General features: G+C 39.6%; 48 protein-coding genes and 1 pseudogene (1 of these 49 running past the window's edge). 25 read left to right on the top strand and 24 right to left on the bottom strand.

Features of this window, described 5'->3' with window-relative positions; translation table 11 throughout:
* The 8 genes and pseudogenes from B0185_RS00245 to dnaE form a co-directional block, all read left to right on the top strand.
* Positions 1–788, top strand: a pseudogene (locus tag B0185_RS00245) (basic amino acid/polyamine antiporter); it begins 608 nt to the left of the window's first position.
* Positions 789–934: 146 nt separating this feature from the next.
* Positions 935–1,600, top strand: a complete 666-nt coding sequence (locus B0185_RS00240) for a DUF998 domain-containing protein (RefSeq protein ID WP_232610060.1) — start codon at positions 935–937, stop codon at positions 1,598–1,600.
* Positions 1,587–2,720 carry an acetylornithine deacetylase gene (gene argE, locus B0185_RS00235; RefSeq protein ID WP_005707351.1) on the top strand — a complete coding sequence of 378 codons (1,134 nt, stop codon included), beginning with the start codon at positions 1,587–1,589 and terminating at the stop codon, positions 2,718–2,720. The genes B0185_RS00240 and argE overlap by 14 nt, the downstream gene beginning before the upstream one ends.
* Positions 2,721–2,723: 3 nt before the next feature.
* A complete protein-coding gene (locus B0185_RS00230) occupies positions 2,724–3,425 on the top strand; it encodes a thermonuclease family protein (protein WP_005707343.1) in 702 nt (233 codons plus the stop codon).
* A gap of 11 nt (positions 3,426–3,436) precedes the next feature.
* Complete coding sequence (locus B0185_RS00225; RefSeq protein WP_005707338.1) at positions 3,437–4,633, top strand: aminotransferase class V-fold PLP-dependent enzyme; 1,197 nt, start codon at positions 3,437–3,439, stop codon at positions 4,631–4,633.
* Between the two features lie 94 nt (positions 4,634–4,727).
* Positions 4,728–5,702 carry a 6-phosphofructokinase gene (gene pfkA / locus B0185_RS00220; protein WP_005707329.1) on the top strand — a complete coding sequence of 325 codons (975 nt, stop codon included), beginning with the start codon at positions 4,728–4,730 and terminating at the stop codon, positions 5,700–5,702.
* A 77-nt stretch (positions 5,703–5,779) separates the two neighbouring features.
* Positions 5,780–6,878 (top strand): peptide chain release factor 2 gene (gene prfB, locus B0185_RS00215; RefSeq protein ID WP_100208027.1). Its coding sequence is split into 2 segments (ribosomal slippage): positions 5,780–5,854 and positions 5,856–6,878, totalling 1,098 coding nucleotides; the frame shifts between segments, so codons are not numbered across the junction.
* Between the two features lie 252 nt (positions 6,879–7,130).
* Entirely contained in the window at positions 7,131–10,604 is a 3,474-nt protein-coding gene (gene dnaE, locus B0185_RS00210; RefSeq protein WP_005707328.1) for a DNA polymerase III subunit alpha, read from the top strand.
* Between the two features lie 77 nt (positions 10,605–10,681).
* On the opposite strand, the gene parE is transcribed toward dnaE, so the two are convergent.
* The 3 genes from parE to galE all read right to left on the bottom strand — a co-directional run bounded on the left by parE (position 10,682) and on the right by galE (position 15,147).
* A complete protein-coding gene (parE, locus tag B0185_RS00205) occupies positions 10,682–12,595 on the bottom strand; it encodes a DNA topoisomerase IV subunit B (protein ID WP_005707289.1) in 1,914 nt (637 codons plus the stop codon).
* Positions 12,596–12,689: 94 nt separating this feature from the next.
* Complete coding sequence (locus B0185_RS00200; RefSeq protein WP_005707355.1) at positions 12,690–13,982, bottom strand: AmpG family muropeptide MFS transporter; 1,293 nt, start codon at positions 13,980–13,982, stop codon at positions 12,690–12,692.
* 148 nt (positions 13,983–14,130) lie between these two features.
* Entirely contained in the window at positions 14,131–15,147 is a 1,017-nt protein-coding gene (galE, locus tag B0185_RS00195) for a UDP-glucose 4-epimerase GalE (protein WP_005707391.1), read from the bottom strand.
* Positions 15,148–15,253: 106 nt separating this feature from the next.
* Here galE and sppA point away from each other — a divergent pair, with 106 nt between their 5' ends.
* Entirely contained in the window at positions 15,254–17,119 is a 1,866-nt protein-coding gene (gene sppA / locus B0185_RS00190) for a signal peptide peptidase SppA (RefSeq protein ID WP_039863404.1), read from the top strand.
* Positions 17,120–17,195: 76 nt separating this feature from the next.
* Here the strand turns inward: sppA and nhaB are convergent, their stop codons facing one another.
* A complete protein-coding gene (nhaB, locus tag B0185_RS00185; RefSeq protein ID WP_005707346.1) occupies positions 17,196–18,740 on the bottom strand; it encodes a sodium/proton antiporter NhaB in 1,545 nt (514 codons plus the stop codon).
* Between the two features lie 183 nt (positions 18,741–18,923).
* Here nhaB and fadR point away from each other — a divergent pair, with 183 nt between their 5' ends.
* The gene (gene fadR / locus B0185_RS00180) at positions 18,924–19,658 is read left to right on the top strand and encodes a fatty acid metabolism transcriptional regulator FadR (protein WP_005707283.1); all 735 of its coding nucleotides are present in this window, start codon (positions 18,924–18,926) and stop codon (positions 19,656–19,658) included.
* Positions 19,659–19,681: 23 nt separating this feature from the next.
* Positions 19,682–20,776, top strand: coding sequence for a PhoH family protein (locus B0185_RS00175; RefSeq protein ID WP_005707299.1), 1,095 nt, complete (start codon positions 19,682–19,684; stop codon positions 20,774–20,776).
* A gap of 36 nt (positions 20,777–20,812) precedes the next feature.
* Here B0185_RS00175 and B0185_RS00170 read toward each other — a convergent pair whose 3' ends face one another.
* The gene (locus tag B0185_RS00170; protein ID WP_005707315.1) at positions 20,813–21,652 is read right to left on the bottom strand and encodes a CYTH domain-containing protein; all 840 of its coding nucleotides are present in this window, start codon (positions 21,650–21,652) and stop codon (positions 20,813–20,815) included.
* 57 nt (positions 21,653–21,709) lie between these two features.
* Between B0185_RS00170 and B0185_RS00165 the strand changes: the two genes are divergently transcribed.
* From B0185_RS00165 to serS, 3 genes are read left to right on the top strand one after another with little or no spacing between them, the layout of a single operon-like run.
* Positions 21,710–23,113: a YcjX family GTP-binding protein gene (locus B0185_RS00165; RefSeq protein WP_005707276.1), complete on the top strand. Its 1,404-nt coding sequence runs from the start codon at positions 21,710–21,712 to the stop codon at positions 23,111–23,113.
* Between the two features lie 33 nt (positions 23,114–23,146).
* Positions 23,147–23,629 carry an SsrA-binding protein SmpB gene (gene smpB, locus B0185_RS00160; RefSeq protein ID WP_172461635.1) on the top strand — a complete coding sequence of 161 codons (483 nt, stop codon included), beginning with the start codon at positions 23,147–23,149 and terminating at the stop codon, positions 23,627–23,629.
* Between the two features lie 24 nt (positions 23,630–23,653).
* Complete coding sequence (serS, locus tag B0185_RS00155; RefSeq protein WP_005707382.1) at positions 23,654–24,961, top strand: serine--tRNA ligase; 1,308 nt, start codon at positions 23,654–23,656, stop codon at positions 24,959–24,961.
* A gap of 58 nt (positions 24,962–25,019) precedes the next feature.
* Here the strand turns inward: serS and B0185_RS00150 are convergent, their stop codons facing one another.
* Positions 25,020–25,871 carry a thymidylate synthase gene (locus B0185_RS00150; protein ID WP_005707295.1) on the bottom strand — a complete coding sequence of 284 codons (852 nt, stop codon included), beginning with the start codon at positions 25,869–25,871 and terminating at the stop codon, positions 25,020–25,022.
* 81 nt (positions 25,872–25,952) lie between these two features.
* On the opposite strand from B0185_RS00150, the gene B0185_RS00145 reads away from it, so the two are divergent.
* Positions 25,953–26,501, top strand: coding sequence for a hypothetical protein (locus B0185_RS00145; protein ID WP_005707317.1), 549 nt, complete (start codon positions 25,953–25,955; stop codon positions 26,499–26,501).
* Positions 26,502–26,540: 39 nt separating this feature from the next.
* Here the strand turns inward: B0185_RS00145 and malT are convergent, their stop codons facing one another.
* From malT to malK, 4 genes are all read right to left on the bottom strand, one after another.
* Positions 26,541–29,246 carry an HTH-type transcriptional regulator MalT gene (gene malT / locus B0185_RS00140; RefSeq protein WP_005707304.1) on the bottom strand — a complete coding sequence of 902 codons (2,706 nt, stop codon included), beginning with the start codon at positions 29,244–29,246 and terminating at the stop codon, positions 26,541–26,543.
* A 154-nt stretch (positions 29,247–29,400) separates the two neighbouring features.
* Positions 29,401–30,303, bottom strand: coding sequence for a maltose operon protein MalM (gene malM / locus B0185_RS00135; RefSeq protein ID WP_005707281.1), 903 nt, complete (start codon positions 30,301–30,303; stop codon positions 29,401–29,403).
* A 118-nt stretch (positions 30,304–30,421) separates the two neighbouring features.
* Entirely contained in the window at positions 30,422–31,696 is a 1,275-nt protein-coding gene (locus B0185_RS00130; RefSeq protein ID WP_005707270.1) for a maltoporin, read from the bottom strand.
* 38 nt (positions 31,697–31,734) lie between these two features.
* Complete coding sequence (malK, locus tag B0185_RS00125; protein ID WP_005707344.1) at positions 31,735–32,868, bottom strand: maltose/maltodextrin ABC transporter ATP-binding protein MalK; 1,134 nt, start codon at positions 32,866–32,868, stop codon at positions 31,735–31,737.
* Between the two features lie 370 nt (positions 32,869–33,238).
* Between malK and malE the strand changes: the two genes are divergently transcribed.
* From malE to malQ, 4 genes are all read left to right on the top strand, one after another.
* Entirely contained in the window at positions 33,239–34,423 is a 1,185-nt protein-coding gene (gene malE, locus B0185_RS00120; RefSeq protein WP_005707275.1) for a maltose/maltodextrin ABC transporter substrate-binding protein MalE, read from the top strand.
* A gap of 171 nt (positions 34,424–34,594) precedes the next feature.
* Positions 34,595–36,145 carry a maltose ABC transporter permease MalF gene (malF, locus tag B0185_RS00115; RefSeq protein WP_005707303.1) on the top strand — a complete coding sequence of 517 codons (1,551 nt, stop codon included), beginning with the start codon at positions 34,595–34,597 and terminating at the stop codon, positions 36,143–36,145.
* A 109-nt stretch (positions 36,146–36,254) separates the two neighbouring features.
* A complete protein-coding gene (gene malG / locus B0185_RS00110; RefSeq protein WP_005707287.1) occupies positions 36,255–37,145 on the top strand; it encodes a maltose ABC transporter permease MalG in 891 nt (296 codons plus the stop codon).
* Between the two features lie 133 nt (positions 37,146–37,278).
* A complete protein-coding gene (gene malQ, locus B0185_RS00105) occupies positions 37,279–39,297 on the top strand; it encodes a 4-alpha-glucanotransferase (protein ID WP_005707331.1) in 2,019 nt (672 codons plus the stop codon).
* Between the two features lie 43 nt (positions 39,298–39,340).
* On the opposite strand, the gene ruvB is transcribed toward malQ, so the two are convergent.
* From ruvB to B0185_RS00085, 4 genes are all read right to left on the bottom strand, one after another.
* Complete coding sequence (ruvB, locus tag B0185_RS00100) at positions 39,341–40,348, bottom strand: Holliday junction branch migration DNA helicase RuvB (RefSeq protein WP_005707377.1); 1,008 nt, start codon at positions 40,346–40,348, stop codon at positions 39,341–39,343.
* Positions 40,349–40,364: 16 nt separating this feature from the next.
* Complete coding sequence (ruvA, locus tag B0185_RS00095; RefSeq protein ID WP_005707307.1) at positions 40,365–40,970, bottom strand: Holliday junction branch migration protein RuvA; 606 nt, start codon at positions 40,968–40,970, stop codon at positions 40,365–40,367.
* A 295-nt stretch (positions 40,971–41,265) separates the two neighbouring features.
* Positions 41,266–42,564, bottom strand: coding sequence for a polyamine export protein PaeA (paeA, locus tag B0185_RS00090; protein ID WP_005707310.1), 1,299 nt, complete (start codon positions 42,562–42,564; stop codon positions 41,266–41,268).
* Positions 42,565–42,614: 50 nt separating this feature from the next.
* Positions 42,615–43,259, bottom strand: coding sequence for a TIGR01621 family pseudouridine synthase (locus B0185_RS00085; protein WP_005707350.1), 645 nt, complete (start codon positions 43,257–43,259; stop codon positions 42,615–42,617).
* Between the two features lie 45 nt (positions 43,260–43,304).
* Here B0185_RS00085 and B0185_RS00080 point away from each other — a divergent pair, with 45 nt between their 5' ends.
* Together B0185_RS00080 and B0185_RS00075 are read left to right on the top strand one after the other, a co-directional pair.
* Positions 43,305–43,937 (top strand): histidine phosphatase family protein, encoded by a 633-nt coding sequence (locus B0185_RS00080; protein ID WP_005707367.1) that lies wholly within the window; start codon positions 43,305–43,307, stop codon positions 43,935–43,937.
* Positions 43,938–43,952: 15 nt separating this feature from the next.
* Positions 43,953–44,954: a TerC/Alx family metal homeostasis membrane protein gene (locus tag B0185_RS00075; RefSeq protein WP_005707375.1), complete on the top strand. Its 1,002-nt coding sequence runs from the start codon at positions 43,953–43,955 to the stop codon at positions 44,952–44,954.
* Positions 44,955–44,983: 29 nt separating this feature from the next.
* On the opposite strand, the gene B0185_RS00070 is transcribed toward B0185_RS00075, so the two are convergent.
* From B0185_RS00070 to B0185_RS00030, 9 genes are all read right to left on the bottom strand, one after another.
* A complete protein-coding gene (locus tag B0185_RS00070) occupies positions 44,984–45,616 on the bottom strand; it encodes a LysE family transporter (RefSeq protein WP_005707390.1) in 633 nt (210 codons plus the stop codon).
* 1 nt (position 45,617) lies between these two features.
* Entirely contained in the window at positions 45,618–46,094 is a 477-nt protein-coding gene (locus B0185_RS00065) for a phosphatidylglycerophosphatase A family protein (RefSeq protein WP_005707330.1), read from the bottom strand.
* Positions 46,095–46,109: 15 nt separating this feature from the next.
* Positions 46,110–47,072 (bottom strand): thiamine-phosphate kinase, encoded by a 963-nt coding sequence (gene thiL / locus B0185_RS00060; protein WP_005707316.1) that lies wholly within the window; start codon positions 47,070–47,072, stop codon positions 46,110–46,112.
* Between the two features lie 72 nt (positions 47,073–47,144).
* Complete coding sequence (gene nusB / locus B0185_RS00055) at positions 47,145–47,579, bottom strand: transcription antitermination factor NusB (RefSeq protein ID WP_005707302.1); 435 nt, start codon at positions 47,577–47,579, stop codon at positions 47,145–47,147.
* A gap of 67 nt (positions 47,580–47,646) precedes the next feature.
* Positions 47,647–48,942 (bottom strand): type IV pilus secretin PilQ, encoded by a 1,296-nt coding sequence (gene pilQ, locus B0185_RS00050; protein ID WP_005707305.1) that lies wholly within the window; start codon positions 48,940–48,942, stop codon positions 47,647–47,649.
* 17 nt (positions 48,943–48,959) lie between these two features.
* Positions 48,960–49,370 carry a hypothetical protein gene (locus B0185_RS00045; protein ID WP_005707271.1) on the bottom strand — a complete coding sequence of 137 codons (411 nt, stop codon included), beginning with the start codon at positions 49,368–49,370 and terminating at the stop codon, positions 48,960–48,962.
* 1 nt (position 49,371) lies between these two features.
* Positions 49,372–49,893, bottom strand: a complete 522-nt coding sequence (locus tag B0185_RS00040) for a hypothetical protein (protein ID WP_005707388.1) — start codon at positions 49,891–49,893, stop codon at positions 49,372–49,374.
* Between the two features lies 1 nt (position 49,894).
* On the bottom strand, positions 49,895–50,416 hold the full coding sequence (locus tag B0185_RS00035; protein ID WP_039863405.1) for a hypothetical protein: 522 nt from the start codon (positions 50,414–50,416) through the stop codon (positions 49,895–49,897).
* Positions 50,407–51,081: a type IV pilus biogenesis protein PilM gene (locus B0185_RS00030; RefSeq protein ID WP_005707291.1), complete on the bottom strand. Its 675-nt coding sequence runs from the start codon at positions 51,079–51,081 to the stop codon at positions 50,407–50,409. Before B0185_RS00030 ends, B0185_RS00035 begins: the two co-directional genes overlap by 10 nt.
* A gap of 139 nt (positions 51,082–51,220) precedes the next feature.
* Between B0185_RS00030 and B0185_RS00025 the strand changes: the two genes are divergently transcribed.
* The 4 genes from B0185_RS00025 (at position 51,221) to B0185_RS00010 (ending at position 56,527) form a co-directional block, all read left to right on the top strand.
* Entirely contained in the window at positions 51,221–53,818 is a 2,598-nt protein-coding gene (locus B0185_RS00025; protein WP_005707269.1) for a penicillin-binding protein 1A, read from the top strand.
* A 219-nt stretch (positions 53,819–54,037) separates the two neighbouring features.
* Positions 54,038–54,559: a shikimate kinase AroK gene (gene aroK, locus B0185_RS00020; RefSeq protein WP_005707387.1), complete on the top strand. Its 522-nt coding sequence runs from the start codon at positions 54,038–54,040 to the stop codon at positions 54,557–54,559.
* Positions 54,560–54,589: 30 nt separating this feature from the next.
* Complete coding sequence (aroB, locus tag B0185_RS00015) at positions 54,590–55,678, top strand: 3-dehydroquinate synthase (protein ID WP_005707371.1); 1,089 nt, start codon at positions 54,590–54,592, stop codon at positions 55,676–55,678.
* A 21-nt stretch (positions 55,679–55,699) separates the two neighbouring features.
* Entirely contained in the window at positions 55,700–56,527 is an 828-nt protein-coding gene (locus B0185_RS00010; RefSeq protein ID WP_005707376.1) for a Dam family site-specific DNA-(adenine-N6)-methyltransferase, read from the top strand.
* A gap of 39 nt (positions 56,528–56,566) precedes the next feature.
* Here the strand turns inward: B0185_RS00010 and B0185_RS00005 are convergent, their stop codons facing one another.
* On the bottom strand, positions 56,567–57,634 hold the full coding sequence (locus B0185_RS00005; protein WP_039863406.1) for an AI-2E family transporter: 1,068 nt from the start codon (positions 57,632–57,634) through the stop codon (positions 56,567–56,569).
* Between the last annotated feature and the right edge of the window lie 37 nt (positions 57,635–57,671).

The raw sequence follows: 57,671 nt of genomic DNA, 5'->3' as shown, positions 1-57,671 counted from the left end.
CACAATGCTCATTACCCTTTGGGTTTTTGTGGGCGTGGAAGGTGCAAACGGTTCTTTCCGCTCACGCGAAAAAGAAAAACGATGTGGGTATTGCGACTATCCTCGGCATTTTAATCGCCCTGATTCTTTATGTAGCGATTACTGCTCTTTCACTTGGTATTTTGCCGCGTGAAGTGATTGCTGCTATGCCGAATCCTTCAATGACGGGCATTATGGAGCATATGATCGGCACAAGCGGTAAAATTTTGATTACTTTTTGCTTAATTGTATCTGTACTTGCATCTTATATGAGCTGGACAATGTTTTCAGCAGAAGTGATGTATCAAGCATCTAAAACACAAGTATTCCCACGTTTTTTGAATAAAAAGAATGAAAATGACACACCAATTAGCTCACTCTGGTTTACTAACATCGTTATTCAAATTATCTTGGTGCTCGTTTTTTTTACCAGCAAAGGGTATGATGTGCTCATTCAGTTAGCAACCACAATGATTCTAGTACCTTATTTTTTAGTCGGTACTTATTTACTTCGTCTCGCATTTAAAATTGGGGCTGTTTGGTATATCAAGCTAACAGGAATTATTGCAACCCTTTACGGTTTCTGGTTAGTTTACGCTGCTGGAATGGAGTATTTGCTCTTTTCGGTGATTTTATACACACCTGGGGCAATTCTCTTTTTCTACACACGTTATCAGAAAACGGGTAAATTTGATTTTTCACGTAATGAAACGGTTGCTCTTGGTTGTACCATTCTTTTATCCATTGGCTCTATTTATGCCTTTTTGTAGTACGCTTTTATAAGATGAAATATCTCACCCTAATCTTTAATTTCTTGGTTTCGATTTCTCAAAATACTCGCCACTACTTTAAAAGTGGCTCTTTTGCGATAGCGGTTTATCCCTATTTAATGCATCCTTGCTTTAAGAAAATGGCGATGATTTTAACCGTTATGTTCGGTGGATTAATGGCTTATGCGGGAGTATTTTATCTTTTTGGTGAACACGTTGCGATTCTATTTAGTGAACGTTCCATCACCACTTATTTTCATCATTCAACATTAGAACTTTTTTTTCCGATTGGAAGTGTGATTGATGGTAAAGAAAGCTCGCTTTCCAACTTACCGCATATTATGCGAGCATTGTTTAGCTACCAAAGCTACATCGTCGTGCCGTTCTATTTTATTTGCCTTTATCCAATTTCACACAAACGCCTCTGGCTGGTTGAGCTTTTGCTCGCACTGCTTTTTGCTATCGGTACGGCATTAGTATCCGAGATTACAAGCGGTCGCTATTCAGAGGGTAATTTGCAAAATTTCGGCTTAAGCCTCACCATTATTATCGGTAATTTAATGTTGCTTTTTATAGGGCTAGATTTAGACAAAACCCTTACACCACGCCTTAAAAAATCAAGTCTCTGGCTTGGTTTTATTGGGTTGATTTGCGTAAGTATTACAATGGTTTATCCCACGTTATTTTCACCAATATTAGAGCGTATCAGCCTTTATACCATAATGATTTGGGAAATAATTGCGGGTTTTGCCGTTATAAGAAATATCATAAGTTATCGCCAACAAGAGGGAGAAGATGATGAAATTTATTGATCGCTATTCACAACTTATTGCCATCCCGACTATTTCAAGCCTTGAAGCATTTGAAGATCAGTCGAACAAACCGCTGATTGAATTATTGGCAAACTGGCTCAATGATTTAGGCTTTCACACCGAGATTTTAGCGGTTGAAAATAGCCGAGATAAATACAATTTACTGGCAACTTATGGTGAAGGCGAAGGCGGCTTATTACTAGCAGGGCACACCGACACAGTCCCTTTTGATGAGGGAAAATGGACGTTTAATCCATTTAATGTTACTGAAAAAGAAGGGAAATTTTACGGCTTAGGTACGGCAGATATGAAAGGCTTTTTTGCTTTCATTGTGGATGTAGTAAGCCAACTTGACTTAAGTCAAGTAAAAAAACCGCTCCGAATTTTAGCCACAGCCGATGAAGAAACGACAATGATCGGAGCAAGAACATTTGCACAATATAGCCATATTCGTCCAGAATGTGCCATTATTGGCGAGCCAACTTCACTTAAGCCAATTCGAGCACACAAAGGGCATATGGGCAAAGCAATTCGTATCACGGGCAGAAGTGGGCATTCAAGCGATCCAGAACGTGGTATCAATGCAATTGAATTGATGCACGAAGCCACAAGTCACTTAATCGCGATGCGTAATGAACTAAAAACCAAATTCCGCAACGATTTCTTTAAAGTGCCTTATCCAACAATGAACTTTGGTAACATTCACGGTGGCGATGCAATTAACCGTATTTGTGCTTGCTGTGAATTGCAATTGGATATGCGCCCGCTCCCAGGTTTAGCGATGGAAGATTTACATCATTTGATGCTAGAAAATCTCGCCCCGATGCTAGAAAAATATAGCGATTTAATCGAAATTCGCCAGCTGCACGGTGGCATCCCAGGCTATGAATGCGAGCATTCTGCTCAAATTGTGCAAGTGGTGGAAAAATTGTTGGGCGAAAAATGTGAGTCGGCGAACTATTGCACCGAAGCACCTTATATCCAGCAACTCTGCCCAACGCTAGTGCTTGGTCCTGGTTCGATTGAACAAGCTCATCAGCCTGATGAGTTTTTAGAAACGAAGTTTATTGAGCCCACAAGAGAGCTATTGACGAAGTTAATTCAGCATTTTTGTTTTTAAATTATGAAAAAACTCTTCTTTTTACTTTCTTTGCTCTTTTTCTGGCAAATTTCACCGCTTGTAATAGCGAAAACAGAGCGAACCATTGGTTGTAAAGTTGTGGGTATCAGCGATGGCGATACCCTCACTTGCTTACAAAATCGCACAGAACTTAAAGTACGATTGCTTTATATCGATGCCCCCGAGTCATCTCAACCCTTTGGTAATAAAGCGAAGCAAGCCTTATCTACCTTAGCGTTTAAAAAGCAAGTGACGTTGCAAAGCACAGGATATGATAAATATGGGCGAGTGTTAGCGGTGGTTTATGACCATAACACAAACGTCAATTTAAAACTGGTTGAGCAAGGAATGGCGTGGGCATATCGCCAAACACAGCCAATTTATGAGCAAGCTCAAGAACAGGCTCGCAGTAGAAAAATCGGTTTGTGGAACGATCTCCGCCCTGTTGAACCAACCGAATGGCGTAAATTAAAAGGCATTGGGTATCAGCATTCAAATAATGGTGGGATGGTGCAAATTCGCTCAGCCGAATTCTCTGGCTCGATAGGAGGAGTGGATTGTTCTCAAAGATTAACCTGCAAAGATTTTACCAATTACTCCGATGCCGAGCGTTATTATCGCCAATGCAACGCCAAACGAATGGATGGTGATAGTGACAATATTCCGTGCAATAGCCTCTATAACAAAATGAGAAAACATCGATAAGGAAAATTCCGATGAGCCAAATTAACCAGAAATTTCGCCAACATTTTCCGTTTTTCCGCCAATCTCCTGATTGGGCGTATTTAGACAGTGCTGCGACCACGCTAAAACCGCAAGTGTTGATTGATGCAACGCAGCATTTTTACAGTTCAGCTGGCTCGGTGCATCGTAGCCAATATGATTTGTCTCAAACTCAACAATATGAACAAGCTCGTAGTTTAGTCGCTGAACGTTTTAACGCGAAGCGAGAAGAGGTCATTTGGACCAGTGGCACAACTCACAGCCTGAATTTAGTCGCTTACGGGCTAGAAGATCAAATCCAAGCAGGCGATGAGATTGTGATTTCTGTTGCTGAACATCACGCCAATTTTATTCCGTGGCAGCAACTTGCCAAACGTAAACAGGCAAAATTGATTGTATTGCCGTTAAATGTGGATTACCAAATCGATCAGCAGGCTTTAACGAAAGCATTATCAGCAAAAACTAAAATTGTTGCCTTTAATTTAGTCTCGAATGTAACAGGCGTTCGCCAACCAGCAGAACAGATTATCTCCATTATTCGTGAGCATTCTTCTGCTCAAATTGTAGTGGATATGGCACAAGTAGTCTGTTCTGAGCAAGTGGATGTACAAAAAATCGGAGCGGATTTCTATGCCTTCTCTGCACATAAAATGTATGGGCCAAATGGCGTTGGTGTTTTGATTGGGAAATTCGACCGCTTGCAAGTCTTAAAACCGCTCTTTTATGGCGGGAAGATGTTACAAAATGTCACTGAAACCGCACTTACGTTAGCAGAGCTGCCTTATCGTTTAGAAGCAGGCACGCCAAATATTGCTGGCATTATTGGTTTTGGCGAAGTGTTACAATGGCTAAAAGAATGGGATTTTGAAGCGTTAAATCAGTCGCTTTATCAGCTTGCCGAAAGCACTCGCAAGCGGTTAAAAAATTATAAAAATTTGCAAATTTTAGGCAGTCAACATTCTCCGACTATCAGCTTTGTGATTGAAGGTGTACATCATGCGGATTTATCGGCTTTTTTCACGGAAAGTAAAGTGGCGATCCGTAGTGGAGAACATTGTGCGAAGCCTTATCTTCGCTATTTAAATCAAGCGGGAACGGTGCGGCTTTCACTGTCTCATTACAATACTGATGCGGATGTGGAGCAATTTTTCATAGCCCTTGATAAAGCGTTAGCAATTTTATTGGATTAGATCAAAAAATAACGATTTTATGGTAGAATTCGCCCGCAAAAAGGCGTAATCTCTCGCTCAATTGAATTTTTTAATTTTTAAATAAGGTGTCAAAATGGCTAAAGAAATCAAACGTATTGCCGTATTAACAAGCGGTGGCGATGCACCAGGTATGAATGCCGCTATCCGCGGTGTGGTGCGTGCAGCATTAAGCGAAGGTTTAGAAATCTATGGCGTTCGTGATGGTTACTACGGTTTATACCACGATAAATTAATAAAATTAGAGCGTCACTCTGTATCAGACGTAATTAACCGCGGTGGTACATTCTTAGGTTCTGCACGTTTCCCTGAATTTAAAGATCCAGCAGTTCGTGCAAAATGTGTTGAAGTGCTTAAAAAATATGAGATCGATGGCTTAGTAGTTATCGGCGGTGACGGTTCTTATATGGGTGCAAAGTTATTAACTGAAGAGCACGGTATTAACTGCATCGGTTTGCCAGGTACAATCGACAACGATGTAGCAGGTACGGATTACACTATTGGTTATCAAACAGCACTTGAAACGGCATTAGAAGCAATCGACCGCTTACGTGATACTTCAAGCTCACACCAACGTATTTCAATTGTTGAAATTATGGGGCGTCACTGTGGTGACTTAACCATCAGTGCCGCATTAGCAGGTGGTTGTGAATACATCGTGGTACCAGAAAAAGGCTTAGACAAAGAATCCCTTATGCGCAATATTGAAAGTGGTTTACGCAAAGGTAAACGCCACGCAATTATTGCTATTACAGAATTAATGACTGATGTACATCAATTAGCACGTGAAATTGAAGATAAATTTGGTCATGAAACCCGTGCAACCGTATTAGGTCACACACAACGCGGTGGTGTACCTTGTGCTTTCGACCGTATTTTAGGCTCACGTATGGGCGTTTATGCGGTAGAGTTATTACTTCAAGGCTTTGGTGGTCGCTGTGTAGGCATCCAAAACGAAAAATTGGTTCACCACGATATTATTGATGCCATCAATAATATGCGCCGTCCATTTAAAGAAGAATTATTTGAAACATCAAGAAAATTATTCTAATTTGATGTTATTATTCAAAAAATAAATGTATGAGGGGCGTGCTGAGCACGCCCTTTGCTATGATTAAAGGAAAAAGAATGTTTGAATTAAACCCGATCCGTACCCAACTTGCTGATCTCGCTGAACGCACCAATGTGCTTCGGGGGTATCTTTGACTTTGATGCCAAAGTCGAACGATTAGAAGAAGTGAATGCTGAATTAGAACAGCCAGAAATCTGGAATACGCCTGAAAAAGCACAAGCCTTAGGCAAAGAACGTTCTGCTCTTGAAATGGTGGTAAATACTATTAAAGCACTCGATCAAGGCATTGAAGATGTGGAAGGCTTAATTGAACTTGCCGTTGAAGCAGAAGATGAAGACACTTTCAATGAAGCACAAGCAGAAGCGGTCGAGTTAGAAGCAAAACTTGCAAAATTAGAGTTTCAACGAATGTTTAGTGGTCAGCACGATGCGCCTGATTGCTACGTGGATTTACAGGCAGGTTCGGGTGGTACGGAAGCACAAGACTGGACGGAAATGCTCCTACGTATGTATTTACGCTGGGCAGAAAGCAAAGGATTCAAGGCAGAGTTGATTGAGGTTTCAGACGGTGATGTTGCTGGATTAAAATCGGCAACAATTCGTGTTTCGGGCGAATATGCTTTCGGTTGGCTACGTACTGAAACAGGCATTCACCGATTAGTGCGTAAAAGTCCATTTGACTCAAATAACCGCCGCCACACCTCATTTGCTGCAGCTTTTGTTTATCCTGAAATTGATGATGATATTGATATTGAAATTAACCCAGCAGATCTTCGCATTGATGTTTACCGAGCATCGGGAGCGGGTGGTCAGCACGTAAATAAAACCGAATCAGCAGTACGAATTACTCATATGCCATCGGGAATTGTGGTGCAGTGCCAAAATGGTCGCTCACAACATCAAAATAAAGATCAGGCAATGAAACAGCTCAAAGCGAAATTATTTGAGATGGAAATGATGAAGAAAAATGCCGAAAAACAGGCGATGGAAGATAACAAATCCGATATCGGTTGGGGTAGCCAGATCCGCTCTTATGTGTTAGATGATAGCCGTATCAAAGATTTGCGTACTGGTGTGGAAAACCGAAATACTCAAGCTGTGCTCGATGGTGATTTAGACAAGTTTATTGAAGCTAGTCTTAAAGCTGGGTTGTAAGCAGATAATAATTACTACTTAATTTCTTCGTAAATAACGACTGCCAAATCTCCCTTCCCCCTCTTTGTTAAAGAGGGGATTGGATCTCTGGTGTTTTAAATTTTAATGTTCTACTTTGGTAAAGTTGATGAGCCAAATACTAATACCTACTAAAAGAATTCCTCCTCTTTAGCAAAGGGGTAGGGGAGATTTGGCAGAAGAAAATTCGAAGAAATTAATTTATAAATCCATAATAAAACTAATAAGGTTCCTATGCTCCCTCGTTTCGTTCACCTCAAAGTTCACAGTGATTTCTCAATGATTAACGGTTTAGCTAAAGTCAAACCGCTAGTAAAAAATGCTGTGGCAGACAATATGGTTGCGATGGCTCTTACCGATTTCAGCAACTTTTGTGGCTTGGTAAAATTCTATGGTGAAGCCCTCAGTTCGGGGTTAAAACCGATCATCGGGGCAGATATTCTCGTACGTGCCATACCAGAAACTGAAGAGCTGGACGAGCTCACTTTACTTGCCAAAAACAACAAAGGCTATCACAACATCACGATGCTCCTTTCTAAAGCCTACCAGCAGGGCTATGTCGACCTGCCCATAGTGGAAAAAGAGTGGCTGACCGAATACAACGAAGGCATTATCGTGCTTTCTGGCGGGCGTTTGGGCGATGTAGGCAAAGCTTTACTCAAAGAAAATGCAAAAGAAGCGGAAAATCTGACCGCTTTCTATCAACAATATTTCCCCGAACATTTCTATTTGTCGCTCTGTCGCACAGGGCGAACGGATGAAGAGAATTACATTAAAGCGGCTGTGCCCTTTGCCTCTCAGCATAACATTCCACTCGTTGCGGTCAATGATGTAGTGTTCTTAAAACCTGACGATTTTGATGCACACGAAATCCGCGTGGCTATTCACGATAGCTATACGTTAGACGATCCAAAACGTCCGAAAAAATATTCTGCACAGCAATATTTCCGCACCGAAGAAGAGATGTGTCGCCTATTTGCCGACATTCCGAGTGCTTTGGCAAATACAGTAGAAATTGCAAAACGTTGTTCAGTAACTATACGTTTGGGCGAATATTTCCTACCAAATTTCCCGACTGGTGAACTTTCCACCGAAGATTATTTAGTGCAAAAATCCCGAGAAGGCTTGGAAGAACGACTTGAATTTTTATTCCCAGATGAAGAAGAGCGTAAAAACAAGCGGTCGGTTTATGATGAACGTTTACAAGTTGAACTAGATGTCATTAACCAAATGGGCTTTCCTGGTTATTTCTTGATCGTGATGGAGTTCATTCAATGGTCGAAAGAAAATGGTATTCCTGTAGGACCTGGGCGCGGTTCGGGTGCAGGCTCGCTTGTAGCGTATGCGTTGAAAATTACCGACCTAGATCCACTTGAATTTGATTTGCTCTTTGAGCGTTTTTTAAACCCTGAACGTGTTTCGATGCCAGACTTCGACGTGGATTTTTGTATGGATGGTCGTGATCGAGTGATTGACCATGTGGCAGACACTTACGGTCGCCAAGCAGTATCGCAGATCATCACGTTCGGTACGATGGCGGCAAAAGCAGTAATCCGCGATGTGGGACGTGTGCTGGGGCATCCGTATAGCTTTGTGGATCGTATTTCAAAATTGATTCCGTTAGATCCAGGAATGACGCTCGAAAAAGCCTTTGCTGCCGAGCCAAAATTACCCGAGCTTTACGATAGCGATGAAGAAGTGAAAGCGTTGATCGATATGGCACGCAAGCTTGAAGGTGTTACTCGAAATGCGGGTAAACACGCAGGCGGCGTAGTAATTGCACCAACTGCAATTACCGATTTCTCTCCACTATATTGTGACTCGGAAGGGATGCATCCTGTAACCCACTTTGACAAAAACGATGTGGAATATGCGGGCTTGGTCAAATTCGACTTCTTGGGATTGCGTACGCTGACTATCATTAAGTGGGCGTTAGAAATGATTAACGCACGAATGCTATCAGAAGGTAAAGAGCCTGTACGGATTGAAAGTATTCCACTGGATGATAAAAAATCGTTTGATTTATTGTTGCAATCGAAAACCACGGCAGTATTCCAGTTAGAGTCTCGCGGGATGAAAGATCTCATTTCTCGTCTTAAGCCCGACTGCTTTGAAGATATTATCGCGTTGGTGGCATTGTTCCGCCCAGGTCCGTTAGAGTCAGGGATGGTGCAGAACTTTATTGACCGTAAACATGGCAAAGAAGAAGTCTCTTACCCTGATGCACAATATCAGCACGAATGCTTGAAACCGATTTTAGAGCCGACCTATGGCGTTATCGTTTACCAAGAACAGGTAATGCAGATTGCTCAAGAACTGGCGGGCTATACGCTTGGTGGGGCGGATTTATTGCGTCGTGCGATGGGTAAGAAAAAGCCAGAAGAGATGGCGGCACAGCGTGAAATTTTCGAAAAAGGAGCAATCAATAAAGGTATTGATGGTAATCTTGCGATGAAAATCTTCGACCTTGTGGAAAAATTCGCAGGCTATGGCTTTAACAAATCACACTCGGCAGCCTATGCTTTAGTTTCTTACCAAACACTTTGGCTTAAAGCTCACTTCCCTGCTGAATTTATGGCAGCGGTAATGTCTTCAGAGATGGATAATACCGACAAAATTGTGGGGCTTTATGATGAATGTATGAATATGGGCTTAACTGTTGTACCACCTGATATTAACAGCGGTAAGCATCGTTTTTCCGTAAATGAAAAAGGTGAAATTGTCTATGGCTTGGGTGCGATTAAAGGCGTGGGCGAAGGTCCGATTGATACGATTTTATCTGCTCGCCAACAAGATGGCATTTTCAAAGATCTGTTTGATTTAACTGCTCGTGTCGATCTGAAAAAAATCAACCGTCGCACCTTTGATGCGTTGATTATGTCGGGGAGCTTGGATAAACTCGGCCCGCACCGTGCAGCTTTAATGAAAAACTTAGAAGATGCTCTTAAAGCCTCAGATCAACATTCAAAAATGGAAGCGCTTGGGCAGAGTGATATGTTTGGTGTGCTTACTGAAACGCCAGAAGAGGTGCAAAATGCCTATGCGAATACGCCCAAATGGAGTGAACAAACTATTTTAGAGGGCGAACGAGCCACATTAGGCTTATATTTGAGCGGGCATCCAATCGGACGTTTCCTTAAAGAGCTGGCTCACTATGCCCCTGTTCGCTTAAATGAGCTGCAACCAACTTTTCGAGGACAAAATGCAACCGTGGCGGGTATGGTGGTGGGCTATCGTGTAGCCGTCACTAAACGAGGTAGTCGCATTGGCATTGCGACCATTGAAGATCGTTCAGGCAGGCTAGATATTACGCTTTTCTCTGAAGCTTTAGAAACTTACGGAGATTTAATTGAGAAAGATGGCATTATTATCGCCACAGGTTCGATACAGTTCGACGATTTTAGCGGAGGGTTAAAAATGTCCGCCCGCGAAATTATGACACTTGATGATGCACGTACTCGTAATGCCAAAAGCCTTGCTCTTGCAATCAATCAAGAACAATTAGATGCAAAATTTGTGAAAGAATTGACCGCTTGCATTGCACCTTACAAAGAAGGAACCTTACCTCTGCATTTCTACTACCAAAACGAACAAGGTAGAGCCTTGTTGAAAGGAGGCTTAGAATGGCGAGTGACACCAAGCGAAAAAATGCTCGTTGGGCTTCGAGCCTTGCTAGGGGAAAGTTCGGTAGAATTAGAGTTTGAGTAAAAGATAAAGGCATAGCAGAAAATGCTATGCCTTATGTTCTTGTATTCTCGCTCGAAAATATAGAAATTTATCCGCTTTTAAACATCCAACTCCGCTTCATCTCCGCGATTTTGAAGCCATTGTTTACGATCTTCTGCTCGTTTTTTCGCAAGTAGCATATCCATTGCCTCAATGGTGCTCTGTAGAGAGTCTGCTTCGTCTTCATTATTATCCGCTAACGTAAGCTGGATTAAACGGCGCGTGCTTGGATCCATTGTGGTTTCTCGCAGTTGGCTTGGGTTCATTTCGCCCAATCCTTTAAAGCGTTGCACATTTGGTTTGCCTTTTTTCTTCGCAAGGCGGGCTAAAATCGCCTCTTTTTCGGCTTCATCTAAGGCATAATGAACCTCATCTTTACCAATATCAATGCGGTAAAGCGGTGGCATTGCGACATAAACGTGTCCATTTTTCACCAAACTTGGGAAGTGGCGTAAGAATAAGGCACAAAGTAAAGTTGCGATATGTAAGCCGTCCGAGTCCGCATCAGCGAGAATACAGATTTTGCCATAACGTAGCTCTTCTAAATTATCGCTATCTGGATCCATCCCAATGGCAATTGCAATATTGTGCACTTCTTGTGAAGCCAATACTTGATCAGATGAAACCTCCCACGTATTCAAAATTTTCCCACGTAATGGCAAAATCGCTTGGTAATCTTTATCGCGAGCCGATTTTGCAGACCCTCCTGCCGAGTCCCCTTCTACAAGGAAAAGTTCGGTTTGGCTTAAATCTTGAGAGATACAATCCGCCAATTTTCCTGGTAAAGCAGGCCCATTAACCAATTTTTTACGCACTACTTTTTTCGCCGCACGCAAACGAGCCTGAGCTGAGCTAATTGCCATTTCAGCAATCTGTTTCCCCACTTGCACATTTTGATTTAGCCATAAACTAAACGCATCTTTAAGCGTGCTTTCTACGTAGCTTGAGGCTTGGCGAGAAGAGAGGCGTTCTTTCGTCTGTCCCGCAAATTGAGGCTCTTGAATTTTAAGTGAGAGCACATAAGCACAACGGTGCCAAACATCGTCCGCAGTTAATTTCACGTTTTTCGGCAATAAATTATGGATTTCGCAAAATTCTGTCATCGCTTTTAACAAACCGTTACGCAGACCATTAACGTGCGTACCACCTTGAGAAGTCGGGATTAAATTTACGTAACTTTCTGCCAATAATTCGCCTTCTGGCAGCCAAGTTAATGCCCAACTTACCGCTTCGGTTTCATCTACCACATCGCCAATAAATGGTGGATTTGGCAGACATTCATAACCATCTAAAGCTTCATTTAAATAGTCTGAAAGCCCATCTTCGTAATACCAAGTCTCTTCGGTTTTATTGATGTGATCTTTAAAATTGATCGTGAGTTTCGGGCAAAGCACAGCTTTGGCTTTAAGCAAATGGCGTAAACGGCTGACTGAAAAATTCGGTGAATCAAAATATTTTGGGTTTGGATAAAAACGAACGGTCGTGCCCGTTTGGCGTTTCGGGCAATTGCCCACCACTTTTAAATCTTCCGCTTTCACGCCGTTTTCAAACGCAATGGTATAAATTTCGCCATTACGTTTAATCGCAATTTCCACACGCTGTGAAAGGGCATTTACTACTGAAATCCCCACTCCGTGCAAACCGCCTGAGAATGTGTAATTTTTGTTTGAAAATTTACCACCTGCGTGTAGCTTAGTTAAAATTAATTCCACGCCAGAAATTTTTTCGGTTGAGTGAATATCCACCGGCATACCACGCCCATTATCAATCACTTCAAGCGAATTATCTTTGTGCAAAATAACATCAATTTGAGAAGCATAACCCGCCAACGCTTCGTCCACGCTGTTATCAATCACCTCTTGCCCTAAGTGGTTAGGGCGTGTTGTGTCGGTGTACATACCTGGTCGCATCTGTACGGGTTCAAGATCTTTTAACACCGTAATTTCATCTGCGTCATAACGTTTCTCTGCCATACTTCTCTTCTCTATTTTGCAACTATAAATGGAAATAAAGCCAGTATTTTACACGGAAATAACTGGCTTTTCTATTGCAATTTTTTAGTGAAATTTAACCGCTTGTTTTTGCAGGTTCATTCCAAGGTGCGACTTTAAATAACATCAACATTCCTGGAATTGCGACAAAGAAACAGATCCAGAAAAAGTGATAGTAGCCAAAAGCTTCCACCAGATGTCCCGTATAAGCCCCTAAGAATTTACTCGGTAAGGCGGCAAGGCTTGTGAAAATAGCCAATTGCATTGCAGTATAAAGAGGATTAGTTTCACGAGCCATAAAAGCAACGAAAGCGGCAGTGCCTAAGCCTACACCTAAGTATTCCCCCGCCATCACGAGTCCTAATTTTAAAAGCTCATTTGTGCTGATAGAAGCGGTTTCAAAATGCCCAAAACTTGCAAGATAGGCAAAGCCTAAGATGGTAATCAATTGCACGCTACCGAACAGCCACAAAGAACGGTTTACGCCAAGTTTAAGCATAGCTATGCCGCCCACAATACCGCCTCCGATACTACACCAAAGTGAAGTCGTTTTTACCACTGCGGCAATATGTGATTTGGTAAAGCCCATATCCAAAATAAATTTGGTTTGGAGCGAAGTGGCAAGCGAGTCGCCTAGTTTATAAAGAAAAATAAAGAGGATTAATCCCAAGGCTCCTATCACGCCTTTACGTGTGAAAAATTCCACAAAAGGATCTACAAAAGCGGTGTAAAAGGGTTTGCTTTTATCCACAAGAGAATGTTGCGGTTCTTTGGCAATCAGGGTAATCAACAAACAAGGCAACATAAAGCTTGCGGTGATAATAAACACCGTTTGCCAAGGGTAATGATCTGCTAAAAAGAGTGATAATCCGCCAGGAATGAGCCCCGCAATGCGATAAGCATTCACGTGAATAGAATTACCCAAACCGAGTTCATTATCGCTTAAAAGCTCACGGCGAAACGCATCAATCACAATATCTTGTGTCGCTGAGAGAAATGCCAACACAATCGAGAGTAGTGTAATGACGCCAATATCTTGCACAGGATCAAAAAAGCCGTAGCTAATTAAAATCAAGAATAGCCCAATTTGTGAGAGAAAAATCCAACTGCGACGACGCCCTAAAATTGGTGGGAAATAGCGATCTAATAAGGCAGCCCAAAGAAATTTCCAAGTGTACGGTAGCGAAGTTAATGTGAAAGCGGCAATGGTTTTTATATCCAAATTCATTGAAGTAAACCACGCAGGCAGCAGTTGGATTAACACAAACAGCGGCAAGCCAGAACAGAAGCCTGTATAAAGGCAAAGCAACATATTCTTCATAAAAATTTGTTGCCAGATGGACGATTGAGAAGATGGAGAAGCGGTCATTTTTTTCTTATATTCAAAAGAGAAATTATAGAAGGAAATATTAATGATGTTGCTTGTCGTAGGGACGGGGTTTATCCCCGTCCGATAAATTGGATAAGATTTTGTGTGGAGATAAACCCATCCCTACGATAATTACATTAGGACTAAACTATCCCTTATACCCATTCGGGTTATTTTTTTGCCAATTCCATGTATCACGCATCATTTCATCTAAGCCGTGTTGGGTTTTCCAACCAAGCTCTTCCCATGCTTTTTTCGGATTTGAATAGCAAGTCGCAATATCCCCTGGGCGGCGATCGACTAATTTGTATGGCACTTCAATATTGTTCGCTTTTTCGAATGCTTTCACCATATCTAACACAGAGTAGCCCACGCCTGTGCCAAGGTTATAGATGTGGCAACCTGCATCATATTGGTGTTTTTCTAACGCTTTTAAGTGACCTAACGCCAAATCTACCACGTGAATATAGTCACGCACACCTGTGCCATCGTGGGTATCGTAGTCGCTACCGAATACAGAGAGTTCTTTCAATTTACCAACTGCTACTTGGCTGATATATGGCAACAAGTTGTTTGGAATACCGTTTGGATCTTCACCAATCAAGCCGCTTGCGTGAGCACCGACTGGGTTGAAGTAACGTAAGATTACTGCACTCAATTGCGGGAATGCTTTTACTGTATCTTCTAAAATACGTTCTACCATATATTTTGACGTACCGTATGGGTTAGTTGTGCCACCTACTGGGCAAGATTCTACAATTGGAATAATTTGCGGATCGCCATACACCGTTGCTGATGAGCTGAATACAATCGTATTCACACCTGCTTTAAGCATCTCTTCAACTAATACAATAGAACCCGTTACATTATTTTGATAGTAACGTAATGGCTCACGCACGCTTTCGCCCACTGCTTTTAAACCTGCGAAATGGATCACCGATTCGATTTTATTTTCTGCAAAAATTTTGCGTAAGATGCCACGGTCTAACACATCACCTTTGTAAAAAGGCACTTTTTTGCCCGTGATTTTTTCAACACGCTCAAGTGAAATTTCAGATGAATTGCTTAAATTATCCAAAACCACTACTTCTCTGCTTGTATTCAATAATTCAACAATAGTATGCGAACCAATATAACCTGCACCACCAGTCACTAAAATTGCCATAAAAAACTCCTTGTATGAATAATTTGGCTTATTTTACCTTGGTTTTATTAAATAATCTTTGATTTTGTGCTAATTTAGTCACTCATTTTTTTACTCTGAGATCCCTATGTTAAAGCTACTCAAAGCACTCTACCGAGTGTTCCGCTATATCCGTGAAGGCGTGGTAACACTCTTCTTCCTACTGTTCGTAATGATCAGCTTTGCTTTTGTGTCATTGCTCAGTTCATTTAACGGCAAGGCTGAAACTGAAGCCATGTCAACCTTTGACCACGGTGCGTTAGTGCTCAATTTAAATGGTTATTTGGCAGATAATCGCGAAGAATACCCCGATTTCTACCGCTTGTTAGAAGCTGAAATGGGCAACGAGCAACCACAAAAATACTCTACTTTTGACGTTGCGAATGCTATTCGTCAAGCGAAAGTTGATGAAAAAATTACAGGACTGGTATTAGATTTAGCCAAATTCGAAGGTGGAGATTATCCTTCACTTGATTATCTTGGCAAGCTAATCAAAGATTTCCAAGCATCAGGCAAACCCGTAATTGCAATTGGTCACAGTTTCAGCCAAAAACAATATTATTTGGCGAGCTTTGCCGATCAAATTTACCTCAACAACGCTGGTGCGGTGGAGTTGGAAGGCTTGAAATACAGCACGCTCTATTTCAAATCGTTATTCGACAAAATTGAAGCAACGCCATATATTTTCCGTGTGGGCACTTACAAATCTGCCGTCGAGCCACTGATTCGCGATGAAATGTCTGCAGAAGCCAAGCAAAATGCGACCGCTTGGTTGTATCCAATGTGGCAAAATGTAAAAGAGACATTGGCAGAAAATCGAAAAATTTCTGCCGAAAATATCGTACCGCCATTAGATAAACTGATTGAGATGCGAAAACAAACACAAGGCAATGAAGCTGATTTTGCGTTAAAGCAACAATTTGTGACCCATATCAACAGTCAAGCGGAAATTCGTCAAGCACTTGCGGATAAATTCGGAGCAGACGACGAAAAAGGATTCAAATCCATTGATTACCAAGATTACGCAAGCGGTCTGATTGATCGTTTTAATCGCAAAGGCGAAAACAAAATCGCTGTAGTCAATATTGAGGGCGAAATCACAATGGGTGAAAGCCTAGAAAACACAGCGGGGGCAGACACCATCATTGCTCAACTGCAAAAAGTGAAGCAAGATAAAAGCGTACGAGGCTTAGTACTCCGTATCAACAGCCCTGGTGGCAGTGCTTTAGCTTCGGAGCTAATTCGCCAAGAAGTGGAGGCAATCCAAAAATCAGGCATCCCTGTAGTAAGCTCTATGGGCGGAATGGCTGCATCAGGTGGCTATTGGATTGCAGCAACTAGCGATAAAATTTTAGCCGACAAAAACACGCTCACAGGCTCAATTGGTATCTTTGGTGTGATGTTCAATTTAGAAAAAACCGCGAAAAATTTAGGCATACGAGAAGATGGTATTGCTACCTCACCATTAGCGGAAATCAGCAGTTTAAAACCGTTATCTGAAGAGCAGAAAATGCTGATTCAAATGAGCGTAGAACAAGGCTACCGCGAGTTTTTAGATTTGGTCAGCCGTGGGCGTAATATTGCCAAAGCAGATGTAGATAAAATCGCCCAAGGGCAAGTTTGGTTAGGTGCGGTTGCCAAAGAGAAAGGATTAGTAGACCAACTTGGTGATTTTGATAATGCATTATATGCAATGAGCGAGTTGCTGAAACAACAACGCTCAGAAGACACACCAGCTTACGAAAAATTGGTGCCACAATGGTTTGGCGACCGTGATGAGTCTCTTTTTGCCGAACTTTCACGCAGTTTCAACAGCAAAATACAAGTCAGCTTTGCCAAATGGTTAAACCTTCCGATCGCCAAACAAGCGGACGATTTTGCCCAAACTTTTGCAAAATTTAATGATCCACAATATCGTTATTTATATTGTTTGCAGTGTGGGGAAATCCATTAATAAATACTAAAAAGTAATTCTAAAAAGAGCAGATCATGATGATCTGCTCTTTGTATTTATTCTGCTTTTATTCTCTTTAGCGGTTAATGATCCAGCCCCATTGCAACATTAAATCGGTCATTTCAGGGAGAAGAAATTCAAGTGATAGGAATCCAACCACTGAAAGTACAATGGTGTATGGTAATGCCATCCACACCATTTTACCGTATGAAAGGCGAATAAGCGGTGCAAATGCTGAGGTTAAGAGGAATAAGAACGCTGCTTGACCATTTGGTGTTGCAACCGATGGCAAGTTTGTCCCTGTATTGATTGCCACTGCAATCATATCGAATTGTTCACGACCAATGATACCAGAGGTTAAGGCGTGTTTCGCTTCATTGATGTAAACCGTACCAACGAAAACGTTATCTGAAATCATTGAAAGTAAACCGTTGAAAATATAGAACAACGAGAGTTGTGAATGTGGTTCAGCCGCTAGTACAAAGTGGATGATTGGTTCGAAAAGTTTGAGATCGATAATAACCGCAACCACTGAGAAGAACACGATTAACAAGGCACAGAATGGCATTGATTCTTGGAAAGAGCGACCGAGAGAATGTTCATCAGTGACACCACAAAATGCGGTGGTGAGAATAATCACGGTTAAACCAATAATGCCTACATCAGCAAGATGAAGTGCTAAACCACAAATAAGCCATATACCTGCAACTGCTTGAATCGCCATTTTAAAGCGATCTTGCTTTGTCATTCGTTTTTCCTTGGTTTGATTATAGCGAGCAAGGATGACCCATACACGAAGTGGTAATTTTGCTCCATAGCCAAAGAGTTTAAAACGCTCAACGACTAAACAAGTAATGATACCTGAAATTAATACTGGAATGCTCACAGGCCCTACTCGAATTAAAAATTCTACGAACGGCCATTCTGCTTGCCCTGCGATAATTAAGTTTTGCGGCTCGCCAACCATTGTCATTACGCCGCCTAATGCAGAACCAACGCCTGCGTGCATCAATAAACTACGTAAGAATGCTCGGAATTCTTCTAAAATATATTTATGATTGGTGATTTTATCGTCATTGCTCACATCCAATTGCTCTTCAATTGAGGTATTGCCTGAAGCCACTTGGTGATAAACTGAATAGAAGCCCGTACCCACGCTCATAATCACGGCAATAACAGTTAAGGCATCAAGGAAAGCAGAAAGGAAAGCTGCACTTAAGCAGAATGTTAAAGCGAGAGCCTTTTTAGAACGAATAGAGAGAAGTAGTTTAGTAAAGATATAGAGCAGAAGCTGTTTCATAAAGTAGATGCCAGCCACCATAAACATAAGAAGCAAAATGACATCAAAGTTTGCCATAACTTCTTGCTTGATATGATGCGGACTAGTCATCCCAATTACAACCGCTTCTATCGCCAATAAACCACCAGGTTGAAGTGGATAACATTTCAATGCCATCGCAAGTGTGAAAATAAATTCAGCCACAAGCAACCAGCCTGCAACAAAGGGAGAAACAAAGAAATAAATGATTGGGTTAATAATAAGAAAACTGACGATTGCCAATTTGTACCAATTTGGACTTTTTCCTAAAAAAGTTTTGAAAAATACGTTTGCTCCTTTCATCAGGAACTCCCTGTACAATGAAGATAAGATAAAGAGTAAAAGGCTAATGTGAGTTTGCAATATAATAGAAATTAAGCGACAATACAATTCAATATCGTTGCTTATTTATGCGGTTTTTCTTAGAAAATTTGATAATAATTAAAAAAACGATAAATTTTATTTAGTTTTGCCATTGGGGGCATTTTGGATAACTCAACTATTTTAACTGCACAAAGCCCTGCTGCTTTAGCAGAAGAATATATTGTAAAAAGTATTTGGAATAATCACTTCCCTGCAGGTTCTGACCTACCAGCCGAACGAGAACTTGCCGAACGCATTGGCGTTACGCGCACTACCTTACGTGAGGTATTACAACGCTTAGCCCGCGATGGTTGGTTGCAGATTCAACACGGTAAGGCAACGCGGGTGAATAACATTTGGGAAACAGGTGGTCCAAACATTATCAAAACAATCATCAAATTAGACCGCTCTTATCTACCTATTATAATCTCTAATGTGGTTTCACTACGTACCCGAATGGTTGAATATTATGTGCGTGAAGCAGTAAAAATAGATGCAAAAGCCTCGGCAAATTTATTCTCTGAATTAGATAATTTAGAAAATACCGCTTTTGCTTATGCCTCTTTTGACTACACCCTCTTCCGTCAATTTACTTTTATTGCGAACAAACCTGTTTATGGATTAATTTTAAACAGCTTTAAAGAGATGTATATTCAAGTTGCAAGCCTATTTTTCCGCGAAGAAATTGCTCGCCTTAGCACATTTGAATTTTATAAAACGCTAAAAATACTTTGCGAACAAGGAGACGATGAAGCCGTACAACAATGTATCGCAAAAAATCGCCAACAAAGCGGTATTTATTGGACTAAGATTTTACAAGACTTGCCTGAAGATTTTGGAAAACAAGTTGCTAGCTAAACCCAAGATAAAAAGGAACAATTTTGAACGAAATTATCTTTACTCTTTCTCCTACCGATAACGCCCGCTTGCAATCGCTTTGTGGGGCGTTTGATGAGCATTTAGCTTTGATTGAAAAGAGTTTTAATCTCAGCATTGCTCGTCAAGGTTTTATGTTTACTATTATGGTTACGGAAGATACACACCATTCTGCTACATTATTGCCACAAGCAGCTAAACTTATTCAACAGCTCTATGTTGAAACTGCCCCAATTAAAGGAAAAATCAAAGAGCTCGATTTAGAAGATGTGCATCTTGCTATCCAAGAAAGCCGAATGTTGCTACAAAATCATTGGCAATCGTCTAACCACGGTGAAATTTCAATCAAAACCAAACGAGGCGTGATTAAACCTCGAGGTGAGCACCAACAAGCTTATTTACGTAATATTTTAACGCACGACATCAGCTTCGGGATTGGTCCAGCAGGGACGGGTAAAACCTTCTTAGCGGTGGCAGCAGCAATAGAATCACTGGAACGCCAAGAAATTCGCCGTATTTTGCTTACCCGCCCAGCGGTTGAAGCGGGCGAAAAATTAGGCTTTTTACCAGGGGATTTAGGGCAAAAAATTGAGCCTTATTTACGCCCGCTTTATGATGCCCTATTTGAAATGTTCGGCTTTGAACGTGCCCAAAAATTGATGGAACGAAGTGTGATCGAAATTGCACCGCTTGCCTATATGCGTGGTCGCACACTAAACGATGCTTTCATCATTTTAGATGAAAGTCAAAACACGACGACCGAACAAATGAAAATGTTTTTAACCCGTATTGGTTTTAATTCTAAGGCAGTCATTACAGGTGATGTTACTCAGGTTGATCTTCCTCGTAACCAAAAATCTGGCTTAAAACATGCTATGGAAGTGCTAAAAGATGTGCCAGAATTAAGTTTCAACTTCTTCGACAGTAAAGACATTGTTCGTCATCCTGTGGTTGCTAAAATTGTTCAAGCCTATGATATTTGGGAAGCGGAAGATGAAATTCGCCAGCAGGCATTAAAAGAAGAGCGTAAAGCTCAACGAGAATTAGCAAAATTGGAAGCAGAACAGCAAAAGATTTGGGAAGAAACGAAAGAACTATAAATAGGCGGCTTACCGCCTACTTAAAATAATGAAAAATTAACGAATATTTGCAATTTCTTTTAAGGTGTTGATATTTTTATCTAAATAATTTCTCATTTTCAAATATTCTTGTAATTCCACCACTTTATATCGCTTAAACTCAGAAAATTCGTGCACAAAAATTTGATAAATTTCTTCATCTGGATAAAGACGTAAATAATCAGCTAATTGCTGTTCCAGTGTATAATTTTTTTCTTTTTTGACCGCTTGTAAAATTTCTTGTTTAAAACGCTCAGGCCTGCCAACAATATAACCGCGTTGTGCTTTGCTTAAACTGCTTAACCACATTCCATTTAATTTGGGCATTTGCTCAATAAGCTGAAAAATATCCGCTAATGCTCCTGTTTTTAATTCAAATTCAAGCTCACAAATTTTTTCCGAACCGAATGGATTTTTTACTTCGCCTTGGTCGAGCACCACTTCAATTTGTGATTTGTTTATCTCAATTAACCATTGGTGGCGTAGAAAATCGGTGCTGAACGTTGGTTGAAGATTTGCTGAAACCTGTTCTGCTTGTTCAATTTGCAAATTAAAATGAGAAATCAACCGCTTAAAATCAGGCTTTTCATTCTCTAATGGCAGATTATATTCAGGACGAATATGCAAACCGCCTACAATCTCGCCTTTAGTTTTGAGCGTCATTTCATAATGCTGATTTTTCGATCGCACACGAAAGCCCATTTGATTAAGGGCAAAATATTGTTCTGGCGTATCGAAATAAGTGTTGCCTAATGCCGTTTCACTTTCATCTAGAACCCGTTGCATTGCAAGCCATTGCGTAATTGGCACAATGTTTTGTGCCTCAAGCATAATCTTTAATTCAATCTCATTTTCCATTTTTTGTTCTGCCTATTTTTGATATGATCGGAAGATTATTTTATCAGAAAACCTATTATGTTTAATCGAATTAAAAATGAACTCCAAACCTTAGTTCAACGTGGCTTAGATAACCACTTACGCTTGGCGATAACAGGATTAAGCCGAAGCGGAAAAACGGCGTTTATTACTAGCCTTGTCGATCAACTTTTGCATTCTCAAACAGCAAACCTTCCCCTATTTCAGGCAGTAAAATCGGGGCAAATTGTCTCGGTCAAACGCATTGAACAGGGGGATTTAACCATTCCTCGTTTTGAATATGATAAAAATCGTCAATGTTTAGAAGAAACGCCTGCACGTTGGTGTGATTCCACGCGTGGCATCAGTGAAATTCGCTTAGCCATTCGCTATAAACGTAAGGGCATTTCTCGCCATTTAGCAGAAGAAAATACGCTCTATCTAGATATTTTTGACTACCCAGGTGAATGGCTGCTGGATTTACCAATCTTAAATCAATCTTTTAAAGAATGGTGCGAAGCACAGCAATTAGTACACACTGGAAAACGTGCAGAGTTAGCGAAAGAATGGTTACAAGCGGTCGAAAATTTGGATCTTTTTACAAAAGCCGATGAAAACCAACTTGCAAATTTAAGTGAAAAATACACCGCTTATTTATTAGAATGCAAAGCAAATGGAATGCAGTATATTCAACCTGGGCGATTTGTGCTACCTGATCAAAATATGCAAGGTGCACCTGTTCTACAATTCTTTCCATTATTAAATTTAACGGAAACGGATTGGGGAAAATTAGAAAAAGCAGATAAAAATAGCACCTATAAAATGTTGGAAAAACGCTATTACCATTACCAGCAAAAAATAGTAAAACCGTTTTATGATCATTATTTTTCTCGTTTTGATCGTCAGGTAATTTTGGCTGATTGTTTAACGCCATTAAATCACGGTTATCATGAATTTATGGAGATGAAAATCGGCTTGCAGCAATTGTTTAAACATTTTCATTATGGCACGAGAAATTTATTTTCTCGCCTTTTTTCCGCACATATTGATAAATTGCTATTTTTAGCGACCAAAGCCGATCATATTACGCCAGAACAAATTCCGAATTTAGAAAGTTTAATGCGACAATTGGTTTTAGAAGGCGGAAATCACACCGCTTTTGAGGGCATTAAAGAGCTAGGCTATTATGCGATTTCAAGCATCAAAGCAACTGATGTAGTGAATGTGACCAAAGATGGGCAATCTTTCAAAGCGGTAAAAGGTGTGCGTTCCAATAATCCATCACAAGTGTCGGTCACTTATCCAGGTAGCGTACCGAGCCGTTTGCCGAATGCAAGTTATTGGCAATATAATCAGTTCGATTTTGACCAGTTTGAACCGAAACATATTGAATATGATGAGCCTATTCCACATTTACGGATGGATGCAGTGCTACAGTTTTTATTGGCTGATATGTTAGATTAGGGTAAAATCGGTTTTATTTTTAACAAGAATTGAATTATGGCAAAGAAACCAAAAGTAGCTTCGAATACTATCGCACTAAATAAGCGTGCTCGTCACGAATATTTTATCGAAGAGGAAATTGAAGCAGGCTTAGAATTACAAGGCTGGGAAGTAAAATCCTTACGTGCAGGAAAGGCAAATATTGGTGATAGCTATGTTACTTTCCGCAATGGTGAAGCCTTTTTATTTGGGGCGACCATCACCCCATTAAACGTGGCTTCCACCCATATTGTAGCAGATCCAACACGCACCCGTAAATTGTTGCTCAACAAACGTGAACTAGACTCTCTCTTTGGTAAAGTAAACCGTGATGGGATGACCGTTGTAGCACTTTCTGTTTACTGGAAAGCAGCCTGGGCAAAAGTGAAAATTGGTGTGGCGAAAGGTAAAAAACTGCACGATAAACGTGAAGATATTAAAGATCGCGAGTGGCAAGTTGCAAAACAACGCATTATGAAAAACGCTGCTCGTAGCTAACATTTTAAACAAAAGGAATACACAATGATCGACCAAAACCTTCTGCGTACTCACTTAGATGAAGTAGCAAACGCATTAAAAATAAAACGCAACTTTATTTTAGACGTTGAACAAGTAAAAGCGTTAGAAGAACAACGTAAAGTATTGCAAGTGAAAACGGAAACTTTACAGGCAGAACGCAATGCTCGTTCTAAAAATATCGGTGCAGCAAAAGCACGTGGCGAAGATATTTCTGTTTTATTGGCAGAAGTGGATAATATGGGCAATGAGCTTAATGAAGCGAAAAAAACTCTTGATGAAGTGCAAGTGAAAATTAAAGAGTTGCTTTTAAACGTACCAAATTTACCTGCGGAAGAAGTGCCATTAGGTAAAGACGATAGCGAAAACTTAGAAGTTGCTCGTTGGGGCGAACCACGTCAATTTGATTTTGAAATTAAAGATCACGTAACCCTAGGTGAAAACTTAGGCGGATTAGATTTTGGTGCTGGTGCAAAATTAACCGCAAGCCGTTTTGTGGTAATGAAAGGTAAATTAGCCCGCTTACACCGTGCGTTATCGCAATTTATGCTGGATTTACACACCGAACAACACGGTTATGTGGAAACAAATGTACCATTCTTAGTAAACCACGACAGCTTATTCGGCACAGGTCAATTGCCAAAATTTGGTGAAGATTTATTCCACACTCAACCATTAACAGGTCAAGATCCTAATGAGGTTCAACGCTCATTTAGCTTGATTCCAACCGCTGAAGTACCAGTGACGAACTTAGTACGGGATGAAATTATTGAAGAAGAAAAACTTCCGTTAAAATTGACCGCTCACACCCCTTGTTTCCGTTCAGAAGCAGGTTCTTACGGTCGCGATACTCGCGGTTTAATCCGTATGCACCAATTCGAAAAAGTGGAAATGGTACAAATTGTTGCACCTGAAAAATCAATGGAAGCGTTAGAAGAATTAACGGGACATGCTGAAAAAGTATTACAACTTTTAGGCTTACCGTACCGCAAAGTATTACTCTGCACGGGCGATATGGGCTTCGGTTCTTGTAAAACTTACGATTTAGAAGTGTGGTTACCTGCTCAAGATACTTACCGTGAAATTTCTTCTTGCTCAAATATGTGGGATTTCCAAGCGCGCCGTATGGCAGCTCGTTGCAAAGCAAAAAACGATAAGAAAACCCGTTTGGTTCACACCTTAAACGGTTCTGGTTTAGCGGTTGGTCGTACCCTTGTTGCAGTGTTAGAAAACTACCAAAACGCTGACGGTTCAATTACTGTGCCTGAAGTGTTACGCCCATATATGGGTGGGGTAGAAGTGATTACAGCTTAAGCCTTCTTAAACAAAACGCAGAAATTCTGAAAATTTCTGCGTTTTTATCTACTTTTCATTACACTGAAAATGGATACTGAATACTCTGGTGGTATTCATAGCCTTCTACTTTGAAATCATCGAGCGTAACCCAAGTTTCTAAATCTTCAAGTGATTTAATATCTGGGTTGATAATTAGTTTCGGTACAGACAGTGGTTCTCGCTTGAGCTGCACATCACGCATAAGCTCAAGTTGATCTTCATAAATATGTGCATTCACAATTTTATGGAATGCTTGCCCTGCTGTGTGTCCTGTGATTTGAGCCATTAACGCAAGGAAAGTGTAACATTGAATCATATTCCAGTTTAATCCAAGTGGCACATCGGCAGAACGTTGTGTACTATTTAAGTAGAGTTTACCGTCTAAAAGTGAGAAGTGATGGCTATGCAGGCAAGGGCGTAAGCAACCTAAATCAAACGCACCAGGATGATAGAAAGTATAAATTTCGCCACGATTATCAATACCGCGTTTTAAATCATCGACAATTTGACAAAGCAGATCGACAGAACCGCCATTAGGCTTTGGGAAGTTACGTCCAATTGCTCCATAAACTAATCCCATATCATCTTCACCTTTTCGATACGGGTTATTAAGCCAAGCTGTATTTTCATTAGCATTGGCATCCCAAGATTTTGTGCCTAAGGCACGGAAATCAACAGCATTACTGTAACCACGAATATAACCCAATAGTTCAGCAATAGCCGCTTTCCAGAAACTACGGCGAGTAGTAACAAGAGGAAATTCGCCATTTTCAACATTGTAGGTTAAATCAGCGTTAATTACTGTTAAACAACGCTTACCAGTGCGTTCATTGGCTACCCATTTGCCTTCATTCACGATACGATTACACAAATCAAGATACTGTTTCATTCAATCCTCAAGCAAAAATATTTTATTTCGGGTAGAATTGTATCAGTTTTAATATTTCCAAAAAAGAAATCAGGAGTAAAAATGAAAAACCTTGTAAAAATCTTTTTAATTTGCACAGTTGGTTTCCTTGCCGCTTGTTCCAATAAAAATACGACATTACCACGCTTAAGCGAAACTGAACTAGATCAAAAATCTTATGCCATTGCTTATAGCGTAACAGGGCAAACCTATAAAGATCGTGTTACCAAAGATTACGATATTGCTCAATTTACTCAAGGCGTAACAAATTGGTATTACAACCGTGTGCCAATGCCGATTGAGCAAATTCAAGCCTTAACCATCAACCGTTTAGTCGATCATAAAGAATATGCCTATAATAGCGGTGTGCTTTTTGCCGATGCTTTCCAACAAAAAGTGAATTATCTTGATCCAAGTTGTTGGGGCTTGCTACATAAGCCAAGTATGATCCAAGGGATTGATGATGCAATGCACGACTTGCAAAAAAGGAATCAAGTTCGTGATGATGAATATATCCGCAATGGTTCAGATCAAATTATTCAATTATGTGTAAAAACCATTGTTTATGATGAAAAACAGCCAAAAGAGAATATTAAAAAAACAACAAAATAGATAAAAGTTTGAAGGCAGAATATGAATTCTGCCTTTTTCTTAATTATACCCCATCATCTTCAATAAACTCTTCGTATACTCAATCGCCTCAATCCTATTTTCAACACCAATCTTTTGGTATAGGTTGCGTATGTGCGTTTTGATTGTGGTTATTGCAACGACTAATTCTTGAGAAATTTGTTCATTGCTATAACCTGCATAAATTAGCCCAAGCACTTGCCATTCGCGGGAAGTGAGCGGGCTTATTTTGAGCAGTTCAGGCAGCTGTGGATTTTTCAGTAAATGACTCACAAACTCTTCATCAAAATGGGCGAACTTATGACGATGATGCTGGTTAATGCTACGTAAAATAAATTTCGCTTTATGCGTCGATAAATCATCTAACACATTGATTTGCAGTAATTGGCGGATTTGTTCAGCCATCAATTCGCCTTCAATCACGAACGCACTAATAAAATTAGTTTGTTGGCTGAGATTTAAGGCTTGGATTAAATCGCGTTGAGCTAAATCGTACTGGTCTTGTTGATAATAAATGCGATTGCGTAAAATCAAAGCTCGTTGTGTATCACTAATTAAATTAAAGATTGCCGTGGTTTTTAATAAGCGGTTTACGATCTCTAATGCTTTATCAAACTGTGCTTGCAACAAATAGCAGCGGGCAATATTTCGCCATTGGCGTTGCAAGAAATGATTATGATCTTGAGTCGGGAATGTGGTTTGTGCCAACCACCCTTCAAGCGGTGCTTTTTCTTCGCTAATTTGCCAATAATAGAGCTGAACTTCATCAAAAGTCGTTAGCCAATCGCGATGAACAGAATGGCTAGCAAGTAGATTTTTACCTTGTTCAATTAAGCGGGAAGCATTCGTTAAATTTCCTTTAGTGAGAGAAATTTTTGCGATCAATGCCAAGCAATGGGCTTGTTCACTCTCTTTTTCAAGCACTTCTATCCCCGCATTTGCCATCTCCTCAGCTTCATCTAAGTGATGCCATTCCCACAAAATTTGTCCGCGTAAACGGAATAAAAATTCGTGCATCGGAATTTTGTGTAAAAGTTGAGCCTGTTGCGTCGTATCTTTCAGTAAATCATAAGCAGATTGTAGAAAACCTTGAGCGGAAAGCATTTCAGCTTGCTGTAATTTTGACCAGAGCCATTGATGATAAGCAGAGTGCTCTAACGCCATCTTTTCTACTTTTTGCATTCGCTGCAAACCTTCTTTGAGGTAACCTTGGCAATGTTGTGCTTCGCCAATAATAGAATTAGCGACAATTTGAGCATAGCCCACTTTAGAAGAAAAATGTACTAAAGCACGATTCGCAAGCTGGTAAGCTAAATCCTCATTGCCTTCATTAATCGCAACTTGAGCTTGCAAGGCTTCAAAATGAGCCTGTAAATCCTCTTCAAGCGGTTGATTTGGTTTAAAATTTTGCAAGATTCCCGAGACTTCTTGATAACGATGCTGGCTTTGTGATAGCCACGCTTTCAGCAGCACTAAATTCGAATCCTGCCAAATCTGCTCAGCAGGCATTAAATTTAAACACTCTTCGAGTAATTTTAATTGTCCTTGATGGAATAATTTCCAACCATATTCTTGCAATACTTTATAAAGTAATGCTGGCTCTTCTAAAATTTGAGCGTGATATAAGGCTTCTGTGCCATTACCTAGCTTTAGCCATTCTGTTATAGCAAGGTGATGTAATGTTCGCCAAGTTTGAGGGTGTTCCATTCGGCAACGTTGGCGTAAAAAATCAGATAAAATCGGGTGAAATTGCCACCACGTTTCGCCATTCTCATGAATATTACGTTGTACAAATAAGCCTTGTTTTTCTAATTCTGCAAGTTGATAAATCCCATTTTCTGCTTGCGTTAAAGCGAATACGAGGCGTTCATTCATCTTATGTAGCAGAGCACAACATTGCATAAAATATTGCGTTTGTGATGGAATGAAATGGAAGACTTCCTCGCTCAAATAATCTTCTATATATTGCTGACTCAGGCTAGCAAATAATTTCTCTGGTGTATTAAGCCATTCTAGGGAAGTTTTTAAACTAAAGCAAAGTAGTTGTAGTGCACTAATCCAACCTTGCGTGTGCTCATAGAGGAGATGAAGTGCTGTTTCACTTAGGGTAATATGCGTTGCTTGTTCAATCAATTGACGACTTTGTTCAAGATCGAAGGCTAAATCATTTACGCCTATTTCAAGCAATTTCTCACGCAATCGTAATTGTGTGATGCTGATGGGAGGAAGCGTACGAGAAAGCAGAATGAGATGCATCATTTCAGGCTGATGCTTTAGCCAAAATCGGATTGCTTCGTGAATTTCTGCATTTTCGATCAGATGATAATCATCCAAAATAAGATAAAAAGGGGAACGAATGCTTTGTAATTCAAGCAAGAGTTCATGAAAATAGCGGGTAAGATCATCTTGAAAGAGGCAATGACTAAAAGAGAGATGCGTTGCGTCCCGTAATGCTTGTGTAAAATAGCGAGCAAATTCGACCGCTTGATTATCACTTTTATCTAAACTTAACCAGCTAACTCGCTGATGTTTTGCAGTTTGAATAGCTTGCCATTCAGCCATTAAGGTCGTTTTGCCATAACCTGCTGGAGCAGCAAGTAGGGTGAGTGGATAATTTTTTGCTTTTTCTAATTTTGCCAATAAGGCAGGGCGTTCAATCTTATTTTCTTTTTTCGAAAAATGAGCGATAAATTTACTCGACATTAAACCCGAAATTAGAGCTGGCATCCTTTCTTTTCCTCTTTTTATGATGTATATCAGTTTGATTTTAGCAATTTTTTACAGAAAATGGGGGAGAAATTTCTGGTAACCAGAATATAAAAAAGCCATCACGGTGTTGCAGCAGTGATGGCAAAAGGATCATTATGATAAAAAGATAGGATTATTTAGATGAAACTTGCTGTAAGAAAATTTTACGAGGTTGAGTTAAGCCTAATTTTTCTGCTTCATTGACCAAGTTCATTGCTTTATTAATGTCATGATTTTTCAGCGCACTTTTCACCGCTTGGTTGAAATATTGCTCCGTAGTTTGCTCTACAGGCTGAGCAAGCGGTTCATTTTTAACGCTTTTTTGCATTTTGCTCGCCGTTGGTTTCGCCTCTCCCACGCTTTGCGTAGGTGCAGTTTGTGCTTTACTTTCAAAGATCGCACCGCCTTTAGCAATATTACCTAAACCGACAAATTGCGTTGATTGTATGCCATCCACTTCTAACTCGATTTTACCTGAATTGGTATGTTTGACCATAATATCGGCAATTGCTGGCGGTTGGTTGCCTTTTGCCTTTTCATAGAGTTTAGCAGGGTGGGTGAATTGGGTTTGCCCATTCAGATCTTGTTCAGTGGTGTAGAGAAGCACATAAACAAAATCTTGTCCTGAAACAGGGGTTAAGCTTAATTCAGCTTGTAATTGGTTACCTTCTAATCCTCGCTCTTCCGCTTTCTTAAATTGGGAGGCTGGATATTTGAGAGAAACATTGTAATCGCTATCAAGCACTAATACATTCGGTACAAAAATGTGGTTGTTATCTACGACCAAGCTTTTGATTTTGATATTTAATGTGCCTTGATTGGCAGGAATTTTGTAACCAATAACGGCACTCTCTGTGCCTGTAAGATTTTTAGCGAAGGCGACAATTTTTGCCTCGTTCACATCGCTGGTAATTTTTTGCGATAAATCGACCGCTTGCCAATTGAAATTAGCGAGTTCTGTTTTAGATGGTTCGTTTGCAAAAATAGCACTTGAAAGGGCAAGAGCGGAAAATAAAAGGGAGAGTTTGAATTTCATAAATTATCCCCTGAAATATTCATTGTAATAAATTGTAGGAGTAGGGTTTATCCCCGTCCAATAATACGAAAAGGACAGGGATAGCCCCTGTCCCTACGATATATGACGGTGTTAGATATTACCACCAAGCCTCAAATTGTACGCCACCGATAAATTCGCCATCTTTCGCTTTGTAACCTTGGTTAGTGCGAGCTGCGGTATTGAATTTATCATTCCAGTGTGCGTAAGTGCCGAATACACGGATTGCCGGGCGAGCCCAAATGCTGTTACCTGCTTGCCATTGTTGTGCAACAGTGTATTTCATTAAATCATTTTTCTTGCCAGTGGCTTGATCTTTAATGCGGTCGTAGCCCACTTCTAATAAAGTGCTCATCGTGTCTGTCCATTTATACATTGGACGGATGCCAGCAGAGTACCACGTTTTGCCTTGTTTGTTATCTAAATCATTTTTTTGATAGATTAAGGCATACATGACTTCTACTTTATCACTTGCTTGGAATGTACCTTGGTTGATTAAGCGAAGCATATTGCCGCGTTTATCTGCAGAACTACCACTAGCATGTCCCGCACCATCCACCATTGAGTCTTTTGCATATTGTACGGTAAATTTATTGAAGCCGCCGAAGAAGTTACCTTGGGTGTATTCTGCTGTACCCATATAGCCTTTTTTCACTGCGTTATCGTTAACGAAATGTGCATCATCTTTGGTGTGGGCTTTAGCATAATCGAAACCTAATTCTAATGAACCATCTTTCCATAATTCAATATTCGCTAAACGAACATCAAATACATCGTTATAAACCGATTTTTTCTGCTTACGATCGCTCTTATAGTTTTTGGTTGCGTGGTCATAATAGTAAGAGAATGCACCATCACGCTCAGTATTACGAGTTGCTGCTACAGATAATTTGCCAAAGCCTAAATCAATATTCTCAACCCCTGCACCAGGACCAGAAATATCCCAGTAGTAGAAGTCGTTCATATGCACATCGTGACGTTGGTAGAAGCGTTTACCTGCCCATAATGTTGCACCAGGTAACACATCTGCAAAGTTTTTAAATTGTGCATTTAATTCGCGTAGTGCTGGGCTAGTATCTGTCCAGTCGTTATCATTTAACGTACCGCCATAAGCAACGTTAGAATCAAAGTAGATAGATTTCTCACCTGATTTAAATAGTTCTTGACCTAATTTAAATTCTGCATAGGTATCAGATTCATTACCTAAACGGTATTTAGAACCACCACCATTTACCGAGAACGCAGATTGTTCACCACCGCCTGATGTCCAGCCAATGCCTGAACGAGCATAACCATGAAAATCAACAGCAAATGCTGTGCTAGAAAGTAATGCACCAGATACGATTGTCGCTAATACTGTTTTATTAAGGCTCATAATAAGCTCCTTTAGTTTTGTCATTATGTAAAAACAGGTTAAACACCCAACTCTTTATATAAACGTCTGCACGCTGAACCATCTTCGCGGAACAGGTGACATCGATTCGGATTGATACCGATTGCCATTTCATCGCCCTCTTTGACTAACACGATGTCATTTTGGCGATAAACAATATTTTGTTTAATTGCAGGTAATTCGAGATAAACTTGCGTTTCGTGCCCTAATTGTTCCACCACTTTTACCGTGCCTTTAATACAAATTTCGCTGTGTTCGCAAGGGAGTAAATGCTCTGGACGAATACCTAATGAAACGTTATCGCCCACATTTAAGCCCCTGCCTTCCACAGGAATCCAGAAACTCACGTGATCGGCATCAAGCATTTCAATTTTAACTGCGTCCTCTTTCACCTCTAACACACGCACAGGTAAAAAGTTCATTTTTGGTGAACCGATAAATCCCGCGACAAAACGGTTAGCAGGATAGTGATAAAGCTCTAATGGGCGCCCCACCTGAGCAACATTACTCTCAATGTTGTCGCTGTTTGCTTGTAATACCACGATCTTATCAGCGAGAGTCATGGCTTCGACTTGATCGTGGGTCACATAAATCATTGTGCGGTTGAGTTTTTTGTGGAGTTTAGAAATTTCTACCCGCATTTGTACACGTAATGCCGCATCAAGGTTAGAAAGGGGTTCATCAAGCAAAAAGACTTCTGGTTGTGAAACTAATGTACGCCCAATTGCGACACGCTGACGCTGACCGCCTGAAAGCTCTTTCGGTTTGCGGGTTAAAAGGTGAGCAAGTTGTAGAATTTCTGCTACTTGGTTCACGCGTTGCTCAATTTCCTCTTTTTTTGCCCCTGCTAATTTCAAGCCGAACGACATATTTTCCGCAATCGTTAAGTGCGGATAGAGTGCATAAGATTGGAATACCATCCCGATATTACGATTGGCGGGTGGCACATCATTCATTTTTTTATCGCCAATAAATAAATCACCTGAAGTGATTTCATCTAAACCTGCAATCATACGAAGAAGGGTTGATTTGCCGCAACCAGATGGACCGACGAAAACGACAAATTCACCATCTTTAATATCTAAATTGACGTTTTTAGAAATATGTACGTTGCCATAAGATTTGCAAACATTGACTAATCGAACATCGGTCATTTGGGAATCCTCACAAAGCGGTGGAATTTTTAGCTTAATTCGCACCTAACTGAACTTGTCGATAATTTAAGGATTTTTTAGGAGGAGTACATCATACTTTTGTAATTTTTTTGCATAGTGAAATAGAACTTTTTTACGCCATTTTTTGTGAACTAGATCACAGAATTTTACCTAAAAAATGTGACCCAGATCACAAAATGAGATGCAAGCGGTCAATTTTGTGAAGTAAATCAAGATTTTAGTCAGGGGGGCGTAGAGGGGGGGATGAGGAAAAGCCAATGTATTTTTTGCATTATGCGAGGCATAAAACCAAGTCAGATGGAATAAAAATGGCTTGGCAATTGATATAAACCTAAACGAGGACATTCCTATGAAAAAATTCACCAAAACCGCATTAGCATTATGTGTTGGATTCTTGATTGCCCAAGGCGTGCAAGCAAAAATTGTAGAAGGACAACTCAACATCTGGATCAGTGCCGATAAAGGCTACAACGGCTTAGCTGAAGTCGGTAAAAAATTTGAAAATGAAGCGGGCGTAAAAGTGACCGTTGAACACCCAGGAAAATTAGAAGAACTTTTCCCACAAGTGGCTTCAACAGGAGATGGTCCAGACATCATCATTTTCGCTCATGACCGTTTTGGTGGCTACGCACAAGCAGGTTTAATTGCAGAGGTGCAACCAAGTGCAGAATTTAAAGCGAAAATTTCTGACATCGGTTGGAATGCAAATAAATATAACGGCAAACAAATTGCTTACCCTATTGCGATTGAATCACTCTCTTTAATCTATAACAAAGACTTAGTGCCGAACCCACCAAAAACGTGGGAAGAGATCGAAGGCTTAGACAAAGAACTTCGTGCAAAAGGCAAAAATGCGATTATGTGGAACTTACAAGAACCCTACTTTACCTGGCCTGTGTCTTCTTCACAAGGGGCTTATGCCTTTAAAGTTACCCCAAACGGCTATGACGTGAAAAATGTAGGTGTGAACAACGAAGCAGCACAAAAAGGCTTACAATTCGTCGTCGATCTTGTGAAGAAAAAAGTGATCAATGCTGATGCTGATTACTCGGTTTCTGAAGCTTCATTTAACAAAGGTAATACCGCATTAACCATTAACGGCCCTTGGTCTTGGGCAAACATTGAGAAAAGTGGCATCAACTATGGTGTAGCGGTGCTTCCAACGTTAAACGGTAAAGCATCTAAACCATTCGTTGGCGTATTAAGTGCGGCAGTAAATGCTTCAAGCCCGAACAAAGACTTAGCAAAAGAGTTTTTAGAAAACTACCTCTTAACGGATAGTGGTTTAGATACTATGAACAAAGATGCACCATTAGGTGCGGTGGCATTAAAATCTTACCAAGCGAAATTAGCCTCAGATCCACGTATCGCAGCAACAATGAAAAATGCAGAAAATGGGGAGATAATGCCAAATATTCCTCAAATGAGTCGTTTCTGGTATTCAGAAAAAGCGGCCATTGTGAATGCAACTTCTGGTCGTCAATCTGTAAAAGCAGCGCTTGATGAAGCACAAGCGAAGATTGAAAAAGAGTAGTTATTATATCGTAGTAAGTGTAGGGGCGTGTTGCTCGTGCCCCTATGCTAAAGCAACACTATTGCTACAAAAAAATCATTTCTTTTCTATGAATATTGCATTTTCATAGACTTTTGCGAAAGCGGTTATTTTTCTAAATTCTTGCATTTTCTCAAACATTTGGGGATCTTTATGCTAAATACCAAACCACTCACTCCTTCTCAACTTTGGGTTAAACGCATCTTTTCAGGCTTGCTTTATCTCATTGCGTTTTATCTTGTTTTTACTATCTATCTACAAGGTGAAATTCTTTTCGCACTGCTCGTGTTAGTTGTGGTTACTTCAGGAATTTACATCTTTAGTAATCAAGCTACCTATCGCTGGCGTTATGTTTATCCAGGCGTTGCTGCAATGGGAATTTTCGTGCTGTTTCCACTGCTTTGTACGGTAGTAATTGCTTTTACAAACTACAGTGGCTCTAACCAGCTGAGCTATGAGCAGGTATTAAAACAGCTCCAAAGCCAAACCTATGCCGCAGGTGATCGTTTAGATTTTAAATTATTGGAAAATGGCGAGAACCAATACCAAATTGCCCTAACGAACAAAACTTCGCAAAAAAATTATCTTTCTGAACCGCTTGTATTAGGCAGTAATGAAGGTGAAGTGGCGGTAAAAGAAGTGGAACAACTGCCTGAAGCCAAAGTTGCACCACTGAAAGTAATTACGCAAAATCGTCAAGTATTACAAAGCCTTCAAGTAGTATTGCCGACGGAAGAACGTTTGAGTATGAGTTCTTTACGCCAATTTGCTGAGCAAAAACCACGTTATCGCTATGAAGACAGTTTACAAGATTTAACCAACCTAGAAACAGGCAAAGTTTATCGTGCGAATGATGCGATTGGTTTCTTTCAAGAAATCGATAATCAAGGCAATTTTGTTGGCGAGCGTTTAGAACCTGGTTATACCGTGGGTGTGGGCTGGAAAAACTTTGTGAAAATTTTAACCGATGAAGGCGTACAAGAACCTTTCCTTAAAATTTTCGTGTGGACGGTGGTTTTTGCCCTCTTAACTGTAGTGTTCACTACGATTATTGGTATGGTATTTGCCTCACTTGTGCAATGGGAGGCATTACGTGGCAAATCGGTTTATCGCTTACTGCTCATTTTGCCATATGCCGTACCTGGGTTTATTTCAATTTTGATTTTTAAAGGACTATTTAATCAAAGTTTCGGGGAAATCAACTTAATTCTGAATAACCTATTCGGTATTCGTCCAGAGTGGTTTAACAATCCATTCTTAGCCAAAACGATGTTGTTAATCGTAAATACTTGGCTAGGCTATCCATACATTATGATCGTGTGTATGGGCTTATTAAAAGCAATACCGCAAGACTTATATGAGGCTTCAGCAATTGATGGTGCAAGCGTATGGCAAAACTTCACCCGCATTACGATGCCGTTGTTGGTAAAACCATTAATGCCACTTTTGATTGCAAGCTTTGCCTTTAACTTTAATAACTTTGTATTAATTCAGCTTTTAACTAATGGTGGGCCAAACATGGTGGGAACAACTACTCCAGCAGGTCACACTGATTTGTTAGTAAGCTATACATATCGCATCGCTTTTGAAGGCAGCGGTACACAAGACTTCGGCTTAGCTGCAGCCATCGCCGTGATTATCTTCTTACTCGTGAGCGGATTAGCGTTGTTCCAAATTAGAATGACAAAACTTTCTCAGGATTAATGCTTTTACTCTCGTAGGGACAGGGTTTATCCCTGTCCAAAATTGCCAAGGACAGGCATAAAGCCTGTCCCTACAAAGGTTCTAAGGGAAATACAAAAGGATACAACCTATGGCTATTGTCCAACCTAAATCAATGAAACTGCGTTTATTTTCAACGCATCTGTTTTTAATCGGCTTTTGTGCTTTAATTTTATTCCCGATGTTTATGATCATCGGCATCTCACTTCGCCCTGGAAACTTGGCTTTAGGTGAGCTGATCCCAAGTGAAATCTCTCTCGAACACTGGAAATTAGCACTTGGTTTTAGTGTAACGCACTCTGATGGTACGGTAACACCACCACCGTTCCCAGTATTACTTTGGCTTTGGAACTCTGTGAAAGTAGCTGGCATTACCGCAATCATCACACTAATGCTTTCTACTACCGCAGCGTATGCCTTTGCACGCTTACGCTTTGTAGGCAAAAGTTTGCTTTTGAAATCGATGTTGATTTTCCAAATGTTCCCTGCAGTGCTTTCTCTTGTGGCGTTGTATGCTTTATTTGATCGCTTAAGCGACTACATTCCATTTTTAGGCTTGAATACCCACGGCGGCGTGATTTTTGCTTACCTTGGAGGGATTGCAATGCACGTTTGGACAATCAAAGGCTACTTTGAAACCATCGATAAATCGTTAGAAGAAGCCGCCGCTCTTGATGGTGCAACCCCGTGGCAAACTTTCCGCTTAATTTTGTTACCACTTTCAGTACCAATTTTAGCGGTAGTATTTATTCTCGCATTTATTTCCTCTATCATTGAAGTCCCTGTTGCTTCACTCTTATTACGTGATGTAGATAACTACACTTTAGCAGTGGGAATGCAACAATATCTTCATCCACAAAATTACCTCTGGGGCGACTTCGCGGCAGCGGCAATCCTTTCAGCAATTCCAATTACCCTTGTGTTTATTTTGGCACAACGTTGGTTGGTTGGCGGTCTCACAGCCGGTGGGGTGAAAGGGTAGAAAACATAGGGTGTGTGGATTAAAAAAATCCTCGCACACTTTGTCAATTTTTATGAAAAATAAACCGCTTGCGTGCGTGAAGCTTCATTTCACACACCCTACGGTACGATATATTTATATTTAGGAAAAGCAAATGAAACAAACTCACCCTTATTTAAACACTTATTTCTTCGATGAATATGGTCGTCGTCGTTATGCAAGCTCGGAAGTTTACCAAAAAATCGCGAAACGCCTTGGCTCGCCAAAAAGTCGCCAAATTCTACCGCTTGTTAAAGTGGTCAAGGCAGGACAAGCGGTCTATATTCCACTGCATATTGCAAACAGCAATCAAGACTTGCAGGCACACTGGCAACTTACGCTTGAAAATAACGAAATGCTGACAGGCAAAGTAAAACGCAATGCAATCAACTTGCCGAGTAATTTACCTCTAGGCTATCATGAGCTTTCTCTTCACACCGCAAAAGCAGCGTATCATTGCCGTGTGATTGTGACACCAGAAACCGCATTCCAACCAAAAGCGTTGCAAGCTCATCAGAAATTATGGGGAGCGATTTTACAGCTTTACACCTTACGTTCAGAGCAAAACTGGGGAATTGGCGATTTCAGTGATCTCAAAGCATTCTTAATCAAAGTAGCTGAAAAAGGGGGCGATTTTGTCGGTCTTAATCCAATTCACGCACTTTTCCCTGCGAATGCAGAAGGGGCAAGCCCTTACAGCCCATCTTCGCGTTTATGGATGAATATCGTCTATATTGATGTGAATGCAATTGAGGCATTCCAAAAATCAGTAGAAGCTCAAACGTGGTTTAATGATGCTGAAACGCAACGCCAATTAGCCGAACAGCGTGCGAAAGATTATGTCGATTATACGCAAGTAATGAGCTTGAAATTGCACGGTTTACGTTTAGCCTATTCTGCATTTTGTCGCCAAGATCAGACCGCTTTCGAGCAATTTATCGCTCAAAATGGCGAAGCGTTAAAAATCCAAGGTACGTTTGATGCATTACATAGTTGGCTCTCTGCACAATTTAGCGAACAATGGGGCTGGAATTTCTGGGCAGAACAATATCATGATTACCATTCGCCAGCAGTGGCACAATTCCAAGCGGAACAAAGCGATTTAGTACGTTTTTATATGTGGTTGCAATTTATTGCACAACAGCAATTACAACAATGCAACTTATTGGCGAAAGAGCTTGGAATGCCTGTGGGCTTTTACCGCGATTTAGCCGTAGGCGTAGCAGATAACGGCGCGGAAACCTGGGCAGATAAAGAGTTGTTTGTATTGGATGCTTCTGTGGGTGCTCCTCCAGATATTATGGCGCCAAACGGACAAAACTGGGGCTTATCGCCAATGCATCCAGAAGTATTACAAGCACGAGGTTATCAACCATTTATTGACTTATTACGTGCCAATATGAAAGATTGTGGTGCATTACGGATTGATCATATTTTAGGTTTGGCACGTATGTGGTGGGTAGCAAAAGGAGACTCTGCCAAAAACGGGGCTTATGTGCGTTATCCATTAGATGATTTACTTGCGATTCTGGCTCTTGAAAGCCAACGCCACCAATGTTTAATCATTGCTGAAGCGTTAGGCACTGTGCCGAAAGGTATGCTCAAAAAATTGGAAGAAAAAGGTATTTTAGCTTATAACATTTTTTATTTTGAAATGGATGCAAACGGAAGTAAACCGCTAGAGAACTATCCATACCAAGCAATGACCACGTTAAGCACACACGACTTACCAACGGTGCAAGGCTATTGGAAAGGCTACGACTTTGATTTAGGCGAGCAATTCGGGGTTTATCCGAGTAAAAAAGTACTGAATATTCTCAAACAAGGACGCAAAGAGGCAAAAGAGAAAATTCGACAAGCGGTTGAAAATGTGCAAGAACTTGCGAATACTGATACCAACGTAAGCAAAGAGTTCACACATCAATTGCAAGCCTATGTGGCAGACACAAATAGTGTGTTATTTGGTTCACAGCCTGAAGATTGGTTGAATATGCTTGATCCTGTCAATATTCCTGGAACAAGTATGGAATACCCAAACTGGCGACGTAAACTCAGCCACACTATTGAAGAGATTTTTGCAAATACAGAAATCAATCAGTTGCTAGACACAATTGAGAAGAAACGAAATAAGTAACACTTTACATTGAAAAATAGCCACGCATTTGCGTGGCTTTGTTTTAGTAGGAAGATGAAAATCTCTTCAAATGCTCATAAGTTCTTTGTGTTGCAATTCGCCCACGTGGAGTTCGTTGCAAGAAGCCTTGCTGGATTAAGTAAGGTTCTAACACATCTTCAATGGTATCACGCTCTTCTCCAATGGCAGCAGCAAGGTTATCTAAGCCTACAGGGCCGCCATCGAAGCGTTCAACAATGGCTTGTAAGAGTTTGATATCCATAAAGTCAAACCCTTCTGAGTCCACATCTAGCATTGAAAGAGCTTGTTTAGCAATTTCTGAGCTGACAATACCGTTATTGCGAACATCAGCATAATCTCTTACTCGGCGGAGTAAGCGGTTCGCAATACGTGGCGTGCCACGTGAACGCCGGGCAATTTCGTGAGCTCCATTTTCTGATAGGTCTAAATTTAAACACTCAGCACTACGTTGTACGATAGAAGTTAAATCTTCTACCGAATAAAACTCAAGGCGTTGCACAATGCCAAAACGGTCACGTAATGGTGAAGTTAAAGAACCCGCTCTTGTAGTTGCGCCGACTAAGGTAAATGGCGGTAAATCAAGCTTAATTGAGCGAGCGGCTGGGCCTTCACCGATCATAATATCAAGCTGATAATCTTCCATTGCAGGATAAAGCACCTCTTCAATTGCAGGAGACAAGCGGTGGATTTCGTCGATAAAAAGCACATCATAAGGCTCAAGGTTAGTAAGCATTGCGGCTAAATCACCTGCTTTTTCGAGCACAGGCCCAGAAGTAGAGCGAATATTCACGCCCATTTCGTTCGCCACAATATTGGCAAGCGTAGTTTTCCCTAAACCTGGTGGTCCAAAAATCAAAAGGTGGTCTAAGGCTTCATTTCGCAATTTAGCAGCTTGAATAAAAATATCCATTTGCTCCCGCACCGAAGGCTGTCCAACATAATCTGCTAGCAATTTCGGGCGAATAGCACGGTCAATCACTTCCTCTTCTTTTTTAGGTGAGGCACTAATTATTCTATCGGCTTCAATCATTTTTATTTGTCATTTATTAAAGAGAGTTTTTCAAGGCTTCACGAATTAGTTGCTCACTTGTTGCTCCAACTTTATTCACTTTCTTGATCATTTTTTCTGCATCTGCTGGCTTATAGCCTAATGCGATTAGAGCATCTCGTGCTTCATCAGCTGGATCAACTTGTGAGCTGACTACAATTTTATCGTGAGATTGCTCAACAAAGAAATCGCCTTGCGTCATCCCTTTAAACTTGCCTTTAAGCTCAACAAGTAAACGTTCTGCTGTTTTGCGACCTATGCCAGGGATTTTGGTTAGTTTCGCTAATTCTTCATTCTCAACTGCATTTGCAAATTGAGAAACAGACATTGCAGACAAAATCGCAAGGGCAAGTTTTGGGCCAACGCCATTGGTCTTGATGAGTTCTCGGAATAAGGTTCTGTCTTGTTTTTGGGCAAAGCCAAAGAGTAAATGTGCATCTTCACGAACGACAAGATGTGTAAAAATCGTTGTTTCTTCTCCCAGTTGTGGTAAATCGTAGAAACTGGTCATCGGTAGTAGGATTTCATAGCCTACGCCTTGTACATCTAGCACCATTTCAGGGGGCTGTTTTTCAATAATTTTACCGTGTAATCGACCGATCATAGCGTTCCTGTTTATTTGAGCATGAAAGCTTTTATGAGCCCCGTTTTCTCTGTCTGTCAAATCTCCCATCCCCCTCTTTGCTAAAGAGGGATTAGGTCTCTGAATAATAAAGCCCTATTGCTCTACTTTTAGATTAAGAATAATACCGTCGATATTTCTTTTATATAAAGAAAATCCCACTCTTTAACAAAGAGAAGAAGGGAAGATTTAGCAGTAGTGAATACCGAAGAAATTAATTTAAAATCTCACCACTTGAGAATATCTAGTCTATCATAAACTGTATAAAACATCATTGTTATTCCGTTTTAATATCTTTTCTAAACGACACCATCAACTGGTCAATTTTAAAATTCTCGGTGTCGATAATTTCAAATTTATATTGATCATACAGCACAAAATCAGTTTTCTTCGGAATTTTGCGGAGCATATACATCATAAATCCGCCGATGGTCTCATAATTTTCTGCGTGTGGAAACTCCTCAATTTCTAACGCACGCATTACATCTTCAAGCGGAGTCGCACCATCGATCAACCACGAATCTTCATCACGACGGACAATTTGCTCTTCTTCGGTGGAAACTAATTCGCCCATTACAATACTCATTACATCGTTAAGCGTGATAATGCCAACCACGAGAGCGTATTCATTCACAATCACAGCAAAATCTTCACCTGCAGATTTAAACAGCTCCAATACCTCATAGAGTGAAAGCGTATCTGGAATAAAAATGGTTTTACGCAATAAGCGTTGATCAGTAAGCGAGACATTCTCATTTTTAAGATATTGCGTGAGCAAATTGTGCGATTCAACATAGCCTAAAATTTTATCTAAACCATTATCGCAAATCAGCAATTTAGAATGTGAATCTTCACCAAGCGTTTGCAGCACTTGTTCTTTGTTATCAGTACGATCTAAAAAAACAATATTTTCACGCGTAGTCATTGTTGAAGTGACACGGCGTTCTTGCATCTCAAATACGTTTTCAATCAGATAATGCTCATGAGTGTTTAGAACACCAGCTTTGGCACCTGCATCTACTACCGCCACAATATCTTCAGTCGTCATATTCTCTTGACGAACAGTTGATACACCCAAAAGGCGGAAGAGCGAGTTGGCAATCCAATCAAAGAACATCACAATCGGTTTAAAAATGACGATGGCAAAGCTCATTATTCTAATTGTTCGAACAGCGACTTGCTCAGGATAAGTCATCGCAATACGTTTTGGCATTAAATCTGCAAAGAGCACAAAAGCTGAGGTAACCAATAAAAATGCAGTCCAAGAAGCCGCTGAATCAACCCAATCGGCATCAGAATATTCTCTAAAAAGCTGACTGAAGTAAGGGTTAATCGCACTTTCTCCCACAACACCGCCAAGAATAGCTATCATATTCAATCCAATTTGTACCACCGTGATAAATCGTCCTGGTTGTTCCTGCAATTTCATCACTCTTTCTGCACGTAAGTCGCCCGCATTTGCCATTGCTTGCAGTTTTAAGCGTCTCGCTCCAGCAAGTGCAATTTCCGATAATGAAATTACCGTACTGGTTAAAATCAATAAAATAATAATTAAAATAGCTTCAAATAAGCTCATAATTGCCTCTATTGTTGCTTTATTTGTTATAAAAACGGGTGAATTATACTCTATTTCTCCGCTTCAAGTTTACAAACTTTCTGCCAAATTTGACCGCTTTCAGGCAAGGCTTGCACGCAAAAATGCTCATTTTGATAATCAAATTCAAGCTGATAAGCGTGTAGGTAAACACGATCAGATTCTGAACCAGAATACAAACTATCACCTAGAATCGGGCTGCCCAAACTTTTCATTGCAACGCGTAATTGGTGCGTTTTGCCTGTTTTGGGTTGCAAAATAAAATTGCGAAGTGGTGGTTCAATAGAATGCGATCTAAATTGCGTAATCGCAGAATTTTCCTTGCTATGGCAGAGTTTCCACGCCCCATTTCTCGATTTTTGCATATCGCCCACAATTTTACCCTGTTTCTTTTTCGGTTTTTTGTCGCTAATCGCCCAATAGGTTTTCTGAATTTTATGTTGTTCAAACAGCGTATAGAAATTCGCAGCCGCCTCTTTATTTAAGGCTAGAATGAGCAAGCCCGAGGTAATTTTATCTAATCGATGCACGAGCCAAACTTGCTCTACACCTAGCTGTTTTGCAACTAATTCTGTTAATCCAACTGCTTGTTGATCTTTATGTACGCTGATGCCCGCAGGTTTGTTAATAATCACAAAATCCCGATGTTGCAGGCAGAGAGTAAAATGCAAATTCATGTTATAATTCCGAATCTTTTTTGGGCTATTTTAAAGGAAATGGGGATGGCACTAAATATTTATTTAATTCGGCACGGCAAAACCGTGTGGAATATTGAAGGACGCTTGCAAGGCTCGGGCGATTCGCCTTTGGTTGAAGAGGGCATTGAGGGAGCGAAAAAAGCAGGACAAGCGTTAAAAGCGGTTCAATTTTCTGCAGTATATTCCAGTATGCAAAAACGTGCTCAAGACACGGCAAACTATATTCTGAAGGAAAATGAGACGCAAAACATTCCGCACTTTCATCATTGGGGCTTGAATGAATTTGATTTCGGCATTTGGGAAGGAATGAAATCGGTCGATTTATACGAGAATGAAGAATATTGGGTAATGAAAAAAACACCTACTGAATATAAAGCTCTGGAAAATGGCGGAGAAACCTATGAACAGCTTTATCAACGTGCATTTCAGGTGTTTAATCAAATCGCGGAACTGCACAAAGATAACGAAAATGTGTTGATTGTTGCACACGGAATGACCTTAACTGTTTTGACCGCTGTGTTAAAAGGCTTGCATTGGTCAGAATGTCGTGATGAAGAGAAACATAAATTCGTGATGAATACCGCCATCAATATTGCTAAAGTTGAAAATGGCAAGGTAGAATTAGTTGAATTTAATAATATTGATCATTTAGTTTAATTTTTTGTAGGTTATATGGCACACTTTGGATTTCCTTTAGAAACAATTATTGTCTTTTTTGTGGTAATTCTTTTTTCCATTTATATGGATTTAGTTGCCCATAAAAATAGTGAAGAAATCACGGTGAAAAATGCGGCAATGTGGTCGTTATTTTGGATTTCATTAGCTGTTGCATTTTACGTTTATTTATATATTCGTTTTGACTCATCTTGGGCGGATTTATATTTAGCAGGCTATGTTTTAGAAAAAAGTTTATCAATTGATAACTTAATGGTCTTTGTCGCTATTTTTGCTTCATTCGGTATTACAGGTAAATTGCAACATCGCATTTTATACTGGGGCATTTTAGGGGCGTTAGTGTTCCGTGCGATTTTCGTCGTGCTCGGCACAGGCTTATTTGCTGCAAGCCCTTGGGTTGGCTTTATCTTTGCCTTGTTTGTATTATGGAGCGGCTGGAAAATGCTTACTGAAAAAGAAGAGAGAGAAGAAGAAATTGAAGATTATACTAATCACTGGAGCGTACGTTGGGTTGGAAAAATAATGCCTGTTTTACCAAAACTACACGGCTATAACTTCTTCGTTAAACATGCAGAATTAAAAGCGGAAGAGCTGGCAAATGTAACCCGCAAAGGCTTACGTTATGCAACGCCTGCATTTTTATGTTTAATCGCAATTGAAACCTCCGATGTTGCTTTTGCGTTTGATTCAGTACCAGCCGTGATTGCCGTAACACAAGAACCGCTCTTAGTTTATGCAGCAATGATTTTTGCTATTCTTGGTTTGCGTAGTCTCTATTTTATTTTAGCTGCACTTACAAAATATCTAGTGCATTTAGAAAAAGCAGTTATTGCATTATTATTCTTTATCGGTATTAAAATGGGTATTCAATCTTGGAACCACGCTGTATTCGATACGGGGTTCCATATTTCGCCAAATACCAGCTTATTTATTGTTTTAGGTGTGTTATTTATTGGTGTGATTGCTTCTCTTATTTTTCCAGAGAAAAAGCATAGATAATAAAATGAGCGTACATTACGCCCATTATTCTATAAAATTACCGCTAAATGCGTTATCCCTTCATAAATCAGTTTTAATCCAAATCCGATAAAAATTACTCCAGCAACATTATCAATATAGCGACTATTTTTTGCATAAATTTTGCGAATTGCTTTACGCGAAAATAATAGTGCAACTAAATAGAAATAGATAAAGGTTGAAAAAACAAATAAAAACAGCAATTCAAAAAGCTGATAAGTTTCAGTAAATTGGTCTAAAAATGCGGAAATAACGCTAGTAAAATAAACGCCTGCTTTGGCATTCATTATATTGATCATTAAACCTTTGCGAATTTCTGTGATGGAGTTTAATTCTAATAAAGCGGTCTTTTCTTCACTAAATTTTGCATTATCTTTCACCCGAACCATTTTCGAGCCTAAATAAGCTAAATAGCTACCGCCTAATAACATAATTACATATTGCAACACATTGCCAACGCTATGTTTTAACCACGCTAAGCCGAAAATTGCAAAAGCTGCCCAAAAGATAATTCCCATTGCAATTCCAACCGAAGCTAAAATACCCGCTCTGGTGGAATGGCTTGCTGATTGGCGAACCACATAAAAGAAATCAGGTCCTGGGCTTGCTAAGCCAACTAAATGAATCAATAAAATCGTTAGCATATTAGATTATCCAATAAATGATATATAACGAAATTAAAGCAAAAATAGCTGCAAGAATATCATCAACCATAATTCCCAGTCCACTTTCTAATTTTTCATCAAAATAACGAATTGGATAAGGTTTTAAAATATCAAAAATGCGGAAGCTTATAAAAGTAAGAATATAAGTAAACCAATTATATTCAGGTAAAAAGGCAAACATTAAAAATATGGCGACAATTTCATCCCAAACTATTCTTCCATCATCGTGTACGCCTAAATCATTGCTTGTTTTTTGGCAAAGATAGCAGCCAAAAATAAAAGAAATAACGGCGAGAAAAATAAAAAATAGGTTTGATTGGGTTATATTCCAAAGCAAAATAGAAAGCATTAAGCCTGCAAGCGTGCCCCAAGTGCCTGGTGCAGGCTTTAATAAGCCTGAGCCGAATCCGACTGCTAAAAAATGTACGGGATTTTTTAAGTTAATTTTTTTATCCATTCCTTTTCCTTTGCTTTAGCTAAAATGGTCAAAACCAATATGAGTAGGTAAAACCATTTTTTTGCCATTTTTAAGTAAATTTAGACCGCTTGTTTGAGGAAGGATTTTGCCGATGCAGGTCACTTTTATCCCCTGAGAACGTAAAACTTGCTCCATCTCTTCGCGTTTTTCTTCACTTACCGTAAAACAAAGCTCATAATCTTCCCCCCCCGTTAAAGCAAATTTTTCTGCTTGTGTTTGTTCGTATTGGGTGCATAAATGGCGTGAAAGCGGTAGATTTTCGAGATAAATTTCCGCACCAACTTGGCTACGTTCTAAAATATGTTCAAGATCAGCAAGTAATCCATCAGAAATATCCAATGCACAGCAAGAAAATGAGCGAAGGGCTAAACCGAGTTCGACACGAGGCGTTGGGTGCAGATGGCGTTGAATGAAATAGCGGTCAGATTCGTTCTCTATTTTGCGATTTTGTAAAAGTAAATCGAGCCCTACCGCACTATCACCCAAAAAGCCAGAAACAAAGATCCAATCGCCCACTTTGGCTTGGTGGCGGAATAAACCTTTATTTTCAGGCAAAAAACCTTGGGCAGTAAAGGTAATCGAAAGCGAGCCTTTAGTGGTATCCCCCCCAATTAAACTCACGCCATAGCGATCTAAAATGGCAAATAAACTTTGGCTAAATTCAGCTAACCATGCTTCTTTGATTTCGGGTAAGGTGAGTGCAAGCGACATCCAAGTAGGCTTTGCTCCCATCGCGGCTAAATCACTTAAGTTTACCGCAACGCTTTTATAAGCTAAATCGGCAGGAGAAATCGAAGGTAAGAAATGCGTGCCTTCTACCAAGGTATCTGTGGTAATCGCAAGTTGGTAGCCTGTAGGGATGCTGGTAATCGCACAATCATCCCCCACTGACAAAACCACATCATTTTGCAAACTTTTTCGCGAAAAGTACCGCTTGATCAGATCAAATTCGCCCATTTTGTTCTCTCAAATAATTATTCTCAAAATGAAAAAAGCGAGACTTTGCTCGCTTTAAAATAAGTAGATAAATTATTTCCGTCCAAGTGCTGGTGCTAATTTATCTAAGATTCCGTTGATGTATTTGTGACTGTCGTCTGAACCGAATGCTTTTGCTACTTCAATCGCCTCGTTAATCACCACTTTGTATGGGGTATCTTGTTCAAAATGTAATTCATAAGCCGCCATACGTAAAATACTACGCTCAATTAAATCGACATTTTCTTCGTTACGATCTAAAAACGGACGAAGTGAAGCATCAATTTCTTCAATATTTGCCACCGTGCCGCGTAATAAACGAGTAAATAATGCACGATCCACTTGACCTGTGCTTTCTGGATCTTCAGACGCAAAATTATCGGTTTGGAAAACTAATTCGATTTGTTCTACGCTATTTTGCGAAATTACCCAAGAATATAATGCTTGAACCGCACACTCTCTAGCACGGCGACGAGGGGAAAGTTTCATATAACCTCTAGTTAATTCGATAATCAAAAATATTGCCGAATTTTAGCATAATTTTGTGATACTTTCTTTATCGTTTTGGGCTTTTTTCTTTCGTTTTCGAGAAATCCACCGCAACATCTTTTGATTGCACAATATAAGGCGTCACAAAAATCACCAATTCACGTTTATTAATTTGATCTTTTTGATAGCTAAATAACCGCTTGATAAACGGAATTGAACCAAGCACAGGAATTTTATCGCTATCTTTTGATTTCAAATGTTGGAACACTCCACCAAGAACTATAGTTTCACCGTGTTTAGCGAATACTTGCGTATTCAGTTCTTGTTTATCAATCGCAATTACGGTGTTGCCTGAGTTAGAATTACCAACCGATTGCCCTTGCGAATTTTGGGTAACGACTAAATCCATCAAAATTTGATTATTTTCTGAAATATGCGGCGTCACCTCTAAGCCTAAAACCGCTTCTTTAAAAGAAATATCGTAGGTTTCCGATTTGCGATCATAAATTGTATAAGGGATTTCCGTTCCTTGTTTAATGCTTGCCAATTTTTTGTTAGTCGTCAGCAAACGGGGGCTTGCGATAATTTCTACACTGTTTTCTTGCTCAAGAGCAGAGAGTTCTAAATCCAATAATTTAGAATTGATGGAAGCGACTTGTAACGTCGCTGAAGCACCTGTAACCACGGGAAAATTCACGTTTAAATCTTGTATTCGCCCACTATTTCTTGCTACTCCTTCAATACGACTATCTGCGGAGAACATCCCCCAACGTACACCAAGTTCTTGCAAGTTTTTACTGCTGATGGTCACAATACGGGCTTCAATGGCAATTTGTTCTGTTGGTTTATCTAGCTCTTGAATTAAAGCTAACGTATTTTTAATGGATGCAGCATTTTCCTTAATAATTAAACTATTGCTTCGCTCATCAAAATGAATATAGCCACCATCATTTAAAAATGATCCACTTCCCTTAGTGAGTGAATCAATGACTTCGGAGGCTTTTGCATATTTTAATTTCACCGTACGAGTGACTAATTGTGGCTTTTGTTCTTCATTAATAAGCTTTATTTTTTCGTTTAAATCCTCTTTTGTTTTTTCACTAATATAATAGATGCCATTTTCTTGTTGAATATTGAGTTTATTGATTTTGGCAATGCTTTTTAAAATTGCATCAAACTGGCTATTTTCAATACGAATATTACTTTTACTTTCAATATCTTGATGCAATACAATATTTTTACCCATTTCACTGGCTAAATAAGAAACAACTTCGGCTGTCGGAGCATCCTTTAACACGAGCGAAACTTGGTTTGCTAATAGCGAGAGTGGAAAAACTGAAAATAATAATAGCCACTTTTTCATAAATATCCTGCTGAAAATTAGAGTTTTAATGTAATTTGATAAGGTCTGTTGCAATCATCAGTTAGATCCCAATTAGTATATTTTACTGCTTTGGTATTAATTTCATTGATTTGAATACTCTTATCCTTAATAAAATCATTCTGAGAAAAATCAAAAAGTTGGCTGTTTTTATTGATAAATAATGCCTTTGTTATATTATTATATTTCAGTACCCCAATTAATTTCAGTTCTTCAAATTCAATAGGAATATTGATGATATTGGCATTTTTAGGCAACTCACAAGAGATTGTTTTTACGCCCTTTTTTACAATAGTTGATTTTGTTTTTGATATACTTTCTTTTTCTTGTTCTTCTCCATAAAAAGGATCAGCAATACTATGTGAGGTATAAAATAGAGAGCAAAAGAGTAGCGGTATATACTTTTTCATTTTATTTTTCCATTAGCTGTAAAGTCGAATTTAATTGTACTAAATTTTTATAATCTAAACGGGTTAGCGTTACTTCTTTGTAAAAGAAAAAATCAAGTTGATTTAATTCTGATATAATATTAAACAAAGATTTTGCCTTTTGTGTAATTGTAATATGTAATAGCTTATCTTGATCTAACTCCCATTGCAGCCCGTTGATTTCTACATCATATTGATGAAAAAGCGTTTCTAGCTGCTGATTAACTTTTGTGGGAGTGAGTTTTGTATTATTGGCATTCCCTTTTCCTGCTAATTTTTCTGTTAAAGATTGTGATTTATTTTCAATCTCCATCTTAATAATATTTAGCTGATTTTCGTTATCTGTAATCTGCTGTGAAATCTTGACTAACTGAATAAGCGGATAAACAAGCAAAATAACAGCTAAAGAAATGGCAATCTGAAAAAAGTATTGATTGATTTTACTCAATAACTGATAGCCTGATTTGGTTGGATTAAAGTAATAGTGAGAAATACGCTTTTTCATCTTATTTATTTTCTTTATATACAATAATGCTAAAATCAGCTTTTGCTTTATTATTACTTTGTAAATATTCAATATTAACGCTAAAACCACTCTCTTTAAAGAAATCTTCTAGCTCTTCAAAATCTTGTTGATGTTGATAAGTGCCAGCAATCTTTAGCTTTAAACCTTGATCAACATAAAACCGAATAATGCTAATTCCCGCACTTTTTACAGGTAATTCTTCTAATAAATTAACCAAATTGTTTAGCTCCTCTTTTCTTAATACTTTTGTGTAGTTAATCGGTAGTGGTGTAAGATTTGTTAAACTTTGCTCAATTTGTGATAGCTGTTCTTGTTGTTCGATGAACTGTTGTGTAATCACTGAAAGTTCACTCTTACGGTTTTCTTGGTAAAAATTTAAACATAATAATAATCCGATAAGACAAAGAAATATAATTAGTAGCTTAAATATATTTTTTGTAGTTTTATCCACCCAGTTTTTCTGTAATAATGGACTTAAATTAATATTTCTTTTCATTTCCACAAACAAGCACCTAACGCAAGAATATATAGCTCTTTAGAAAATATATTTTCTGGAAAAACTAAATCATTCAGACTTAAATAATTTTCATTACATTCATTTTTAATGCTTAACTCATTTAATTTAAATGTAAAAAATTTCTCTTTATACGCATAATTTTGTCCATCTTGAGGTGGGGATTGCATTAAAAAATGAAATCCTCTTTGCCAGCATTGCAACTCGCAATCTAAAACAGTGTCTATATCTAGCAATAAAGGGTCAGCAAAACGTTTTCTCAGTGCATAAATAATAATTTGAGTAATTTTTTGAGCCTTATGAGGTAAAACTTGATAATCAAAATAGACTTCATCCATTGCAATAGGCAGCTCTTGTTTGATGGTTTGAATCACCTGACGAAAAATCGTTTCTTTATCCACATTCAACGGTTGAATCAGATATTTCCTCCAAATATAGTGATATGGCACAGGGCGAATAATCTGCTTCTTTTTGCCTGCAAAATCAGAAATTGTTGCTAAAATATCAATTAAAGCGGTCGATTTAGGATAAAAATTTACTATTGGTTGATCTTGCTCTAAATAGGAGACACAATAATGAGTTTCATCTTCTGCAATTCCGATGGGCAAACATTTTTGCGATTTTTTTGAGAAAAAGGTTGTAAGCAATGACATAAAAAATCCTTCATTCACTGATCAAAAAATTACATTTGCTTGACACTTTTAGCCATTTTTTCGTTTATACTTAGTTAACTTTACGCCAACATTATTGGTGATTTAATTTATTTGTCATTTAGGAAAAGAGATTTTTTCGATGAAGATCGCAAAAATAATATTTAGTGCTTTACTTACTCTGCTAATTGTGTCAGGGCTTGCGGGCGTTGTTGCCTACATTCATATTCGTGAAAGTTTGCCAGATGTTTCAACGCTGAAAACCGTTGAGTTACAACAGCCAATGCAAATTTTTACCTCTGATGGAAAATTGATTGGAGAGGTGGGCGAAGAACGTCGTATTCCTGTGAAATTAGCAGAGATTCCTCAACAGTTGATTGATGCTATTTTAGCGACGGAAGATGCTCGCTTTTATGAACATAAAGGGCTTGATCCAAAAGGGATTATGCGTGCACTTTATCGCTCCAGCCAAGGCGATACGCAAGGGGCAAGTACGATCACTCAACAACTTGCACGTAACTTTTTCTTAACACCTGAGCGTAATATTGAGCGAAAAATCAAAGAAGCTATTCTTGCTCTTGAGATTGAAAAAGTACTGACCAAAGATGAGATTTTAGAGCTTTATTTGAACAAAATTTATCTTGGTTATCGCTCTTACGGAGTAGCAGCAGCTGCAAAAACCTATTTTGGTAAAACGCTAGATCAGCTTACTTTAGGTGAAGTCGCGATTATTGCAGGCTTGCCAAAAGCACCTTCAACAATGAACCCGATTTATTCAGTTAAACGGGCGACAGACCGTCGTAATGTTGTGCTTGGGCGTATGCTTGAAGTAGGAAAAATTACCAAAGCACAGTATGAAACTGCGAAAAAAGAAGAAGTGAAATCCGCCTACTATGGAGCAACATTGGAATTTAGAGCTGATTATGTCACTGAGATGGTTCGCCAAGAGATGGTTAAACGTTATGGCGAAGATATTGCTTACAATAAAGGCTTTAAAGTCTATGCTACCGTAGTGTCTGATGACCAAAAAGCCGCACAAGATGCTGTACGGAATAACTTGATCCAATACGACCGTCGCCACGGCTGGCGTGGTGCTGCAAAACTTTGGACAGGAAAGACCGCTTGGGATGATGAGGCAATTATTGATTATTTAAGTAAGTTGCCAAATTCAGAACCTTTCACCGGCGTGGTAGTAACAGCCGTGAATAAAAATAGCTATACTCTGATGTTACCAAGCGGTGATAAAACAGAGATGAAGAAATCAAATGCGACGTTTGGTAAGCAGATTAAGTTGAATGCTGGCGATCTCATTTGGGTAAGTAAAGGCAAAAATGGCGAATGGATGTTAGGGCAAATTCCTGAAGCCAATTCTGCTTTAGTGTCGCTCAATAGTGATAACGGTGCAATTGAAGCGATTGTTGGCGGTTTTAGCTTTGAACAGAGCCGTTTTAACCGTGCAACACAATCATTAGTACAAATAGGTTCTTCAATTAAACCATTTATTTATGCGGCAGCAATGAATAAAGGCTTAAGCTTGTCTAGTACAATTAGCGATGATCCAATTACAATTACTAAACGTGGGCAAAAACCGTGGACACCAAAAAATGCAGATGGACGTTACGAAGGACAGCTTCGTATGCGCGTGGCATTAGGTAAATCAAAAAATATGGTATCTATCCGTATTTTACAAATGGCGGGGATTGATTATGTAGCAGGCTATTTGGAGCGTTTTGGCTTTAAACACGATCAATTTGTAGCAACGGAAGCATTAGCACTGGGAGCTGCTTCATTCACACCACTTGAAATGGCACGTGCTTATGCTGTATTCGATAATGGAGGTTTCTTAATCGATCCTTATATCATTGAACGTATTGAAGATAGCCAAGGTAATGAATTATTTAAGGCCAATCCGCCAATTGCTTGTATAGAATGTACAAACCTTCCACTTACTTATGCTGAACCAGAGCAATTTGACGGCGTGAAAATTCACGATGAAGAGCAATTCTTCCGCTCATTGAAAGCGAATGAGACAGTGAATGCCACAGAAACGGCAAGTAATTCTACAGAAGAGGGTACATCAAATAGTGAAGAGCCTGTTCTTGATACGATTATCCGAGAAAATGCACCTGATTTAATGAGCAATGTGCAAAATCAAACAGGTGAAATGATTTATGCACCACGTGTAATGAAACCCGAAATTGCATTTTTGATACGTAGTGCGTTAAATAGTGCAATTTATGGAGAACAAGGACAAGACTGGCGAGGCACAAGTCGTTCGCTTGCTAATGATTTTAAACGTAAAGATATTGGCGGAAAAACGGGGACGACCAACCAATCTAAAGTGACTTGGTATGCTGGGTTTGGTTCAAATATTGTGACTACAGTTTACGTGGGCTTTGATGACAATAAACGTGTTTTAGGTAAAGGGGAGTCAGGTGCTCGAACAGCAATGCCAGCGTGGCGCGATTATATGAAAGTCGCTCTTGCAGATAAAAAGGATCGCATACTGCCAACACCAACCAATATTGTAGAAGCTAAAATTGATGCTACTAGTGGCTTCCTAGGTAGCCAATTGACCGAGTACTTTATTAAAGGTACTGAACCAACCAAAAAATTTGTGGTAGAACAAGGTATTCTAGGCGAAGAATCGGGTAATCCTCGTGATGCAGGTGGTGGTATACGTTTGGGCTTGCCACCGAAAGGGATTCTCTCTTCGCCATCAGGTGCTGAATTATTCTAGTCTATAAATAAATTCAGCGATTAGATCGCTAAAGGTTGAAATTAGGTGTGATTTCTTGAGATAATCGCACCTAACTATTTTTAGGCGATTTGTGGTACTTTCTTAAAATTGAATAAAAGATTTTGTTATCTTTTTCAAAAAACAGACCGCTTGTTTTTACAAGCGGTCTGTTTTTCAACCCAAATCACAATGTTAAACTAATTTTTCAATGAGAATAAAATGGCAGAAAAACGTAATATTTTCTTAATTGGTCCTATGGGTGCAGGTAAAAGCACAATCGGTCGCCAACTAGCACAAATGCTCGGTATGGAATTTATGGATTCAGACTCAGTGATTGAAGAGCGAGCAGGTGCCGATATTGATTGGATTTTTGATGTAGAAGGTGAAGCGGGTTTTCGTAAGCGTGAGGAGCGTATTATCAACGAATTAACTCAAGGGCAAGGCATAGTGCTTTCAACGGGAGGCGGTTCTATTCTCTCTAAAGATAACCGCAATGTGCTTTCTGCTCGCGGGATTGTCATCTATCTTGAAACAACCATAGACAAGCAGTTCGAGCGTACTCAACGTGATAAAAAACGACCGCTTTTACAAAATGATGATCCACGTAAAACGCTCGAAGAGTTAGCTAAAATCCGTAATCCGCTTTATGAAGAAATTGCAGATATTACTCTTCAAACTGATGATCAAGCGGCAAAATTAGTTGCGACAAATATCATCGAAATGATCGATAATCTGCAATAAAAACAACAATAAAAAAATAAGGTAAACACAATGTTGCAAGTTAATGTAGAACTTAAAGAACGCCGTTATCCAATTCGGATTGCGGCAGGTTTATTAAACGAACCGAATAGTTATGCCCCATTAAAAGCGGGGGATAAGGTGATGATTGTTTCAAATCCAACCATTGCACCACATTATCTTGCAACGGTGGAAAAAGCCCTAACTAAGCTTGGCTGTAGCGTAGATTCCGTATTGATTCCTGATGGCGAAAAATACAAGAATTTGGAATCACTCAACTTAATTTTTACCGCTTTACTTGAAAAAAATCACAATCGTGATACCACTCTTATCGCTTTAGGGGGGGGCGTGATTGGCGATATTGCAGGCTATGCAGCAGCTTCTTATCAACGCGGTATTCGCTTTATCCAAATTCCAACCACCTTATTAGCTCAAGTTGATTCTTCTGTAGGTGGAAAAACAGCGGTAAACCATCCGCTTGGCAAAAATATGATTGGTGCATTTCATCAGCCAGTATCTGTCATTATTGATACCAATACTTTGCATACACTTGCTAAACGTGAAGTAAATGCTGGCTTAGCTGAAGTGATTAAGTATGGAGCGATTTTCGATGAGCAATTCTTTACGTGGTTAGAAGAAAATATTGATAAACTTGTTGCATTAGATCAACAAGCACTCGAATATTGCATTCAACATTGCTGCCAGCTGAAAGCGGATGTTGTTGCTCGTGATGAAACTGAAAAAGGCGATCGTGCCTTGCTTAATTTAGGGCACACATTTGGACATGCTATTGAAGCTCGTATGGGCTACGGCAATTGGTTACACGGCGAAGGTGTGGCGGTAGGAATGCTAGAAGCAGCTGAACTTTCCCGTATATTGGGTAACATTTCTGAATCCGATGTCGCTCGCCTTGAAAAACTGATTGCTCGCGCGGTATTGCCGACGACGTCGCCAGATGGAATGCAGCCGCAAGAATACTTACCTTATATGTGGCGAGATAAAAAAGTGCTAGCAGGTAAACTCCGTTTAATCTTATTGAAAGCACTTGGTCAAGCCTATGTTACAGCCGAAGCAACAGAAGACCAAGTGCTTGCAGCGATTGAAAAATTCACCCAAAAATAGACCGCTTACTGAATAAATCCTATGCAGGAAAAACAACGAGCCTTTTTAAAATGGGCAGGTGGAAAATATCGCCTTGCACAAGCCATTTCAGACCACTTGCCCCCAAGCATTCCGCAGGGGGCTTGTTTTGTTGAACCCTTTGTTGGTGCAGGCTCCGTGTTTTTAAATATGGATTTTGATCGCTATTTATTGGCAGATATTAACCCTGATTTAATCAATCTATTCAATGTCGTCAAAAACGATGTTGACCGTTATATTCAGCACGCCCAAGCACTTTTTTTGCATGAAAAAGCGAATAGCAAAGCGTTCTATTTGGCTCGCCGAGCAGAATTTAATTCCTCAAAAGATAAATTTCAACGCTCCGTGCTTTTCCTTTATCTAAATCGTTTTGGCTTCAACGGTTTATGCCGTTACAATCAAAAACGAGGTTATAACGTGCCTTTCGGTCGCTACAAAACACACTATTTCCCTGAAAAAGAACTTCATTTTTTTGCCGAAAAAGCACAAAAAGCAGAATTTATCTGTGCCGATTTCGAGCAAGTTTTTAACCGCTTGCAAAAGCAACCCGATCAATATGTAGTCTATTGCGATCCACCTTATGCTCCATTGCAACAAGATACTAATTTCACCCAATACGCAGGCGGCGGCTTTAGTCTTGAACAACAAAAAAGGTTAGCTGATTTAGCCCGAGAAATAGATTACCCTGTACTGATTTCAAACCACGATACGGAATTTACTCGCAAAATTTACCAAGGTGCAAAATTCAAAACCTTGCAGGTTAATCGCTCAATAGGGCAAAAAAGAGAATCACGAGGAAAGGTAGCAGAATTACTCGCCTTATTTACTTAGTTTATTACCCTCTATCATAGAAGGTAATAACAAATAGGGTTATTTATTCATTAAATATTTGCCTTTCTCCAACTCAGGCACATCTCCCAACAATACAGCATATTGAATGGTGTTGGGGCTAGATTCTAATGCAATTTTTAATGCCATAGTGAGAGGAACAGAAAGTAGCATTCCCACGGTGCCAAGCAACCAGCCCCAAAAAAGCAATGAAAGCGTGACGACTAATGTAGAAAGTCCGAGTGTTTTCCCCATCATTCTTGGTTCTAAAATATTCCCCACCAACATATTGATTGCGATGACACCAATCATTACCGCAATACCATCTGAAAAACCATTGAGCAGTAAAGCTTGAAGGACAATTGGGATGCCAGCCAATACCGAGCCAATATTGGGAATATAGTTTAGCAAGAACGCTAATACCGCCCAAAGAACGGAGTATTGCACATTGAAAATGTCTAAAACAACGTAAATTGCAATCCCTGTTAAGGCACTCATTAGAGTTTTTACGCCAAGATAGCGAATGATACTTTCCACGACACGGCTCAGGTGTTCCACTTCTTGGTTGAAATTAGATTTACCTCCGTTGAATGCTAACGTGATTTTGTACTTGATGACGGGTGATTCTAACAGCATAAAAACAACAACCAAAAGTAACATAAATACGTTGGATACTACGTTAGAAAAACTGAGTAAAACACGGCTAACCAGTTGCATCACCATACTTGGATCGAAGCTTTCTAATGCGGAAACATCTGGAATAGTTAGAGGAATATTCCACTCAGTAATGAACGTTTTGAGCGTTTCTAATCGAATTTGTAAGATTTCTTTATATTGTGGAATGGATGCGGTAAATTCGCGAATAGTGCTGTTGATCATTCCCGCTAAAAAGAGGAAAAGTATCACAATAAAAATCAGCATTAAGGTAATTGCCAGCCCTAATGGAATTTTTCGCTTGGTCATAAAGCGAATAGCGGGCGAGCAAATAATCGCGATAAATAAGGAAAGTAAAAAGGGGATCACAATTTCACTAGCAAGTTTTACGCCTGCCAGAATAATAACTAGCGAGGCGAAGGCGATTAAAAATCGAGTTAAGGGGAATGTTTGCATAAGAATAAAAGTAATGAAGTAGATACTGTCTCCCAAC

Source organism: Haemophilus parahaemolyticus, from assembly GCF_002015035.1.
Lineage (GTDB): Bacteria > Pseudomonadota > Gammaproteobacteria > Enterobacterales > Pasteurellaceae > Haemophilus_A > Haemophilus_A parahaemolyticus.
The sequence above is the reverse complement of the archived record's forward strand: the minus strand, read 5'-3'. Positions and strand labels throughout refer to the sequence as shown.

Excerpts from the sequence above, each read along its gene's own strand:
- B0185_RS00240 (WP_232610060.1), top strand. The coding sequence starts at position 935 with ATGATTTTAACCGTTATGTTCGGTGGATTAATGGCTTATGCGGGAGTA.
- argE (WP_005707351.1), top strand. The coding sequence starts at position 1,587 with ATGAAATTTATTGATCGCTATTCACAACTTATTGCCATCCCGACTATT.
- B0185_RS00230 (WP_005707343.1), top strand. The coding sequence starts at position 2,724 with ATGAAAAAACTCTTCTTTTTACTTTCTTTGCTCTTTTTCTGGCAAATT.
- B0185_RS00225 (WP_005707338.1), top strand. The coding sequence starts at position 3,437 with ATGAGCCAAATTAACCAGAAATTTCGCCAACATTTTCCGTTTTTCCGC.
- pfkA (WP_005707329.1), top strand. The coding sequence starts at position 4,728 with ATGGCTAAAGAAATCAAACGTATTGCCGTATTAACAAGCGGTGGCGAT.
- dnaE (WP_005707328.1), top strand. The coding sequence starts at position 7,131 with ATGCTCCCTCGTTTCGTTCACCTCAAAGTTCACAGTGATTTCTCAATG.
- parE (WP_005707289.1), bottom strand. The coding sequence starts at position 12,595 with ATGGCAGAGAAACGTTATGACGCAGATGAAATTACGGTGTTAAAAGAT.
- B0185_RS00200 (WP_005707355.1), bottom strand. The coding sequence starts at position 13,982 with ATGACCGCTTCTCCATCTTCTCAATCGTCCATCTGGCAACAAATTTTT.
- galE (WP_005707391.1), bottom strand. The coding sequence starts at position 15,147 with ATGGCAATTTTAGTGACTGGTGGTGCAGGTTATATTGGTTCGCATACT.
- sppA (WP_039863404.1), top strand. The coding sequence starts at position 15,254 with ATGTTAAAGCTACTCAAAGCACTCTACCGAGTGTTCCGCTATATCCGT.
- nhaB (WP_005707346.1), bottom strand. The coding sequence starts at position 18,740 with ATGAAAGGAGCAAACGTATTTTTCAAAACTTTTTTAGGAAAAAGTCCA.
- B0185_RS00170 (WP_005707315.1), bottom strand. The coding sequence starts at position 21,652 with ATGGAAAATGAGATTGAATTAAAGATTATGCTTGAGGCACAAAACATT.
- B0185_RS00165 (WP_005707276.1), top strand. The coding sequence starts at position 21,710 with ATGTTTAATCGAATTAAAAATGAACTCCAAACCTTAGTTCAACGTGGC.
- serS (WP_005707382.1), top strand. The coding sequence starts at position 23,654 with ATGATCGACCAAAACCTTCTGCGTACTCACTTAGATGAAGTAGCAAAC.
- B0185_RS00150 (WP_005707295.1), bottom strand. The coding sequence starts at position 25,871 with ATGAAACAGTATCTTGATTTGTGTAATCGTATCGTGAATGAAGGCAAA.
- B0185_RS00145 (WP_005707317.1), top strand. The coding sequence starts at position 25,953 with ATGAAAAACCTTGTAAAAATCTTTTTAATTTGCACAGTTGGTTTCCTT.
- malT (WP_005707304.1), bottom strand. The coding sequence starts at position 29,246 with ATGCCAGCTCTAATTTCGGGTTTAATGTCGAGTAAATTTATCGCTCAT.
- malM (WP_005707281.1), bottom strand. The coding sequence starts at position 30,303 with ATGAAATTCAAACTCTCCCTTTTATTTTCCGCTCTTGCCCTTTCAAGT.
- B0185_RS00130 (WP_005707270.1), bottom strand. The coding sequence starts at position 31,696 with ATGAGCCTTAATAAAACAGTATTAGCGACAATCGTATCTGGTGCATTA.
- malK (WP_005707344.1), bottom strand. The coding sequence starts at position 32,868 with ATGACCGATGTTCGATTAGTCAATGTTTGCAAATCTTATGGCAACGTA.
- malE (WP_005707275.1), top strand. The coding sequence starts at position 33,239 with ATGAAAAAATTCACCAAAACCGCATTAGCATTATGTGTTGGATTCTTG.
- malF (WP_005707303.1), top strand. The coding sequence starts at position 34,595 with ATGCTAAATACCAAACCACTCACTCCTTCTCAACTTTGGGTTAAACGC.
- malG (WP_005707287.1), top strand. The coding sequence starts at position 36,255 with ATGGCTATTGTCCAACCTAAATCAATGAAACTGCGTTTATTTTCAACG.
- malQ (WP_005707331.1), top strand. The coding sequence starts at position 37,279 with ATGAAACAAACTCACCCTTATTTAAACACTTATTTCTTCGATGAATAT.
- ruvB (WP_005707377.1), bottom strand. The coding sequence starts at position 40,348 with ATGATTGAAGCCGATAGAATAATTAGTGCCTCACCTAAAAAAGAAGAG.
- ruvA (WP_005707307.1), bottom strand. The coding sequence starts at position 40,970 with ATGATCGGTCGATTACACGGTAAAATTATTGAAAAACAGCCCCCTGAA.
- paeA (WP_005707310.1), bottom strand. The coding sequence starts at position 42,564 with ATGAGCTTATTTGAAGCTATTTTAATTATTATTTTATTGATTTTAACC.
- B0185_RS00085 (WP_005707350.1), bottom strand. The coding sequence starts at position 43,259 with ATGAATTTGCATTTTACTCTCTGCCTGCAACATCGGGATTTTGTGATT.
- B0185_RS00080 (WP_005707367.1), top strand. The coding sequence starts at position 43,305 with ATGGCACTAAATATTTATTTAATTCGGCACGGCAAAACCGTGTGGAAT.
- B0185_RS00075 (WP_005707375.1), top strand. The coding sequence starts at position 43,953 with ATGGCACACTTTGGATTTCCTTTAGAAACAATTATTGTCTTTTTTGTG.
- B0185_RS00070 (WP_005707390.1), bottom strand. The coding sequence starts at position 45,616 with ATGCTAACGATTTTATTGATTCATTTAGTTGGCTTAGCAAGCCCAGGA.
- B0185_RS00065 (WP_005707330.1), bottom strand. The coding sequence starts at position 46,094 with ATGGATAAAAAAATTAACTTAAAAAATCCCGTACATTTTTTAGCAGTC.
- thiL (WP_005707316.1), bottom strand. The coding sequence starts at position 47,072 with ATGGGCGAATTTGATCTGATCAAGCGGTACTTTTCGCGAAAAAGTTTG.
- nusB (WP_005707302.1), bottom strand. The coding sequence starts at position 47,579 with ATGAAACTTTCCCCTCGTCGCCGTGCTAGAGAGTGTGCGGTTCAAGCA.
- pilQ (WP_005707305.1), bottom strand. The coding sequence starts at position 48,942 with ATGAAAAAGTGGCTATTATTATTTTCAGTTTTTCCACTCTCGCTATTA.
- B0185_RS00045 (WP_005707271.1), bottom strand. The coding sequence starts at position 49,370 with ATGAAAAAGTATATACCGCTACTCTTTTGCTCTCTATTTTATACCTCA.
- B0185_RS00040 (WP_005707388.1), bottom strand. The coding sequence starts at position 49,893 with ATGAAAAAGCGTATTTCTCACTATTACTTTAATCCAACCAAATCAGGC.
- B0185_RS00030 (WP_005707291.1), bottom strand. The coding sequence starts at position 51,081 with ATGTCATTGCTTACAACCTTTTTCTCAAAAAAATCGCAAAAATGTTTG.
- B0185_RS00025 (WP_005707269.1), top strand. The coding sequence starts at position 51,221 with ATGAAGATCGCAAAAATAATATTTAGTGCTTTACTTACTCTGCTAATT.
- aroK (WP_005707387.1), top strand. The coding sequence starts at position 54,038 with ATGGCAGAAAAACGTAATATTTTCTTAATTGGTCCTATGGGTGCAGGT.
- aroB (WP_005707371.1), top strand. The coding sequence starts at position 54,590 with ATGTTGCAAGTTAATGTAGAACTTAAAGAACGCCGTTATCCAATTCGG.
- B0185_RS00010 (WP_005707376.1), top strand. The coding sequence starts at position 55,700 with ATGCAGGAAAAACAACGAGCCTTTTTAAAATGGGCAGGTGGAAAATAT.
- B0185_RS00005 (WP_039863406.1), bottom strand. The coding sequence starts at position 57,634 with ATGCAAACATTCCCCTTAACTCGATTTTTAATCGCCTTCGCCTCGCTA.